At 66.8% G+C, this 55934-nt stretch carries 53 protein-coding genes and 2 tRNA genes (1 of these 55 running past the window's edge); 42 read left to right on the top strand and 13 right to left on the bottom strand.

Going from position 1 to position 55934, the window contains the following annotated elements:
- From virB11 to AC1DGC_RS00240, 8 genes are all read left to right on the top strand, one after another.
- Window positions 1-761, top strand: partial view of a P-type DNA transfer ATPase VirB11 gene (virB11, locus tag AC1DGC_RS00275; RefSeq protein WP_259203025.1) — the 3' portion only. It extends 277 nt beyond the left edge of the window; 761 of the gene's 1038 nt are visible here — the last part of the coding sequence; its start codon lies off the left edge, out of view; it ends in the stop codon at window positions 759-761.
- An 85-nt stretch (window positions 762-846) separates the two neighbouring features.
- On the top strand, window positions 847-1821 hold the full coding sequence (locus tag AC1DGC_RS00270) for a lytic transglycosylase domain-containing protein (protein ID WP_310439200.1): 975 nt from the start codon (window positions 847-849) through the stop codon (window positions 1819-1821).
- A gap of 79 nt (window positions 1822-1900) precedes the next feature.
- Window positions 1901-2275, top strand: coding sequence for a TrbC/VirB2 family protein (locus AC1DGC_RS00265; RefSeq protein WP_259203024.1), 375 nt, complete (start codon window positions 1901-1903; stop codon window positions 2273-2275).
- Complete coding sequence (locus AC1DGC_RS00260; RefSeq protein ID WP_478046956.1) at window positions 2268-2582, top strand: VirB3 family type IV secretion system protein; 315 nt, start codon at window positions 2268-2270, stop codon at window positions 2580-2582. The genes AC1DGC_RS00265 and AC1DGC_RS00260 overlap by 8 nt, the downstream gene beginning before the upstream one ends.
- Before the next feature lie 4 nt (window positions 2583-2586).
- Window positions 2587-5055 (top strand): VirB4 family type IV secretion/conjugal transfer ATPase, encoded by a 2469-nt coding sequence (locus AC1DGC_RS00255; protein WP_259203022.1) that lies wholly within the window; start codon window positions 2587-2589, stop codon window positions 5053-5055.
- 53 nt (window positions 5056-5108) lie between these two features.
- A complete protein-coding gene (locus tag AC1DGC_RS00250; protein WP_478046955.1) occupies window positions 5109-5882 on the top strand; it encodes a hypothetical protein in 774 nt (257 codons plus the stop codon).
- A gap of 19 nt (window positions 5883-5901) precedes the next feature.
- The gene (locus AC1DGC_RS00245) at window positions 5902-6921 is read left to right on the top strand and encodes a TrbL/VirB6 family protein (RefSeq protein ID WP_394163532.1); all 1020 of its coding nucleotides are present in this window, start codon (window positions 5902-5904) and stop codon (window positions 6919-6921) included.
- Between the two features lie 76 nt (window positions 6922-6997).
- Complete coding sequence (locus AC1DGC_RS00240) at window positions 6998-7459, top strand: DUF4189 domain-containing protein (protein ID WP_394163534.1); 462 nt, start codon at window positions 6998-7000, stop codon at window positions 7457-7459.
- Window positions 7460-8263: 804 nt separating this feature from the next.
- On the opposite strand, the gene AC1DGC_RS00235 is transcribed toward AC1DGC_RS00240, so the two are convergent.
- Complete coding sequence (locus AC1DGC_RS00235) at window positions 8264-8407, bottom strand: hypothetical protein (protein ID WP_394163536.1); 144 nt, start codon at window positions 8405-8407, stop codon at window positions 8264-8266.
- A 352-nt stretch (window positions 8408-8759) separates the two neighbouring features.
- Here AC1DGC_RS00235 and AC1DGC_RS00230 point away from each other — a divergent pair, with 352 nt between their 5' ends.
- From AC1DGC_RS00230 to AC1DGC_RS00200, 7 genes are all read left to right on the top strand, one after another.
- Complete coding sequence (locus AC1DGC_RS00230; RefSeq protein WP_394163538.1) at window positions 8760-9215, top strand: DUF4189 domain-containing protein; 456 nt, start codon at window positions 8760-8762, stop codon at window positions 9213-9215.
- A gap of 598 nt (window positions 9216-9813) precedes the next feature.
- Complete coding sequence (locus AC1DGC_RS00225; protein WP_478046954.1) at window positions 9814-10272, top strand: DUF4189 domain-containing protein; 459 nt, start codon at window positions 9814-9816, stop codon at window positions 10270-10272.
- A gap of 480 nt (window positions 10273-10752) precedes the next feature.
- Complete coding sequence (locus AC1DGC_RS00220; RefSeq protein ID WP_478046953.1) at window positions 10753-11460, top strand: hypothetical protein; 708 nt, start codon at window positions 10753-10755, stop codon at window positions 11458-11460.
- Window positions 11457-12671 carry a Tle-like phospholipase domain-containing protein gene (locus AC1DGC_RS00215; protein WP_449334483.1) on the top strand — a complete coding sequence of 405 codons (1215 nt, stop codon included), beginning with the start codon at window positions 11457-11459 and terminating at the stop codon, window positions 12669-12671. Before AC1DGC_RS00220 ends, AC1DGC_RS00215 begins: the two co-directional genes overlap by 4 nt.
- Window positions 12672-12856: 185 nt before the next feature.
- Window positions 12857-13603 (top strand): hypothetical protein, encoded by a 747-nt coding sequence (locus tag AC1DGC_RS00210; protein WP_478046952.1) that lies wholly within the window; start codon window positions 12857-12859, stop codon window positions 13601-13603.
- Window positions 13604-13698: 95 nt separating this feature from the next.
- Window positions 13699-15552 carry a peptidoglycan-binding protein gene (locus AC1DGC_RS00205; protein WP_478046951.1) on the top strand — a complete coding sequence of 618 codons (1854 nt, stop codon included), beginning with the start codon at window positions 13699-13701 and terminating at the stop codon, window positions 15550-15552.
- Between the two features lie 192 nt (window positions 15553-15744).
- Window positions 15745-16098 carry a hypothetical protein gene (locus AC1DGC_RS00200; protein ID WP_478046950.1) on the top strand — a complete coding sequence of 118 codons (354 nt, stop codon included), beginning with the start codon at window positions 15745-15747 and terminating at the stop codon, window positions 16096-16098.
- 7 nt (window positions 16099-16105) lie between these two features.
- Here the strand turns inward: AC1DGC_RS00200 and AC1DGC_RS00195 are convergent, their stop codons facing one another.
- Both AC1DGC_RS00195 and AC1DGC_RS00190 read right to left on the bottom strand, forming a co-directional pair.
- Entirely contained in the window at window positions 16106-18853 is a 2748-nt protein-coding gene (locus AC1DGC_RS00195; protein ID WP_478046949.1) for a UvrD-helicase domain-containing protein, read from the bottom strand.
- Between the two features lie 90 nt (window positions 18854-18943).
- Window positions 18944-20161, bottom strand: a complete 1218-nt coding sequence (locus tag AC1DGC_RS00190; protein WP_478046948.1) for an MFS transporter — start codon at window positions 20159-20161, stop codon at window positions 18944-18946.
- A gap of 544 nt (window positions 20162-20705) precedes the next feature.
- Between AC1DGC_RS00190 and AC1DGC_RS00185 the strand changes: the two genes are divergently transcribed.
- Entirely contained in the window at window positions 20706-21356 is a 651-nt protein-coding gene (locus tag AC1DGC_RS00185; protein ID WP_478046947.1) for a GAF domain-containing protein, read from the top strand.
- A 27-nt stretch (window positions 21357-21383) separates the two neighbouring features.
- Here AC1DGC_RS00185 and AC1DGC_RS00180 read toward each other — a convergent pair whose 3' ends face one another.
- The 4 genes from AC1DGC_RS00180 to AC1DGC_RS00165 form a co-directional block, all read right to left on the bottom strand.
- Window positions 21384-21599: a hypothetical protein gene (locus AC1DGC_RS00180; protein ID WP_478046946.1), complete on the bottom strand. Its 216-nt coding sequence runs from the start codon at window positions 21597-21599 to the stop codon at window positions 21384-21386.
- Window positions 21600-21666: 67 nt separating this feature from the next.
- Entirely contained in the window at window positions 21667-21906 is a 240-nt protein-coding gene (locus AC1DGC_RS00175; RefSeq protein ID WP_394163558.1) for a DUF1653 domain-containing protein, read from the bottom strand.
- Window positions 21907-21909: 3 nt separating this feature from the next.
- Window positions 21910-22278 carry a response regulator gene (locus AC1DGC_RS00170; protein ID WP_478046945.1) on the bottom strand — a complete coding sequence of 123 codons (369 nt, stop codon included), beginning with the start codon at window positions 22276-22278 and terminating at the stop codon, window positions 21910-21912.
- The gene (locus tag AC1DGC_RS00165) at window positions 22271-23428 is read right to left on the bottom strand and encodes a two-component system sensor histidine kinase NtrB (protein ID WP_259202998.1); all 1158 of its coding nucleotides are present in this window, start codon (window positions 23426-23428) and stop codon (window positions 22271-22273) included. The genes AC1DGC_RS00170 and AC1DGC_RS00165 overlap by 8 nt, the downstream gene beginning before the upstream one ends.
- Before the next feature lie 150 nt (window positions 23429-23578).
- Here AC1DGC_RS00165 and AC1DGC_RS00160 point away from each other — a divergent pair, with 150 nt between their 5' ends.
- The 9 genes from AC1DGC_RS00160 (at window position 23579) to AC1DGC_RS00120 (ending at window position 33152) form a co-directional block, all read left to right on the top strand.
- The gene (locus AC1DGC_RS00160) at window positions 23579-26689 is read left to right on the top strand and encodes a response regulator (RefSeq protein ID WP_478046944.1); all 3111 of its coding nucleotides are present in this window, start codon (window positions 23579-23581) and stop codon (window positions 26687-26689) included.
- Window positions 26662-27510: a CheR family methyltransferase gene (locus AC1DGC_RS00155; RefSeq protein ID WP_259202996.1), complete on the top strand. Its 849-nt coding sequence runs from the start codon at window positions 26662-26664 to the stop codon at window positions 27508-27510. Before AC1DGC_RS00160 ends, AC1DGC_RS00155 begins: the two co-directional genes overlap by 28 nt.
- Window positions 27510-28094, top strand: a complete 585-nt coding sequence (locus tag AC1DGC_RS00150) for a chemotaxis protein CheB (protein WP_478046943.1) — start codon at window positions 27510-27512, stop codon at window positions 28092-28094. Before AC1DGC_RS00155 ends, AC1DGC_RS00150 begins: the two co-directional genes overlap by 1 nt.
- The gene (locus tag AC1DGC_RS00145) at window positions 28091-29206 is read left to right on the top strand and encodes a hybrid sensor histidine kinase/response regulator (RefSeq protein WP_478046942.1); all 1116 of its coding nucleotides are present in this window, start codon (window positions 28091-28093) and stop codon (window positions 29204-29206) included. The genes AC1DGC_RS00150 and AC1DGC_RS00145 overlap by 4 nt, the downstream gene beginning before the upstream one ends.
- Before the next feature lie 118 nt (window positions 29207-29324).
- Window positions 29325-29780: a manganese-binding transcriptional regulator MntR gene (mntR, locus tag AC1DGC_RS00140; protein WP_259202993.1), complete on the top strand. Its 456-nt coding sequence runs from the start codon at window positions 29325-29327 to the stop codon at window positions 29778-29780.
- Window positions 29773-30297 carry a tRNA adenosine(34) deaminase TadA gene (tadA, locus tag AC1DGC_RS00135; protein WP_394163568.1) on the top strand — a complete coding sequence of 175 codons (525 nt, stop codon included), beginning with the start codon at window positions 29773-29775 and terminating at the stop codon, window positions 30295-30297. The genes mntR and tadA overlap by 8 nt, the downstream gene beginning before the upstream one ends.
- Before the next feature lie 98 nt (window positions 30298-30395).
- A complete protein-coding gene (gene orn / locus AC1DGC_RS00130; protein ID WP_259202991.1) occupies window positions 30396-30965 on the top strand; it encodes an oligoribonuclease in 570 nt (189 codons plus the stop codon).
- Between the two features lie 68 nt (window positions 30966-31033).
- Entirely contained in the window at window positions 31034-31903 is an 870-nt protein-coding gene (locus tag AC1DGC_RS00125; RefSeq protein WP_478046941.1) for an EcsC family protein, read from the top strand.
- 136 nt (window positions 31904-32039) lie between these two features.
- Window positions 32040-33152, top strand: coding sequence for an alkene reductase (locus tag AC1DGC_RS00120; RefSeq protein WP_478046940.1), 1113 nt, complete (start codon window positions 32040-32042; stop codon window positions 33150-33152).
- 1048 nt (window positions 33153-34200) lie between these two features.
- Here AC1DGC_RS00120 and AC1DGC_RS00115 read toward each other — a convergent pair.
- A complete protein-coding gene (locus AC1DGC_RS00115; protein WP_478046939.1) occupies window positions 34201-34683 on the bottom strand; it encodes an REP-associated tyrosine transposase in 483 nt (160 codons plus the stop codon).
- A 186-nt stretch (window positions 34684-34869) separates the two neighbouring features.
- Entirely contained in the window at window positions 34870-37248 is a 2379-nt protein-coding gene (gene ppsA, locus AC1DGC_RS00110; protein WP_394163576.1) for a phosphoenolpyruvate synthase, read from the bottom strand.
- A 143-nt stretch (window positions 37249-37391) separates the two neighbouring features.
- Between ppsA and ppsR the strand changes: the two genes are divergently transcribed.
- The 15 genes from ppsR to AC1DGC_RS00035 all read left to right on the top strand — a co-directional run bounded on the left by ppsR (window position 37392) and on the right by AC1DGC_RS00035 (window position 52789).
- Window positions 37392-38213 (top strand): posphoenolpyruvate synthetase regulatory kinase/phosphorylase PpsR, encoded by an 822-nt coding sequence (gene ppsR, locus AC1DGC_RS00105; RefSeq protein ID WP_259202984.1) that lies wholly within the window; start codon window positions 37392-37394, stop codon window positions 38211-38213.
- 104 nt (window positions 38214-38317) lie between these two features.
- Window positions 38318-38830, top strand: a complete 513-nt coding sequence (locus AC1DGC_RS00100; RefSeq protein WP_259202983.1) for a DUF1249 domain-containing protein — start codon at window positions 38318-38320, stop codon at window positions 38828-38830.
- 60 nt (window positions 38831-38890) lie between these two features.
- Window positions 38891-39379 carry an NUDIX hydrolase gene (locus AC1DGC_RS00095; protein WP_259202982.1) on the top strand — a complete coding sequence of 163 codons (489 nt, stop codon included), beginning with the start codon at window positions 38891-38893 and terminating at the stop codon, window positions 39377-39379.
- A gap of 517 nt (window positions 39380-39896) precedes the next feature.
- Window positions 39897-40511, top strand: a complete 615-nt coding sequence (locus AC1DGC_RS00090; protein ID WP_259202981.1) for a CDP-alcohol phosphatidyltransferase family protein — start codon at window positions 39897-39899, stop codon at window positions 40509-40511.
- Window positions 40512-40560: 49 nt separating this feature from the next.
- Window positions 40561-41685: a class III poly(R)-hydroxyalkanoic acid synthase subunit PhaE gene (phaE, locus tag AC1DGC_RS00085; protein ID WP_478046938.1), complete on the top strand. Its 1125-nt coding sequence runs from the start codon at window positions 40561-40563 to the stop codon at window positions 41683-41685.
- Entirely contained in the window at window positions 41682-42749 is a 1068-nt protein-coding gene (phaC, locus tag AC1DGC_RS00080; protein WP_478046937.1) for a class III poly(R)-hydroxyalkanoic acid synthase subunit PhaC, read from the top strand. The genes phaE and phaC overlap by 4 nt, the downstream gene beginning before the upstream one ends.
- The gene (locus tag AC1DGC_RS00075) at window positions 42746-43117 is read left to right on the top strand and encodes a YfeK family protein (protein WP_449336328.1); all 372 of its coding nucleotides are present in this window, start codon (window positions 42746-42748) and stop codon (window positions 43115-43117) included. Before phaC ends, AC1DGC_RS00075 begins: the two co-directional genes overlap by 4 nt.
- A gap of 50 nt (window positions 43118-43167) precedes the next feature.
- Window positions 43168-43371 carry a PspC domain-containing protein gene (locus AC1DGC_RS00070; RefSeq protein WP_259202977.1) on the top strand — a complete coding sequence of 68 codons (204 nt, stop codon included), beginning with the start codon at window positions 43168-43170 and terminating at the stop codon, window positions 43369-43371.
- Between the two features lie 2 nt (window positions 43372-43373).
- Window positions 43374-43808, top strand: coding sequence for a hypothetical protein (locus tag AC1DGC_RS00065; protein WP_478047462.1), 435 nt, complete (start codon window positions 43374-43376; stop codon window positions 43806-43808).
- Window positions 43809-43970: 162 nt separating this feature from the next.
- The gene (locus tag AC1DGC_RS00060; protein WP_259202974.1) at window positions 43971-44186 is read left to right on the top strand and encodes a hypothetical protein; all 216 of its coding nucleotides are present in this window, start codon (window positions 43971-43973) and stop codon (window positions 44184-44186) included.
- A gap of 134 nt (window positions 44187-44320) precedes the next feature.
- Window positions 44321-46699, top strand: coding sequence for a Tex family protein (locus AC1DGC_RS00055; RefSeq protein ID WP_478046936.1), 2379 nt, complete (start codon window positions 44321-44323; stop codon window positions 46697-46699).
- A 237-nt stretch (window positions 46700-46936) separates the two neighbouring features.
- The gene (locus AC1DGC_RS00050; protein ID WP_394163588.1) at window positions 46937-49141 is read left to right on the top strand and encodes a PAS domain S-box protein; all 2205 of its coding nucleotides are present in this window, start codon (window positions 46937-46939) and stop codon (window positions 49139-49141) included.
- A gap of 299 nt (window positions 49142-49440) precedes the next feature.
- Window positions 49441-51303, top strand: a complete 1863-nt coding sequence (locus AC1DGC_RS00045) for a methyl-accepting chemotaxis protein (RefSeq protein ID WP_478046935.1) — start codon at window positions 49441-49443, stop codon at window positions 51301-51303.
- Window positions 51304-51536: 233 nt separating this feature from the next.
- Window positions 51537-52007: a pilin gene (locus tag AC1DGC_RS00040; protein ID WP_478046934.1), complete on the top strand. Its 471-nt coding sequence runs from the start codon at window positions 51537-51539 to the stop codon at window positions 52005-52007.
- The gene (locus AC1DGC_RS00035; protein ID WP_449336325.1) at window positions 52004-52789 is read left to right on the top strand and encodes an AraC family transcriptional regulator; all 786 of its coding nucleotides are present in this window, start codon (window positions 52004-52006) and stop codon (window positions 52787-52789) included. The genes AC1DGC_RS00040 and AC1DGC_RS00035 overlap by 4 nt, the downstream gene beginning before the upstream one ends.
- A gap of 60 nt (window positions 52790-52849) precedes the next feature.
- Here AC1DGC_RS00035 and AC1DGC_RS00030 read toward each other — a convergent pair whose 3' ends face one another.
- The gene (locus tag AC1DGC_RS00030; protein ID WP_394163594.1) at window positions 52850-53401 is read right to left on the bottom strand and encodes an NIF family HAD-type phosphatase; all 552 of its coding nucleotides are present in this window, start codon (window positions 53399-53401) and stop codon (window positions 52850-52852) included.
- A gap of 270 nt (window positions 53402-53671) precedes the next feature.
- A tRNA-Leu gene (locus AC1DGC_RS00025) sits at window positions 53672-53758 on the bottom strand.
- A 124-nt stretch (window positions 53759-53882) separates the two neighbouring features.
- On the opposite strand from AC1DGC_RS00025, the gene AC1DGC_RS00020 reads away from it, so the two are divergent.
- A complete protein-coding gene (locus AC1DGC_RS00020; protein WP_394163596.1) occupies window positions 53883-54263 on the top strand; it encodes a response regulator in 381 nt (126 codons plus the stop codon).
- A gap of 9 nt (window positions 54264-54272) precedes the next feature.
- Here the strand turns inward: AC1DGC_RS00020 and AC1DGC_RS00015 are convergent, their stop codons facing one another.
- Window positions 54273-55229: an SOS response-associated peptidase family protein gene (locus AC1DGC_RS00015; protein WP_478046933.1), complete on the bottom strand. Its 957-nt coding sequence runs from the start codon at window positions 55227-55229 to the stop codon at window positions 54273-54275.
- 104 nt (window positions 55230-55333) lie between these two features.
- Between AC1DGC_RS00015 and AC1DGC_RS00010 the strand changes: the two genes are divergently transcribed.
- Window positions 55334-55750: a GNAT family N-acetyltransferase gene (locus AC1DGC_RS00010; protein ID WP_478046932.1), complete on the top strand. Its 417-nt coding sequence runs from the start codon at window positions 55334-55336 to the stop codon at window positions 55748-55750.
- A gap of 79 nt (window positions 55751-55829) precedes the next feature.
- On the opposite strand, the gene AC1DGC_RS00005 is transcribed toward AC1DGC_RS00010, so the two are convergent.
- Window positions 55830-55905: transfer RNA gene (locus tag AC1DGC_RS00005), tRNA-Glu, on the bottom strand.
- Window positions 55906-55934 lie beyond the last annotated feature (29 nt).

Here is a 55934-nt window from a genome sequence, read left to right as displayed (position 1 = left end):
CCTTCCCGACCGGGCAGCGTGCGCAGTTCGTGATCCCGCCCGCCTGCGATTCGGGGCGGGTCTCGATCACCATCCGTATGCCGGCACGGTTCGGCAAGTCGCTTGAGCAATACGAGGAAGACGGCTTCTTCAGCGAGATCCTCGAGCAGGCGCCCACGTTGAGCGACCACGACCGCGAGCTGGTCGAACTGCGTGCCCAGCGCGACTACGCCACCTTCTTCAAGAAGGCCGTCCAGTACCACAAGAACATCGTGGTCTCCGGTGCCACCGGCAGCGGCAAGACCACCTTCATGAAGTCGCTGGTCAACCACATCTCCCACCAGGAGCGCCTGGTGACCATCGAGGATGCGCGCGAGCTGTTCCTGGCGCAGCCCAACGTGGTCCACCTGCTGTATTCCAAGGGCGGGCAGAGCTCAAGCAACATCACCGCCAAGTCGTGCATGGAAGCATGCCTGCGCATGAAGCCGGACCGCATCATCCTGGCCGAGTTGCGCGGCGACGAGTCGTTCTACTTCATCCGCAACTGCGCCTCCGGCCACCCCGGCTCGATCACCAGTTGCCACGCCGGCAGCACCTCGCAGACCTGGGACCAGCTCGCGCTGATGGTCAAGGCCTCCAACGAAGGCTCGGGCCTGGAGTTCGAGGTCATCAAGCGCCTGCTGAAGCTCACCATCGACGTGGTGGTGCACATCAAGGCGCATGCCGGCCGCCGTTTCATTACCGGGATCGATTTCGATCCCACCCGAGGGCTCGCGGAATGACCGGTATCGCTACCAGCGTCATCCGCGGACGCTCGCCTGCGTTGCGTGCCCGGGTTGCGCGCACCACTGGAAGGAGGGGCTCCTGATGTTGCCAGGTCTTGAGTTGGCGGCATGCACCGAACTGGCCGTGCCGGCAGAGGTCATGCACCACGTCGTCCGCGTGGAATCGTCCTTCAATCCCTATGCCATCGGCGTCGTCGGTGGCCGGCTGGCGCGCCAGCCCAAAAACCTCGGCGAAGCCCTGTCCACGACCAAGATGCTGGAACGCGAGGGCTACAACTTCTCGCTGGGGCTGGCCCAGGTCAACCGCTACAACCTGCAGAAGCAGGGGCTGGACAGCTATGAGAAGGCCTTCAGCATGTGCCCGAACCTGCAGGCGGGCTCGCGCATCCTGGCCGAGTGCTACAGCCGTTCCAAGCAGGACTGGGGCAAGGCCTTCAGCTGCTACTACTCCGGCAACTTCACCACCGGCTATCGACACGGCTACGTGGACAAGGTCATGACCTCCTGGCGCGGCTCGGTCGCCGCCGCCGGCGGTGCCATCCCGGTTATCCGCAATCGCGGCGGCAGCGCGCCGGTCACCCGGATCCAGGTGCCGGTGGAGCCAGCGGCCAGCCGCGTGCTGCGCCGGATCGAGGAAGCCGCGCTGAGCGGGGCCGGGATCGCGCCGGCCACCCGCAGCAGCGGGTACTCGGCGGCGGCCGGCCAGGTCTATCCCTCGTCCCAGGCCAGTTCGGTCTATCCGACCTCCACCGCCAACGGCGTCTATCCGACCTCCAACGCGCAGTCCGTGTACCCGGCCACGGCCGTGCCCGCGCGGCGTGCCGCAGGGCAGGGCGGCACCGGCCCCGAGGCCGCCCTCCAGGCCATTCTGGCCGGCGCACAGGGTTCCGAAGACGCGCCGGTCCTGCTCCAACCCAGTGGTGCGCCCCCGGTTTCACAACCGGCCGGTGCACCGCCCGCTACGCTGCCCTCGGGGGCGGCGGGGCGACGCTCACCGATTTCGAACCAGACACCGGCCGCGGGAGTCCCTGAAAGGGACGCCGCGTTGGTGTTCTAGGTCGATTTCGACTCCGGCCGATGCCCGGCCTTGTAGTAAAGCGCAGTTCTCTCCTTCCACAACCACGGGGATTCAACCCATGAAGATCGAAGCCAAGCGTCACCTCTCCACCATCGCCCGCCGGGTCTCCTCGGCCACCGCTGCAGCCACCCTGTTCGCGCTGCCGCTGATCGCCATGGCACAGGACGGCAGCGGTGCGACCGGCAGCGTCACCAAGTTCTTCGCAAACGTCAACGGCATCCTCAACGTCGCCTCGATCGCGGTCGTGACCATCGCGGTGATCTTCGCCGGCTACCAGATCGCCTTCGCCCACAAGCGCATCGCCGACGTGGCACCGGTCCTGATCGGCGGCTTCCTGATCGGCGCCGCCGCCCAGATCGCCAAGATGCTGCTGCCGGCCGACGTGACCTCCACCGCCATGGTCATCGCGGAATCCCTGCTGAAGTATGCATAAGAACGCGCTATTTCGCGGTTGCACACGCCCGGCCATGTTCATGGGGGTGCCGTATCTCCCCTTTGCCATGGCAGCGGGCGCGTGCATTCTTTGCACGTTCTACTTCAACATGTTTTTCCTGCTGCTGCTGCCGGTGATCATCATGGTCATGCGGCAGATGGCCCGTCGGGACGAAATGATCTTCCGCCTGCTGGGGCTGCGGCTGCAGTTCCGCTTCAGGGCCAGGAACATCAAGCACCATAACGGCATGTGGGTGTTCACACCCAACAGCTACCGCAAGTCGCTCGAAGAATCCTCCACGGACTAGTCCAATGCTGGCGCCAGATACCCCGATCGCCGATTTCATCCCGCTGTCTTCGCACGTGTCACCGCAGGTCGTGAAAACGACGGGCGGCGACTACCTCATCATCTGGCGCCTGGACGGGTTGCCGTTTGTCGGGCGAGAAGAGTGGGAGCTGGAGCACCGGCACAACACCTTCAACCGGATGTTGCAGACGCTGCGTGCGCCGGATTTCGTGAACGTCGCGTTCTGGGTGCACGACATCCGTCGACGCGGTCGGGTGGAGCTGCGCAGTTCGTACGAGCATGTGTTCAACCAGCAGCTGTCGGATGAGTACTTCCAGCGGCTCTCGTCTGAAAAGATCATGCAGAACGAGCTGTACCTGACCATGCTCTACCGGCCGATCGTGTCCGGCAAGCGGTTCGTGGAGAAATCCGCGGATGTCTCGCGGCTGCAGTCCGAAGAGGACCAGGCCGTGGGCAAGATCATGGAGCTGGCCGGCAACGTGGAAGCGGTGCTGAAGGACTATGCACCGGTCCAGTTGGGCATGTACGAGGAAAAGAACGGCGTGGTGTTCTCGGAGGTGCTGAGCTTCCTCGGCTACCTGCTGAACCGGGTCGAAGAGCCGGTGCCCGTCCTGCGGGCACCGGTCTACGACTACCTGCCGGTCTCGCGCCACATGTTCTCGGCGCGCTCGGGCGATTTCGTGATCAACACCCCGAGCGGCAAGAACCATTACGGCGCCATCCTCAACATCAAGGAATACACGGATGCCACCTATCCGGGCATCCTGAACAACCTGAAGTACCTGGATTTCGAGTACGTCATCACCCATTCCTTCAGCCCGATGGGCCGCCAGGATGCGCTCAAGATCCTCGAGCGTACCAAGGGCATGATGATTTCCTCCGGAGACAAGGCAGTCAGCCAGATCTCCGAAATGGATTACGCCATGGACCAGGTGGCGTCCGGCAACTTCGTGCTGGGCGAGTACCACTTCATCCTGACGCTGTACGCCGACGACCAGAAGTCGCTGTCGGTCAACCTGGCAACGGCCCGCGCCGAGCTGTCCAACGCCGGTTTCGTCTCGGCCAAGGAAGACCTCGCGGTCTGTTCCTCGTTCTACTCGCAGCTGCCGGGCAACTGGAAGTACCGCACGCGCGTGGCCAACGTAAGTTCGCTGAACTTCCTGGGCCTGTCGCCGCTGCACAACTTCGCCACCGGCAAGCGCGACAACAACCCGTGGGGACAGTGCCTGACCGTGCTGCAGACCACCAACGGGCAGCCGTACTACTTCAATTTCCATGCCACCCACCCGGCCGAGAATTCGCTGGGTGAGAAGGCGATCGGCAACACAATGGTGATCGGCAAGTCCGGTACCGGCAAGACCGCGTTGATCAACTTCCTGCTCAGCCAGGTGCAGAAGTACGATCCGTCGCCGACCATCTTCTTCTTCGACAAGGACCGCGGCGCCGAGATCTTCGTGCGCGCCTGCGGCGGCAACTACCTGGCACTGGACAACGGCGAGCCCACCGGCTTCAACCCGTTCCAGTGCGAGAACACCGACGCCAACGTGCAGTTCCTCGGCGACCTGGTCAAGGAGCTGGCCGGCAAGGTCACCTATTCGGCACGCGAAGAAGAGGACATCTTCCGCGCGGTGGAAAGCATGCTGGACATGCCGATGCAGTATCGGACCATGACCAACTTCCAGAAGAGCCTGCCCAACATGGGCGACGACGGCCTGTATGCGCGCATGCGCAAGTGGACCGCCGGCAACACGCTGGGCTGGGTCTTCGACAACCCGGTCGACATCATCGACCTGGAAAAGGCCAACATCATCGGCTTCGATTACACCAATGTGATCGACAACGTCGAAGTGCGCGTGCCGGTCATCAACTACCTCCTGCACCGCCTGGAGGAGCTGATCGACGGTCGCCCGCTGATCTACGTGATGGACGAATTCTGGAAGATCCTCGACGGCGGTGGCGCGCTGAAGGACTTCGCCAAGAACAAGCAGAAGACGATCCGTAAGCAGAACGGCCTGGGCATCTTCGCCACCCAGAGCCCGGAAGATGCGCTGGCCAGCGACATCTCCGCGGCGCTGATCGAACAGACCGCCACATTGATCCTGCTGCCCAACCCCAATGCGTCCCGCGAGGAGTACATGGAGGGGTTGAAGCTAACCGAGGCCGAGTTCGAGGTGGTCGTCAAGCTCGACGAACGCTCGCGCAGCTTCCTGGTCAAGCAGGGCCACGGCTCCACCGTCTGCCAGCTCAATCTGCGCGGCATGGACGACGCCCTGGCGGTCATCTCGGCCAGCACGGACAACATTGAAATCATGGATCGCATCGTGCGCGAGCAGGCCGAGCGACTCGAAATCGACCGATCGGAATTGACCCCGGACCAATGGCTTGAAGCCTTCTATGCAAACCGCAAGGGCTCCGGCCGTGGTGGCAAGACAGGCGGGGAAACTTCTGAACGCAGGCGGGCGGTTACGCGCTGATATCCGGCGCGCACTGGCTGTATAACCCAGATAGAGACTAGTGGAGGTGGAAAATGGCATCCCAGGGAAACCGTAATCTTGGTAACGCAAGCAGCTTCGACCAGGCCTGGACCCGCATGTTCGGCGCCGGTCCCGTGCTGCCGAAGGCGAACCGTTGGCTGGTCCTGTCGCTGGCGATTGCGTCTATGTTGGGTGCGGGCGTCGCCATGGCGGCGTGGGAGGTGAATGACTCCAAGACGCAGGCCAAATTGGATAGCAAGCTCGGCAGCAACGGCACTGTGACCGGTCAGCTGAACGATGCAAATACCAAGCTGAGCGTGACCAAACGGCAGTCAGATGCGACGCCGGCCATGGTGGTGGAGCCAAGCGGCGAAGAAAAGCTCGATGCCACAAAGCCGACAGCTACCGTGTTGCCGATGGACAAGCTGTGCACAACCGGCGCAGATACGGCGCTTGGCAGACACCAGCTGGAACTGTGCCAGGAGTTGGCCAAGACCGAGCTGGCCCGTTACCGTTTCTCTCTTCGCATGTTCGAACGCTCGAAGGAGAACTACGATCGGCTCAAGCAAATTCAGGATCGACGCCGCAATCTTGGCTCGAATGACTACGCCAACCTTCAGTACAACACCAACGAGCTGTTGACGCTTACCGCGCTGATGGACAACGACCGTGACCGGTATCAGACGTACATGGCTGCCTACGACGCCCGTGTAGCGCACATCCAAAATATGCAGAGCGCATTGACGCGCAACGCATTCAAGGGCGGCGGCAGCTTGGATCTCTCGGGCTTGCCCGGGATTTCCGGCCTGACGGGCGGCGGCATCTAAAGGAACCAGGAGCTGTTTCATGCCCAATTTCGATCCAACCGGCCTTATTCAATGGGCCTTTTTCTCCATCGTCTTCGAGCTGGTCAACAAGGAAATCGAAGCGTTCCAGGCGGCGATGTTGTTGCGCAGCATGCAGTGGGTCAGCGGAATGGCGCTGACCCTGCTCACGCTGTGGGTGCTCATGCATGGTTTCATGATCATCACAGGGCGTAGCCGCGAATCGCTCATGGCGTTGGTGGTCGGTTCTCTTCGCGCGTTCCTTATCGTGATCGCAGCGACATCCATGTCCTTCGCAGGCACGAACGTCACCAAGTTCCTGACCGACTATCTGCCTACAGAGATCCATCAGGTGGTGACCGGGAAGAACGACAAGGTTGAGGACGCCATCGACGATAACCTGAAGGTCATGGGGTTGATCTTCGCGCTCATGGATGCATTGCCCACCAAGGGTGACGACACCAACGCCAAAGAGCAGGAGAAGGCAACCACCCTGATTGGCGTCGGCATCGCCGGGCCGTCGGTGGTGGGCGGCGCAATGCTGCTCCTTTACAAAATTGCCTTGGTTCTGTTCGTAGGCTTTGCGCCAATCTTCATCCTCTGCCTCCTGTTTGACCAGACCAAGGATCTTTTCAAGCGCTGGCTGCTCTACGGAATCGGCACCATGTTCTCGATGGCGGTCCTGTCGTTTACTGTTTCAGTGGCAACCAAGCTGGTGGCCATATCCGCCGCCATGATGACTGCTTCGTACTATGCGTCCTCTGCCGGTGCCAGTCTGCTGGGCTTCGGCGCGGGTATCAACTCGGCTGCCCTTCAGCAGGGTGGCATCGGTTTGCTGATGTCTGTCCTGATGGTGATGGCTCCGCCGATGGCTGCCATGTTCTTCAATGGCACCCTGGGTTCATTTGCGGCTAATTCGAGCTTCGGTAACTTGGGTCGTAACAGCTCGGGTCAGCGTTCCGACTTCCAGCAGGATTTCGTGGGTTCGGACAAGTTGAATCAGGGCTCGCAGAGCGATAGCAATTCGAAATTCAGGAAGTGAGGGTCACTTCCTGATCGACTTCCACCTGGCGCCACTGATAATCGCAGTCGCTGATGTCTCCGCTGGAGCGTGTTAGATGAACATTGCAACCAGAGTCTTTGTTTTCGTTGGGATGGCGTTATCAATCGACACAGCACTTGCCCAGCAACCCCAGCCGGGTTCAGTGGAGTACAACACGGTCTACCTTCCAGCACACGGCGTCGGGGACACTCGGCGCCCCAACCCTGGGAATCGTTGGGGGGCAGTAGCCACTGGTAGAGGCGCAGTGCTTGGCTTTATGGTGGGTGCCAAGTCGGAGAGTGAGGCCAAGAGAGCAGCACTCAGTGACTGCGCCGCCGCCGGTGGCAAGGAATGTCTGGTGGAAGAGACCTTCGTCAATTCCTGTGCGGTCGTTACGATGAATTCCAGCCAGTTCTCCTGGTCTACCGCCGATCCGGAGAAGCATTCAGCGGAATGGCTCAGGACGCGAGCACTTGGTAAGTGCGGAACGGACGATTGCAAGATCATTCGCGAGGGTTGTGCCAGTCCGGTGCGCTAATCGCAGAGGCGGGCACGGAAGCGTGTTCTGGGCGCAGCTCTCTATAAGCGATGAGCGATGGACGCCTTGCATTGGACGACATTAGGGCCGCTCTTCCGGTCCTAGTGCTCCGCATCATCAGGTTTACTCAACACGCGATGCTGTGAACATTTGGAGGTATGTCTTATCTGCCTCGCACCGAAGTTCAAAGTGGGCAGTGAGAGCCTCTCCCTACGCCACTCAGTTCCTGCCGCCGTGCCGAAGGTGTGAGGTGGCGATCTGGCGCCCTGTCCGCGAGTTGCGCGGCGTCTATGTAGGCGCGGGGAGCACACATCGATCATATGGGCGCTTCAGGCGCAAGCGCAGATACTGGTGCAAAGCTTCCAGATGGGCAGTCAATGGAGACGTGCACGCTGCTCACTGCCTTTCTGCGGAGAGACAAGGCGGACGGCTGCTTCATCATGGGCGCGGAGTTCGATGACGCCTGCGTCACGCCTCTGCTACCAGCGGGCGCGAGTCCTCCGTTGCCTTTGTCAGTGCATATGCCGTCGTGGCGACCAGCTCCAGGATGCCTTCCCGGGCTAAGCAGGTTCGGCGAGAATCGGCAGAAACTCTGCTGGCAAGAGCACTGAGAGGGTGGGGCTACGCTGGGTGCATGAAGTCCTTACTGTCCGCGGAGCCGGTTGAGCGCGGGAAATGACCAAGATGCCTTGGTGGCTCACCGCGTAACGGTGGCAGTACGTTGGCAACGGGACTGCTATCACTCTGCATTCAAGGACGCTGCATATGAAATGGAATTTCGCACTTCTTTTCGCGGGTATCGTGCTATTTCACCCCGCCGAGGTTTTCCCCTAGGAGCCCAGCTTCCGCAAGGGCGTCAGTTCCGCTGCGGTGCAGCAGGGCGGGGCTGTTGATGTCGGTGCTGATGGCCATGTCCATGCCGATGGCGGTGATGCTCTTCAACTGCACGTTGGGTTCATTTGCCGCTAGCTCTAGCTTCGTTAGTGCTGCTCGGAACAGATGTAACTACACGCCGGATAGGGCCGAGGTAGGATATCTCCGTGCAGCGATTCCGTGTTTCGTATCAAGGTAAGGCTCTTCCCTAGACCAAGGAAACATGCTTTTCCGAGTGCGGTGAGGCACACTGCAGAATCATTCGTGAGGCGTGTTCGCTGCCGGGGCGCTGAGTTCAGTCGCGGTCGGGATGCGCGGATGCGATAGGATGCGGGAAGGAAGGCTGATAACAAGGTCCAGCCTTTGGGTGGGACTTTCGCTTGAAGGTTCCGCTTGACGAGGGACTTCTTCTATTTGAGAGAAGCTGATGAGATCGGTCCTGTTCAGTGGTGCGGCGCTTCTGTTGGTCGGTGCCATTCAGGCTCCTGCTGGCGCACAGCAGCCTGGCTCAGTCGAATACAACACTGTGTATTTGCCTGGCCATGGTGCAGGGGACGTGGTGGCTACCTCTGCGTTGGATAGATGGGGAGCAATTGCTACCGGGAAGGGCGACGCGCTCGGATTTGTTGTAGGTGCGCGCTCTGAAAAGGAGGCAAGGGCTAACGCGATCAAGGAATGCTCCTCTGGCGGCGCGGAGAGCTGTGAGGTGGAGGACGTCTTCATTAATGTGTGCATCGCCGTTGCCAGCAGTCCGAGCGCGAACTATTGGTCTAGTGGGTCTCCAAACCGAAACACTGCTAAAGCACTGAGGGAACGGGCGCTGAAAGGCTGCGGAGAGAAAGACTGTAGGATCATCCGTGAGGGCTGTGCTTACGAGTTCTGACTAAGAGACCGAGTGGGTGTTCGTCCATCTAATAGCTTTGCACCGACTTTCAGGCCGGTGATAGGGCGGCATTGGCGGTCCTCGCGTGATCTCCTTCGCCGCCATTGCACATGGTCGTCAGCCAGGTGCCGTTGAATACAACGCCTTGTTCCTTCCCGCACTCGGATGGGGCGGTGTGTGGCGCGCCCGGCCGATCAACCGGCGCGGCGTGGTCGCGACCGGCAAGCGAGCAACACATGGGATCGCCGTCGGTCTTGGCTCGAATCGGCGGCAGAGGCGGCGGCCATCGAGGACTGCGTGAAGGATGGGACGGAAGGGGGCGAGTCCTCCGTTACCTTTGTCAGTGCATATGGGGTCGTGGCGACCAGCTCCTGGACGTAGGCCCGGGCCAAGCAGATCCGGCGAAACAATCGGCAGAAACCTTGCGCGCAAGAGCGTTAAGAAGGTGCGGCTACGCTGGGTGCGCGATATCCCCTACGGGTACACAGAGCCGGTTGAGCGCTCTACGGACTCAAGAAGCCTCGGTGGCTCACCGCGCAGCGGTCGCAGTAGACTGTCAACGGGACTGCTATCCACTCTGCACTCAAGGACGCTGCATATGAAATGGAATGTCGCACTTCTTTTCGCGGGTATCGCGCTGTTTCCCTCCGCTGACGTCTTCGCCCAGCAGCCCGGCTCGGTCCAGTACAACACGGTGACGCTGCCGGCGATGATGGCGGCCCAGCGCTCCGGGCGCCTGGCGCCTCCGTCCGACCGCTGGGGGGCCATTGCCATCGGCGAAGGCCAGGCCTACGGCTGGATGGACAAGGCCGGTAGCGAGGACGAGGCCAAGGCCGCGGCATTGACCGATTGTCGGGCCAAGGGCGGCGGTGACTGCGTCGTAGAGACGGTGTTCGCCAATGCCTGCGCGGTGCTCGCCGCCGGCAGTGCGGGCCACATCATCGCCAGCGCACCGCCGGCCGAGCGCACGCTGGACAAGACCACCAAGCGCGCCCTGCGTCGTTGCGGCCCCGACTGCAAGGTCGTCCGCGAGGGCTGCGCACTGCCCGGCGGTTGATCCCGGTCGCCGGTGAGCGAGCCCGGGCGGCCTTCGCCCGGCCCCGGCGGGGCGTTTTCGAGGGGCTTGGCCTCGCCCGTTCCCTTGGGGTAAGCTGGGTCCTCAACACGAAGGCGGGGCCATGCCCCGATGCACTTTCGAATTGACCGCCCTGTAAAAGACTCAAGGATTGAGTCCGGTTGACGTCAAACGGCCCTTCGGCCGTCACTCACCTCTGGAGCCAATGATGGCTGTTACATGCGTGGTTGGGGATTTTCTCGATATTACTGAAAGGCCGGCGCCGGATTGGCCTGGCCTCGATTTGCTGCGCCCATCACATTTTCATATGCCCGCACCGCGGGATCATCGGCGCTGCACGGCGCCGTTTGGGGACGGTCGTGCGTTCCCGTCGCCCAGCATGACGCAGCCTCATCCGTGGCATTACGCCTACGGTGGGTCGCACGAGCGCGTGCTGTCATCACAAGGTCATCACGCCTCGCCATGAGTATGCCGATCATCGAGAAATCGTCACGATCGTCACGCCTGCGGCTGCACCAGTTCGCCGTGGCATGTGCCTTGATCGTTCCCATCGCCGCCTGTTCCGGGCAAAACAACACGGTCGTTCCCATGAATGCATCGCTGCAGACTTCCCCCGACGCTCCGCCGTTGCGTAAGCTCAATCCGGCCCCTCGACGCGCCTTCGAGGTGCGGGTGGTGCTGGACGGGGCGCCGGGTCCTTTCACGCGTGTCAGCGCGGTGGCCCAGTACGACGTCAGCAACGAGGCCGAGTGCGGCAAGAAGGACGAGCTGGCCGGGGTCTTCCTCAGCATCACCAGCAACGAAACCGTCAGCCTGACGCGCGTATCCGATACCGAATATGCCGGCACGGTATATGCCGACGGCATCGTCGATGAGGACTATTACGGACGAGGGGTCTGTCATTGGGAGCTGACCGAGGCGCGCGTTGTGCTGCAGGCCGGCAAGGATGAGGCCGATACGCGCTTCGTCGCCGATCTGCCGGCCGCCTCGATCCTGGGCCAGGGCAGCCGCACCAAGCATTTCTGGACGGGCTATTACCCGCGTGCGGAGATGCCGGGGTTCCGTGAGTTCGGCAACACCGACCTGAAGACCGCGCAGGGCCGACAGGCCGCGGATCAGCGCGATGCCTTCTTCAGCATCACCGTGACGGCCAAGGAGACAACCAAATGACGGTTCCCTCCCAGGAGTATGCGGGGCTGGCGGCGCATTCCTACCAGGATCTGAAGGTCGGGCAGCGCGGTCCGAACGACGAAGAGAAGGTTGTCATCGATGGCACGCAGTACCGTGTCGTCGAGCATGCCAATAATCCCAACACCGGTTACCAGGGCACGATCTACCAGAAGGTGGACTCCGGTGAAATCGTGGTGGCGCACCGCGGCACCGAGGAAGTCTGGAAAGACGGCATCGTGGCCGACGGTTCGATGGTGCTGTCGCGAACCAACCCGCAGGCCGACGATGCGATCGCATTGACCGGCCGGGCGCTGCACTATGCGCGCACCTACAGCAGCGTCAATCCGCCGGAAGTGACCGTGACCGGTCATTCGCTGGGTGGCACGCTGGCCCAGGTGAGTGCGCACCACTACGACCTGCGCGGTGAAACCTTCAATGCGTACGGCGCGGGCAGCCTGGACCGACGCATTCCCGAGGGCCCCAACGATCGCATGGTGAATCATGTGATGGCCGCCGACGTGGTGAGCGCCGCCAGTGGCCATTACGGTGAGGTCCGCACCTACGCGTCCGAGAAGGAAATCTCGGTGCTGCGCCAGTCGGGTTATCACGACAACCGGTTCGTGGATTTCATCACGCCCGACCTGCCGGTCGTGGCGGCCGCGCGGTCGATGGGGTCGCACAGCATGCACAACTTCCTGCCGGTGGATGGCGACGGCAAGCCGGACAAGTCCGTGCTGCAGGACCCGGCCGCGCAGGCACGCGCCGAGGACCACAAGGACGCCATCGACAACTACCGCGGCGATGTGGAACGGTTGCGCAGGGTGGTGACCATCGGCGCACGCGGGCCGATAGGCGCGATCGAGGATGTGGTCGACCACGTGCGCGGGCCGGTCAAGGCCGGTGAGCCGGCGCGCCAGCAGCAGGAGCGGGAGGCGCAGACCACTGGCCGGCCCCTGTCCGAGCGGGCGCCCGACGCCGCGACCCCGACGCGCGAAGGAGGCGGGGCGGGGCGGGATAATGTGTCGCGGTTGCTGGATGCCGCCCGGGGCGGCAACGCCGAAGACCTGCGTGCGGCCACGGCCAGCCTGCAGAACTCCGAGGCCGGCCAGGCCTGGCAGCAGCGCGTGGACGCGCAGGTGCAGGCGGCGACCCAGCGAGACGCGGCCCAGCACGCTCCGCCACCGTCGCAGGACGCGGCCCGCTTCGCCTGAGGCGCGGGACCACCCATGCGGCACGTATCGATGGAGGATGCATGAGACAGGCAAAATTGGCGTTGTTGGCGATGGTCATTGGTATGCTTGCCGGCTGCGGCCAGCAGGATGGCGACGCGGCGACACGCACGTCAGGGACGGCTGTCGGAGCACAGCCCGCCGTGGAACAGCAAAAGGACCCAGGTATGACCGCGCTCAAACCGCCTTCTCCCGATAGCATTCTGTATGTCATCTACCAGCGCGACGGCGATGGTGCGTTCACGTACGAAGTGGATGGCGGCGTCATCGTGAGTTACTGGTATGGCTATGCTTTCGATTTGAAGGGCAAGCATTACTTCACCGGGTTCGCCACCCGTACCGAAGGCACCGAGGGGCCGGAGGCGGAGGGCGGGCTGATGGAGCCGGGCCACGTGGCGATCTCGCAGGCGACCTTCGTCCAGGGCGGCGATGCCGCCAAGCCGGTGTGGTCGCAGCTGGATACCGACGGTTACGTGGGCGAGTTCGGGGCCAACGACCAGGGCGACCCGGTCGATACCACGCGCAAGGCGCAGTCGCACGCCACCGACGACGGCCGGCTGGTGCTGGCGGTGCCGACGCGCCGGTTTGCCGACGGCGTGGCCACGGCCTCCTTTGCCCTGTTCCTGTTCGACCCGGCCAACGTGGACGACCTGTCGTTCCGCCGCTGGGGCTACCTGGGCAGCATCGCGGCCGGCAGCGACAATTCGGCCGCCTGCGACGATGGCAAGGTCATGCCGTGTGCCGTCAGCACCGGCGAGCTGACCTTCGGCGCGCCGGGCGCGTCCGGGCTGCCCGCCCTGAAGGTGGGGCTGGCCGGCAAGGCGATCTCGGGCCCCGGCACGCTGCGTGACCTTGGGCCGGCCGATGCCCTGACCTATACTTTTAACGCGAAGGCGGGGCGTTACCAGCCCTGATAAACTTTCGAGTTGACCGCTCTGTAAATGACTCATGGATCGAGTCCGGTTGACGTCCTGCGGCCCACGGCCGCACTTCATCTGAGGAGCCAATGATGGCCAGCACGAATGACAGAGGCGAGATTCTCGACGTAATCGAGCGTCAGGCAGAGCGCAGTGGTATTCCGCGGGAAGACTTCCTGCGGTTTGCGTATATCGAAACCGGCGGCAACTTCAACGCCACGGCGCACAACACCGGCAGCGGGGCGAAGGGCCTGTTCCAGTTCGTGCCCAGCACGGCGGCCGAGTTCGGCCTGACCGGGCGTGAGTTCGATCCCGCCGCCAATACCGAGGCGGCCGCGGCCCTGTACGCGCGCAACCGGACCCAGATCGTGGACCGCCAGGCCCAGACCGGGCATTCCTTCCTGTCCGGCGCCGAGCAGCCCAACGGCCTGGACATGTACCTGGCGCACCAGCAGGGCGGCGGTGGCTATGCGTCTATCCAGCGTGCGATCGCCACCGGCGAGTTTTCCCGTGACGATACCCGGGCCAATATCCTGGGCAATATCAGCTCGCGTGATTTCGAGCGCGTGACCGGCCAGCCGTTCGCGGGCGTCCGCGACATGAACGACCGCGACCTGGCCACCTCCTTCACCCAGTACTGGAATGCCAAGTACGCCGCGATCGAGATTGCCGACCGCGGCATCACCGCCTCGGCGGTGGCGCCCGCCGCGCGTGCCGCGGCAGTGGCCGCGCCGCTGGCCGATGGCGTGCTGCAACGTGGCGAGCGTGGCGAGGAGGTGCGGGCACTGCAGGAATCGCTCAACCAGATGGGCTTCCGTGACGCCCAGGGCAATGCGCTGGAAACCGGCAGCGGCATCTATGGCCAGCACACCGCCGAAGCGGTGCGCAGCTTCCAGGCCGCCAATGCGCTGGATCCCAGTGGCAAGGCCGATGCGGCCACCCGCGAGGCACTGGCGGCGCAGCAGGCGCGGCCGGAGAACGAGCGCAACCGGCCGGCCGAACCGGAGCGGGCGGCGGGTATCGCCTGGCCGGCGCCGGGCAATGAGCGCATCAACGAGGCCGACAAGCCGCGCGAAGGCCGGGGCGAGTTCGGCACGGCGCGCAGTGGCGGGCGCACCCACGGTGGCATCGACATCCAGGGGGACGTCGGCGATCCGATTGCCGCCTTCGCCGGTGGCAAGGTCACGGTGACGCCCAACAACGGCGCGGCCGGCAATACCGTGCGGATCCAGCACGACGATGGTTCGATGACCAAGTACTTCCACCTGGACCAGATCTCGGTGCGTAATGGCGACCGCGTCGAGGCGGGGCAGCAGATCGCCACGATGGGGCGCAGCGGCAACACGCCGGCCAAGGGCGACACCCACCTGCATTTCGAGCTGTGGCGCGACGGTCGCAAGGTCGACCCGCTGCCCGAACTGCGCGGCAGCGAGCGGGGCGCGGCCCACGAAGGCGGCGCGCGACCGGCGGCCAGTGCGACGCAGATCCTGCGTGTCGGCGCCCAGGGGGCCGGGGTGACGGCGCTGCAGGAGCAGCTCAACGCCTTGGGCTACAAGGATGCCGCAGGCAATGCCCTGGCCAATGATGGGCATTTCGGCCCGGCCACGCGCGATGCCCTGCTGGGCCTGCAGCGGGCGCAGGGGATCAAGGCCGACGGTATCGCCGGGCCGCAGACCTGGGGCAAACTATCCGAACTGTCGCGCGAGGCGGGCAAGGCCGGGGAGGCCCCGTCGGCGCCCGACAAGGCACGGGAGGAGGGCGGTTCGTCCAGCTTTGTCGAGCGGATGTTCGCGGCCGTACGCAATCCTGAAAGTGGCTCGGTGCAGAAGGTCATCGATGAGTTCGCCTCGACGATGAAGAACCCGCAGTGGGACAAGCCGGCGCCGCCGATGGAACAGGCGCCCCCGACCGAGCCGTCCAAGGGCTCCTCGGACCCGCAGCGCTGAGCCAGTCATCACCCCTGCCGGGCGCGGGTTCGGCAGGGGTGCGGTACTTCGGCAGGGGTGCGGTACTTCGGTGGGGGCCGAAACGGCGTGTGTGTGTAGACAGTGGTAACGCAATTGGCTTTATCATCCAACCAGGCGTTCAGCCGTAATTTGAGACCAGTGCGCAATGGCGCGCTGTAGAGAGGGAACTTCATGAAGATTATCTTCAAGATCGGTCTGGTCGTCTTGGTGCTGCTGAGCTTCAGGCTCGATGCGCAGCAGGGCTATTACGGGAAACTGACCTATCGTTACAACGATCCTTTCCTGTTCTGCACCAAGGGGCAGGACAGGAAGATGAACCCGGCGCCGTGCTGGATTCCGATGTATCCCTATACGGGCGCCTTCATGTTGATGCCGTACTGCCGGCCGCCGAATCCGTATGGCAAGGATTGGAGTCAGGATGACACCAAGTCCTACCAGGAGTACCTGACGACCTGTCGTCACGCGATGTCCTCCGGGCGCTGGAAGGGTCCGGGTCAAGCCGAGACGTCCCCCTTCCAGCACTGAGGGGGATTCAAGCCCGTGCCGTGGTGCGTGTAGGCATCAGCCGGGGCACTTTCCCTGGCTTGTACTCGCAGCGCGGGTAACTCGAGCAGGACTCGAACGCCCCGTACCTGCCGGTGCGGGGCACGATCACACCGACCCCGCATGCGGGGCAGGGCGTGTCGCTGACGGCGTGCCCGTCCAGCGACGTTACCGTGACCGCACCGACCTGGACCAGTTCGGCCAGGAACGGCGAGCGCCGTCCGCGTACGCTGAACATGGCCACCGAGCGCCGCGCGCGGGTAAGCGCTACATAGAACAGTCGACGCTCTTCGCCGAGGGGATAGGCATCGCCATGCGGCATCGCCAGTGACAGCACCGGGTCATCGGCACGCGTACTGGGGAAGCTGCGGTCGAGCATGCCGGGCAGGATGACGTAGTCGGCCTCGGCGCCCTTGGCGCGATGTGCGGTGAGGAAGGTCACCTCCATGCAGTGGCCATGCCGCGCCTTCCAGTCGGTGGGCACGTAGGCACGGTCGGCGTTGTAGCGGCCCAGCACGAACACCCGCAGCCTGCCGTCGCGCCCCGGTGCCGCTGCGCCGCTATCCAACTGCTGCTGCAACTGCGTCAGATACTGCGCCACCGCATCGCGCAGCTGGTCGCGCGAGCCCACCTGGAAGGCGCGCAGTGCCGCGCCCTGTTGCGGCGCGCGCGATTGCACGCGCTTGCGGATCTGCGCCGGGTTGCGCGACACGAACGCGCTGGAAACATCGCACAGCGCCTGCGGGCAGCGGAAGGTCTGCTCCAGCTTCAGTACCTGGCCGTGGCCGAAGTAGTCGGCAAAGCCGGTCATCACCGAGACATCGGCACCGGCGAAGCGGTTGATCGACTGCCAGTCATCGCCCACCGCGAACAGGTACCGACCCGGGGCCTGGACCAGGGCCCGGCACAGGCGCGCCCGCGCCCGCGAGGCATCCTGGAATTCATCGGCCATGACCAGCGTGTAGGGCGGCACGTAGCGCCCCTGCTCGACGTGCTCGGCGGCCTGGTTGAGCATGTCCTCGAAATCGATCGCATGCTCGGCCGCCAGCGCGTCGTCCCAAGCCTGCAGGATCGGCGCCGCCAGCTGCAGGAACAACCGATAGCGGTGCTTGAACCGGTCCTCGGGCAGGGCCTGCAGGCGCGCGGCCATGTCCTCGGTAGAGAGCGCATTGCTCTTGGCGTGGCTGATGAAGGTGCGCACCAGGGCGATCAGTTCGGCATCGGGCATCGGCCGCGCACCGCCTTCGGGCAGTTCGCGGTCCGGGTTGGGGTCCAGCACGATGCCGCGCGCCGAGAGCGCCTCGCCCAGGATGTCGAACAGGGCGCCGCTGCGCAGCTGCCGGGCGCAGGTGTGGAGCAGGCCGGCGGCGTGCCGTGGCGGCTGGCCGGCACCCGACGCGGGCTCCTCCTCGCCGCTGGCGAGGTGCACGTGCTGCAGACCGGTGCAAGGGTAGCGGAACATCGCGGGCGGCTGGCTATAGGTGTCGGCGGACGGGTCCAGATGTCCCGGGCGCTCGTAGGCGTACGCCACGCCGGTGTAGAACAGCCAGTCGGCGATCACGCACGTGTCGATGTCGGGGACCCGCTCGCCGTTGAGCGTGTGCAGGTAGTGCCTGCCGTCGGCTTCCCAGCCATCGGCCGGGGTGGGCTCACCCGCGGTCGGCAGATCACGCCCGAACACCAGCCGGAACATGTCCCACTGGGTGCGGAAGGCATGCGAGCGGTCCTTGAGGACGTCGATCAGCTCGGCCAGCCTGTGGAAGCCCAGGCTGGCATCGACTGCCCAGTCCGGCACGTCCGGCAGGCGCCCCGTGGCCTTGCCGATGATCTGCCGGCCCAGCGCGTGGAAGGTCCTGGCCTGCACCTGCACGCCCTGCATGCCGAGCCGCTGCAGCGCTGCGTCGGTGCGCTGTTGCAGTTCGGTGGCCGCCTCGCGGTTGAACGCGAGCAGGACGATGTGGTCGGGCGCGACCAGGCCGCGGTCGATCGCATAGGCAGCCTTGGCCACCATCGTGGACGTCTTGCCGGAGCCGGCCGCGGCCACGACCTGCACGCGGTTGTCGAAGCAGAGCACCGCGTGCCGTTGTTCGTCGGTGAGCGGTTGCCGCTCGACGCGGTCGAGCAGGTCGCGGCTGTGCAGCAGTTCGCGCTGCAGGTGGGCGGCGTTGCGTGCGTCCCACAGGGCCGTCCAGTCCTGCGCATGGCGGAGCAGCTCGGCTTCGATCCGCGAGGCCTCCCCCGGCAGCTGGGCACGCAGGTCCGGGTCGTCGAACACCGCCCACAGCGCATCCTCGCCCAGTGGCAGCGTCGGGCGCTGCTGCAACAGTGCGCGTTGCTGCTCGGAGGTGAACCAGTGCCCTTCGGCGTCGGCCTGGTCGAGCGCGGCGTCGGCCTGCGCCAGCCAGGCGCGTATCGCCAGGAGCGCGGCCTCGGCATCGAGCAGGCGTTGATCCTGCGCGCGGGCCTGCTCGAGGTCCCGCAGCGCCTGGCGAAGGCTGCGGGCCTGCCGGTTGGGCAGCCCGTCCAGGCGCACTGCATCGGGTTGGCCGGGAAACAGCACCAGGCCGGTCCACACCAGGCCGCGCCGCACCTGCAGCGACGGCGGCGCGGTGATCGGCACGGGTAGCACGCGATCGTCGATGTGCAGCTCGATCTGCGCCCCCACCCGTCGCAGTTGCCAGTACGGCGTACGCGTGAAGCGGCGGCCCCAGTGCGAAGGGGTCCAGTGGTGCGTCATCGGGAGTTTCCAGGCGGCGGTCGACGCTGCTGGGCAGCGCGATGGTGGGTCAGCCGGCCATGATAGGAAAAACCCGACGCGTTGGCTGCCTCAGGATTCGCAGGCGGCCGGTCGAGTCCGCGCCTGCCGGCCCACCAGCACCGCCACGCCCCACAGCAGCAGGCCGCCCAGCGCGGTGGCCGCACCGACGTAACCGGTGGTGGCCGGGCTGAAGCCGGCGCCGATCGCCATGCCGCCCAGCCACGGCCCCAGCGCGTTGGCGGTGTTGAAGGCAGCGTGGTTGGACGCCGCCGCCAGGGTCTGCGCTTCGCCGGCCACGTCCATCAGGCGGGTCTGCAACACGGCCGCCAGCGCACCCATGGTGCCGACGGCGATGATCATCGGGAACAGGCTCCACACCGACTGCGCCGCCAGCGGGTAGGCCAGCAGCACCACGATGGACCACACCAGCACCACGGCGGCGGCACGGAAGTGGAAGCGGTCCACCAGCCAGCCGCCGGCGACGTTGCCGATGATCGCGCCGATGCCGAAGATGCCCACGGCCAGTGGCATCCAGGATTCAGCCAGGCCGGTCACCTGGACCAGGGTCGGGGCCAGGTAGGTGAACACGCAGAACATGCCGGCGAAGCCGACCGAGCCGATCGCCAGCGCCAGCCACACCTGGGGGCGGTTGAAGGCACGCAGTTCGCGCATCGGCGAGGTGCGCACTTCGTCCGGATCCGGCAACAGGTAGCGGGCGATCATCGCCACGGTGGCGACGGCCAGCACGCTGACCAGGGCGAACGCGGTACGCCAGCTGAGCTGCTGGCCCAGCCACGTGGTGAGGGGGTTGCCGACCAGGATCGCCACCGACAGGCCGAGCAGGACCTTGGACATGGCCGCTCCACGTTGCGCCGGCGGGCTGATCGCCGCGGCCACCAGCATCGCCACGCCAAAGTAGGCGCCGTGCGGCAGGCCGGCGACGAAGCGGGCCAGCAGCATGGTGCTGTAGTTGGGGGCCAGCGCACTGGCCAGGTTGCCCACCGCGTAGAAGCCCATCAGCGCCAGCAGCAGGCTGCGGCGCGCGTAACCGGCGCCGGCGAAGGCCAGCACCGGTGCGCCGACGACCACGCCGATCGCATAGGCGCTGATCAAGTGGCCAACCTGGGTTTCGCTGATCGACAGGCCGCGGCTGATTTCCAGCATCAGCCCCATGCTGGCGAACTCGCTCGTGCCGATGGCAAAACCGCCCAGCGACAGGGCCAGCAGGATGAAGGTGCGCTCGCGCGAAGACAGGCGCGAAGCCAAGGGGGCGTGGGAGGGGCTCATGCGACGGCGTTGGATCAGGGAACGGGGCATTGTACTGTTGCGGCGCAGCAAAACGGCGTATCCAGCGACTGACGGCGTAGGACGCTGTGGTGCGCCGCGCCCGCGTGAACGCGCGATCACGTGCTGTCTCACGCATTGGTGGGACAGTGGTCGCCATCCGGCACGACACGACAGGTACTCGCCGCCGCGCCACGCCGTCACGCCACCCAGGATCACGATGTACACAGGCACTGATTTTCCCAGCGTCATCGGCGTCGACCTGCCTAGCCTGCGTGACGGGCCCGCAAAACGGGGCGGGTGATCGTGAGCGCATTCCTGGACGCCGTTCCGACCGGGGCGTGGATGCGGGTGTTGGACCGGCTGGCCTGGCCCTCGCTACGCCTTGACCATGGGGTGGAGCACTTGCGCCTGGTCGGGCAGGGCATTCACTTCGTGGGAGACATCCGCAACGGCCGCGAGTTGTCGGCAGCGGTGGGCGCGCTGTTCGACCGGGTCACGGCCGAGGTCCTGGCGTCGCGCATCGCGGCACTGGAGAACCCGGACGATGAGGCATGGGCCGGCCGGCCGACCGGACGCTGCGCTGCACGCATCGCGCGACCCGCGGCTGGCCGATGTCGCCGCGTTGCTGGCATTGCCGGCGGTCCCGGCAGTGCTGGGCATGGCCAGCCGGATGACCGGAATGCGTTTCGTTGCGGTGGCGCGGGTGACTGCCGAGCGCTGGACGGCGTGTGCGGTGCACGACCTGCTCGGGTTCGGGCTGGCGCCGGGGCAGGACCTGGTGCTGGAAACCACCCTCTGCGACGAAATCCGCCAGCACCAGCAGACCGTGCAGTTCGACCAGGCCAGCCTGCATCCGGTGTTCTCCAGCCACCCGACACCGGCCCTGTACGGGTTCGAAAGCTACCTGTCGGTGCCGATGTTCCGCCGTGATGGCAGCCCGTTTGGCACGATGTGCGCGCTGGACCCGCAGCCGTCGCAGCTGGATGCGGTCAGCGTGCGCTGTTTCGAGGTGCTGGCCGCCTGGTGGGGGCGCAACTGGAACTGGACGAACGCCAGGCTCCAGGCGAAGACCGGTCGCCGCAGACCATCCGTGCCGCCCTCGATGCGGTGGCCGAACAGGCCGCGCGCATCGCCGCCGAGGCGGCACCGTCATCGGCGCTGCAGCAGACCGCGCAGCAGCGGATCCGTGCATTGAGCATCCTGCCCGCTTGAGCCGCCCGCTTCAGGGATAGCGGCGAGCCATCAGCACCGGTGGCGGGGCAGGCGTGTCGGGCAACGCCGGGCGCGGCCCGTGCGCAAGCAGTTCGTTGGTCTTTTTCTGCTCGGCGAGGATGTCGCGCAGCAGGTCCTTGATGCCAAAGATCACGAACGGGACAACCAGCCACACCAGGCCGATCACGGCTGCCAGCACCGCCCACACCACACTCACCATCGTCATCACGTTGCGTCCTGCAGTCGATGCGGGCACTCGCCCGCGGTGCCCGGCAGGGTAGCGATGATCGAGGTCAGTGGCTACCGTCAACCCGCGCAAATCGCGGGCGCATCACACCGTCCACGTTCACCTGCTCACAGAACATGGCGTAGGGGCGCACCCACACGCCGACGTCGCTGTCCAGGGGGCGATAGAGCACCAGCGGCTCGAGGGTCTCGCTGTGTCGGACGACCCCGAGCACTTCATAGTTGCCGCCCTTGAAATGCCGGTAGTGACCGGTGGCGATGACCGGAAGCGGGGACAGCCCGTGCATGGGTCAGGGCGCCGGGGCCGGGGCCTGCAGCAGCGCCACCAGCTGGCGCAGCCGATACGGCTTGGGCAGGAATTCCACATGCGCCGGCAGCGGCGGCAGCTGCGAGCGCGCGTAGCCGGACGCCAGGATCATCCGTGCCTGCGGCAGGGCTTCGGCGACGTGGGCGCTGAGTTCCACCCCGCTCATGCCGTTGGGCATGCTGATATCGCTGAACACCACGTCGAAGCCACCCGGTTCGCGCAGCAGCTGCACCGCGGTCGGGCCGTCATCGGCGGTATGGATCTCGATACCGAAATCCTGCAGCGCCTGGCCAATGAGTTCACGCAGATCCTGCTGGTCTTCGACCATCAATACGCGGAGGGGCTCAGGCATGTTCGACTTCCTCTATGGCGGGTAACAACAAACGGACAGTGGTGCCGCGCCCCGGCGCGGTCTGTACATCGACAAAGCCATCGCACTGCGAGACGAAGCCGAACACCTGGCTCAGGCCCAGACCGCTGCCCTTGCCGATTTCCTTGGTGGTGAAAAAGGGCTCGCTGGCACGCTCGGCAACGTCCGGCGGCATGCCGGCGCCTTCGTCGGTCACCGTGATGGCGACATAGCGACGGAGGGTAGGCTGGGCCGCGTCCGGGGCGAGGCGCTGTTCGAGACAGGCGGTGATGGTCACCGTGCCGCCTTGCGGCATCGCCTCGCAGCTGTTGAGCACCAGGTTGAGCACGGCGCTGTGCAACTGTACGCCATCGGTGGCGATCGGCGGTAGCTCCGGCGGCAGTTCCACCCGCATCCGCACAGTCTGCGGGCAGACCCGCTGCAGCGAGGGCAGCGCTTCGTCCAGCAGCTGCGGCACGCTGACCGGCTCGCGCACCAGGGTCTGGTCGGCGGAGAAGGCCAACAGCTGCCGGGTGAGCAACGAGCCGCGGTCGGCGGCGGCCTGCGCCAGCTCGATCAGGTCCAGCGTACGCGCATCGGCGCCCGGGCGCAGGGCGATCAGGTCCAGGGCATTGCCCACGGTGGTAAGCAGGTTGTTGAATTCATGCGCCAGGCCCCGGGTCAGCCGGCCCACGCCCTCGAAACGCTGCAGGTGCTGGCGCGCACGCTGGGCGTCCTGCAGCAGGCATTGGGCCTGGTAGCGTTCGGTGATGTCCTGGGTGACCTTGACGAAACCCAGCAGCGCGCCGTGTTCGCGAACCGCCTCGATCACCACGCTGGCCCGGAAGCGCTCGCCGTTGCGGCGCACGCGCCAGCCTTCGCCGACCAGCCGGCCCTGGTCGCGCGCGCGGTCCAGGGTCTGCTGCGGCAGGCCCTGGCGCTGTTCTTCGGGGCTGTAGAAGATCGAGACGTGCTGGCCGATGACTTCCTCGGCCGTGTAGCCGTTGACCCGCTCGCCGCCGCGGTTCCAGCTGCAGATGCGGCCGTCCGGGTCGAGCAGGTAGATCGCATGGTCGGAGACATGGTCCATCAACAGCTTCAACTGCCGGCTTTCATCGACAAGCGGCGCCACGCTGGATACGACCTCGGCCACGACGGTAATGCACTCCCCTATAAGGGGCCGAACCGTAGGGGCGATGGTGTGAAGAACGTGTAAAGAGGGGCGAAAGGGGCTGACCAATGGCGGATAACACTGCTTTTTGGGTTCAGGTACCATCGGCCCCCTTTTGAGCTGGAATTCCGCATGAATGCTGCGCCGACCGCTCGCGACCGCTGGATATGGGCCGTCTCTGCCGCCCTGATGGCGCTCACGCTGTGCCTGGAGATGGTGGTCCCGCTGGGCTATGCGGTGTGGCTGACCTATTTCATGGCGGTCGGGGTCACCCTGTTCCAGCGACGCCTGGCGGTGCCGATGCTGGTGGCGCTGGCCTCGTGCGTGCTGCTGATGGTGGGCTACAACGTGGCCCCGTCCAGCACCAATTCGGCGTTCTCGTTCGTGAACCGCAGCATCGGCGGGGTGTCCTTCATCCTGATGGCGCTGACGGTGATGAAGGCGATCCAGTCGCGCCGCGTGGCGGCCGACGCGCTGTGGCTGCAGGAGGGCGAAAACGCGGTCACGGTGAGCCTGCGTGGCGACCCGGAGCCGCAGGTGCTGGCCGACGCGGCGATGCGTGCGTTGTGTGCCCAGCTCGGGGCCGAAGTGGGTGCGCTGTACCGGCTGCAGGGCGATCGCCTGGTGCTGATGGGCGGGGCCGCGCTGCCGGCCCAGCTGTCCGAGACCTTGCCTGCCGCCGCCGGGCAGTGGGGTGAGGTACTGCGCGCAGGCATGCCGCGCCGGCTGGAGGATGACCAGTCGCCGCTGGACATCGATACGCCGCTGGGCCGCAGCGTGGTGCGCCAGCGCCTGCTGGGCCCGATCACGGCCGATGGGGTGGTGATGGGCGTGGTCGAACTCGGGCGTGCCGGGGTGTCGCCGGCGCGCGCGCTGGAGCTGGACCTGCTGCTGCAGTGCGCCGAACCGATCGGCGTGGCGATGCGCGCGGCGCTGATGCGTGCCCAACTGGTGGAGTTGCTGGAGGAAACCCAGCGCCAGAGCGAGGAGCTGCAGACCCAGCAGGAAGAGCTGCGCGTGGCCAACGAGGAACTGGAGGAACAGAGCCGCAGCCTGCTGCACTCCCAGGCCAACCTGGAACAGCAGCAGGCCGAGCTGGAACAGATCAATGTCCAGCTTGAAGAGCGCACCCATGAACTGGAAGCGCGGCAGCAGGCGCTGCTGCTGGCGCAGGCGCAACTGGTGCAGAACAGCAACGAGCTGGAAGCCAGTTCGCGCTACAAGTCCGAATTCCTGGCCAACATGTCGCACGAGCTGCGCACCCCGCTCAACAGCGCGCTGATCCTGGCCAAGCTGCTGGCCGACAACAAGGACGGGACCCTTACCGCCGAGCAGGTCAAGTACGCCCAGGCCATCCATTCGTCCAACAACGACCTGCTGGCCCTGATCAACGACATCCTGGACCTGTCGCGGATCGAGGCCGGCCACGTCGAACTGGTGGAAGAGGACCTGGCCGTGGCGAGCGTGCTGCAGCGCCTGAAGGACACCTTCGAGCCGATGGCCGCGCAGAAGGGTCTGCAGCTGGAGATCGGTCGCGAGGCCGACGCGCCCGCGCACCTGGTCGCCGACAGCCAGCGCCTGCAGCAGATCCTGAAGAACCTGTTGGCCAATGCGGTCAAGTTCACCGAGCACGGCAGCGTGTCGCTCAAGGTGCGCAGCGCCGGGGCAGGGCGGGTGCAGTTCGTGGTCAGCGATACCGGCATCGGCATCGCCGAGGAACAGACCGCGGTGATCTTCGAGGCCTTCCGCCAGGCCGACGGCAGTACGCGCCGGCGGTACGGCGGCACGGGCCTGGGCCTGTCGATCTCGCGCGACCTGGCCCTGCGCATGGGCGGCGGCATCAGCGTCTCCAGCGAGCCGGGGCGCGGCAGCTGCTTCATCCTCGAGCTGCCGCTGCTGGCCCATGGCGGCGCCGCACCGCCGCCCAGCCCGGCGCCGGACGTGCGCCCGGCCCCCTTGGCGCCGGCGGTGCCGTTCAACGGCGGCCGCGCGCATGGCCAGGCACCGGTTGCGGCGGTCGCGCCGCCAGCCCTGCAGCGGGTGGCCGACGACCGCGGCCAGCGCAGCCGCGCCGGGCGGATGATCCTGGTGGTGGAGGACGACGTTTCGTTTGCCGAGGCATTGGTGGCGATGGCGCACGAGCTGGACTTCGACTGCGTGGTCGCCGGGACTGCCGAGGAGGCGCTGGGCCTGGCCGTCGAACTGCGCCCGAACGGCATCCTGCTCGACATCGGCCTGCCCGACGTGTCCGGGCTGAGCGTGCTGGAACGGCTCAAGCGCGATCCGGCCACGCGGCATATCCCGGTGCACGTGGTGTCCGGGCTGGAGCGCTCGCAGGTGGCCATGGAACTGGGCGCAATCGGCTACGTGATCAAGCCGGCCACCCGCGAGCGCCTGGTCGGGGCCATCCAGCAACTGGAGGCCACCAGCCAGCGCGACGTGCGCCGCCTGTTGATCGTCGAGGACGACAGCGAGCTGCGCACGAACCTGCAGTTGCTGCTGGGCCGCGACCAGCTCGAAATCACCGGCGTGGGCACCATCGCCGAGGCGATGGACGCGCTGGCCGGGTCCACCTTCGACTGCATGGTCACCGACCTGACCCTGCCCGACGGCACCGGTTATGACCTGCTCGAACGCATGGCCGGCAACGACGCCGTGGCGTTCCCGCCGGTCATCGTCTACACCGGGCGCGCGCTGACCCGCGACGAAGAACAGCGCCTGCGCCGCTATTCCAAGAGCATCATCATCAAGGGCGCGCGCTCGCCCGAGCGCCTGCTCGACGAGGTGACCCTGTTCCTGCACAGCGTGGAGGCGTCCCTGCCCAGCGACCAGCAGCGCCTGCTGCGCGAAGCGCGCCGCCGCGATGCGGTGCTGGATGGGCGCACGGTGCTGCTGGCCGAGGACGACGTGCGCAACATCTTCGCCCTGTCCAGCGTGCTCGAGCCGCTGGGGGTCACCCTGGAGATCGCGCGCAACGGCCGCGAGGCGCTGGACAAGCTGCGCCCGGAGATCGACCTGGTGCTGATGGACATCATGATGCCGGAGATGGACGGGCTGACCGCCATGCGCGAGATCCGCGCCGACAACCGCTGGCGCGACCTGCCGATCATCGCGTTGACGGCCAAGGCCATGCCCGACGACCGCGAACACTGCCTGCAGGCCGGTGCCAACGACTACATCGCCAAGCCCATCGACGTGGACAAGCTGGTCTCGCTGTGCCGTGTGTGGTGCTCGCGTCGATGAACGACACCGAGCTGTACGACCTGGAACTGCGCCTGCTGCTGGAGGCGGTGTACCAGCGTTACCACTACGATTTCCGTGATTACGCGATGGCCTCGCTGCGGCGGCGCATGCGCCACGCCATGGCGCGCTTCGACTGCGCCACCATGGGCGAGCTGCAGCACCGGCTGCTGCACGAGCCGGACACCTTCGCCCAGGCCATGCAGTATTTCACCGTGCAGGTCTCGGAGATGTTCCGTGACCCGGGCTATTTCAAGGTGCTGCGCGAGCACGCCATGCCGGTGCTGCGCACCTATCCGTCGATCAAACTGTGGATCGCCGGGTGCAGTACCGGTGAGGAGGTGTGGTCGCTGGCGATCGTGCTGCAGGAGGAGGGCCTGCTGGACCGCGCCATCATCTATGCCACCGACATCAACCCGGAGGCATTGCAGGCGGCCGAATCCGGCGCGTTCGCGCTGGACCGCATGGCGCAGTTCAGCCGCAACTACATCGCCGCTGGCGGCACCGGCTCGTTGTCGGACTACTACAGCAGCGGCTACGGCAGCGTGGTGTTCGATCGCCGCCTGAAACGCAATATCGTCTTCGCGGACCACAGCCTGGCCACCGATACGGTGTTCTCCGAGGTCCACCTGGTGTCCTGCCGCAACGTGCTGATCTACTTCCAGCGCGCCCTGCAGGACCGCGCCATCGGCCTGTTTCACGAGGCCCTGGTGCACCGGGGGTTCCTCGGCCTGGGCAGCAAGGAATCGCTGCAGTTCGGCGACCATGCGAGCGCCTTCGAAGCTTGCGCACGCGAACAGCGCCTCTACCGGAAGGTCGCCTGATGGATACCGCGCCGGATCGCCGTCGATTCGAGCTGATCGTGATCGGCGCATCGGCCGGTGGGGTCAGCGCCCTGCAGGCGCTGCTGGCAGCCGTGCCGGCCGGGCTGGCCATGCCGATCCTGGTGGTGCTGCACCTGCCGCGCGACCGTCCCAGCCGCATCGCCGACCTGCTCGACCTGCGCTGCCCGCTGCCGGTGCGCGAAGCCGAGGACAAGCAGCCGCTGCAGGATGGCACGGTCACCTTCGCACCACCGGATTACCACCTGCTGGTCGAGGACCGGCATACCCTCGCATTGTCCATCGACCCCCCGGTGCTGTATTCGCGCCCGGCGATCGACCCGCTGTTTGAAAGCGCAGCCGAGGTGTTCGGCGCCGGCGTGCTGGCGATCCTGCTCACCGGCGCCAGCAGCGATGGCAGCGAAGGGGTCGCCGCGGTCCGGCGGGCCGGCGGGCAGGCCTGGATCCAGTCGCCCGACGATGCCTATTCCTCCTTGATGCCCGCCTCCGCCCTGGCCCACGCCGGTGCCGATGCGGTGCTTCCGCTTTCCTCCCTGTGCGTGCACATGAAAGGCCTTGAACGATGAACCTGATCGACCCCGCCGGGGCGACCGCCGACGAGTGCGTGAACCTGCTGATCGTCGATGACGTGCCGCAGAACCTGGTGGCGATGGAGGCGCTGCTGCGCCGTGACGGGTTGAACATCCTGTGCGCCGCTTCCGGCGCCGAGGCCCTGGAGCTGCTGCTGCAACACGAAGTGGCGTTGGCGCTGCTGGACGTGCACATGCCCGAGATCGACGGCTTCTCGCTGGCCGAGCTGATGCGCGGCTCGCAGCGCAGCCGCGACGTGCCGATCATCTTCCTGACCGCCTCGCCGAACGACCCGGTGCGCGCGTTCAAGGGCTATGAGAGCGGCGCGGTGGATTTCCTGCACAAGCCGATCGAGCCGCAGGTGATTACCAGCAAGGTCAACGTCTTCATCGAGCTGTACCAGCAGAAGCAATTGTTGAAGACGCGCAACCAGGCCCTGGAGCGCGCGCTCAACCTCAACGAAACCATGATGGCGGTGCTCACCCACGACCTGCGCACGCCGCTGGCCTCGATCCTGCTGTGCGCCGACAAACTTGCCCTGGACCTGCCGGCCGACCCGGCCGTGCAGCGCACCCTCGGCCATCTTGAAAGCAGTGCCCAGCGCATGGCGCGGATGGTGGAACAGTTGCTGGACTTCTCCAAAATCCGCACCGGCGGACTGCGCCTGCATCACGACGACTGCGACGTAGGCGAGGTCGCTGCCACGGTGGTGGCCGAGATCGCGCGGGCGCATCCGCAGGCGCGGATCGAGCTGCAGATGGACGGCGACACCTCCCTGCAGGGCGACCCGGACCGGTTGGCCCAGCTGCTGTCCAACCTGGTCGGCAATGCGGTACTGCACGGGGGCGATGCGCCGGTGCATGTGCAGTTGCGCGGTGTCGCCAATGGGCCCTTGCACCTGGCCGTACGCAACGCCGGCAGGATCCCCGATGAACTGCTGCCACGGCTGTTCGAGCCGTTCAAGGCCAGTTTCCACGACAGCCGTGGACTGGGCCTTGGGTTGTTCATCGCCAGCGAGTTCGCCCGTGCCCACGGCGGCACGCTGGTGGCGCGCAACCTCGACGGCGAGGTGGTGCTGGAAACCGCGCTGCAGCGTCGGGTGCGCTGAGCGCCGATGCCCGGCCGGCCGACGCGGGGCCGGGCCCGGGGGCGTTGACGGCTGGCGGGGTGCGTTAAACTGGCGCCCTTGCGGCCCTCGCCATTGCCGGCCGCCCGCTGGAGTTCCAATGCCTTCATCCGTGCGCAAGACCCCCCCGCTGATCGATGCCCAGGTCCACGTGGAGGGGTTCGTGCAGGTGCGCGAAGCGCGCCGCTCGGAACTGGTGGAAGACTACGTGGAGCTGATCGCCGACCTGATCGCCGACGGCCGCGAGGCCCGCCAGGTGGATATCGCCACCCGCCTCGGGGTGGCGCAGCCGACCGTGGCCAAGGCGCTCAAGCGCCTGGTGAAGGAGGGCTGGGCGGTGCAGCGGCCATATCGGGGGGTGTTCCTGACTCCGGCCGGGGAGGCGCTGGCGGTGGAAATGCGGGCCCGCCACCAGACCGTGGAGCGCTTCCTGCTGGCGCTGGGCGTGGACGCCGACTCGGCGCGTCGCGACGCCGAGGGCATCGAGCACCATGTGAGCGAGGCCACCCTGGCCGCGTTCGAGGCGTTCGTCCGCAAGGCCGACGGCCATGGTTGAGTCTGTAGCCAGCCCGCCGCCGCTGGGCGTGCCGGTCCACGACCGGGACGAGCACTGGATGCGGCATGCGCTGGCGCTGGCCGAGCGCGCCGAGCGCGAGTTCAACGAGATCCCGGTGGGTGCCGTGCTGGTGGGGGCCGACGGCCAGGTGCTGGGCGAGGGCTGGAACCTCAACATCGCCGACCACGATCCCAGCGCGCATGCCGAGATCGTGGCGATGCGCCAGGCGGGCAGGGCCGTCGGCAACCATCGGCTGCTCGGCAGCACGCTGTACGTGACCCTGGAGCCCTGCGCGATGTGCGCGATGGCCGTCGTGCATGCCCGCGTGGCGCGCGTGGTCTACGCGGCCAGCGATCCCAAGACCGGTGCCTGCGGCAGCGTGTTCGATTTGCTGGGCGATCCGCGCCACAACCATCGCGTGGAGATCCATGGCGGGGTATTGGCCAAGGATGCCAGCACGCGGCTGACCAATTATTTCCGCGCCAAGCGCGGCAAGCCGCCGCTGCTGCTGGAATAGCACCGTCGCAACGGCCGGGTGACGTCGGGGCGGTATCATGTCGACCCTACTCATCCCGGTCGGCGCCCGCGGCGCCGTCCCTTGCACAAGGCGTAGACATGGCTGACAACGGCGCAGAAGGCGAACGACTGATCTGGATCGACCTGGAAATGACCGGTCTGGATACCGACAACGACGCGATCATCGAGATCGCCACCGTGGTCACCGATGCGCAGTTGAACGTGCTCGCCGAAGGCCCCGAGTTCGCCATCCACCATCCGGTCGAACGCCTGGAGGCGATGGACGAGTGGAATCGCACCCAGCATCGCCGTTCCGGCCTGTGGCAGCGCGTGGTCGAGAGCACGGTGACGCTGGGCCAGGCCGAGGCGCAGACGGTGAACTTCCTGGCCCAGTGGATCAAGGCCGGCGCCTCGCCGATGTGCGGCAACTCGATCTGCCAGGACCGCCGCTTCCTGCACCGCGAGATGCCGCGCCTGGAGAAGTACTTCCACTACCGCAACCTGGACGTGTCCACGGTGAAGGAACTGGCCAGGCGCTGGGCACCCGGCGTGGCCGCCGGGGTGGGCAAGACCGCCAGCCACACCGCGCTGAGCGACGTGCACGATTCCATCGAGGAGCTGCGCCACTACCGCCAGTTCATGGGCGCGCTGTCGGGGCTGCCGGGCTGACCGACCCCGCGCCGGCCGCCGGCGGGCACGCACACGCCGTTCAACCGGCCGGCGGTATGATCCGGGCCATGAACGCCATCACCCGCAGCACGCCACCCCCGCTGGAAACGCAGATCCTGCCGACCTCGCAGGACTGGGCCGACCTGCAGCGCGCCGTCGCGCTGCTGGAGTCGCCCACGCTAACCGCCAAGATGGCCAACCTGATCGGTTCGCCGCTGGAGTTCGCGGTGAAGAAGTTGCCCGCCGTGGTGTCCAGGCGCATCCACGGCGCGGTCGAGGCGGCGCTGTTCAAGTCCGCGCAGGCGGCGCTGTGGAGCATGGACAACACCCCCGGCAAGGCGGCCTCCACGCGCTGGCACAAGCTGGCCGCGGCGACCAGCGGCGCGGTGGGTGGGGCATTCGGGTTCACCTCGCTGTTCATCGAGCTGCCGGTCTCGACCACGATCATGATGCGCTCGGTGGCCGACGTCGCCCGCAGCGAGGGCTTCGACCTGCGTGAGCTGAGCACCCGGCATGCCTGTCTGGAAGTGTTCGCGCTGGGCGGCAATGCCGGCAGCGACGACGCCAGCGAAACCGGGTACTACATCACCCGTGGCTTCACCGCCGAGGTGATGCGGCACCTGTCGGCCGAGCTGGCCGGGCGCGCCGCCGGCGGGGGCGGGGTGATGATCGGGCTGACGCCGAAGGAAGCCGGCAAGTGGCTGGCCAAGATCGTGGAGAAGGTGGCCGCGCGGTTTGGCGTGGTGGTCACCGAGAAGTTCGCCGCGCAGGCGGTGCCGATCATCGGCGCGGTCACCGGGGCCACGCTCAATACGATGTTCACCGACTACTACCAGGACATGGCGCGGGGCCACTTCATCGTGCGCCGGCTGGAGCGCAGCTACGGCTATGAAACGGTGCGTGCGGCGTACACGATGCTGGCCGACCAGCGCGGCTGAGCGCTACCGGCGGCGTGCAGCGGCGAGGCCGGGGGATCATTGCGCTGGCGTCACAACTGTTTTGCCCCGCCGACGCTGTTGCGTCGCCACGTGCGCCCCCATCCTTCGGGCAGACCTGTTCCGAAGGATACCTTCCATGTTGTTCACCCCCTACCGCATGGGCGCGCTGACGCTGCCCAACCGTATCGTGATGCCGCCGATGACCCGCTCGCGCGCGGCCGACGGCAATGTCGCCACGCCCCTGATGGCCGAGTACTACGCACAGCGCGCGTCCGCGGGCCTGATCGTCAGCGAAGGCACCCAGATCAGCCAGCAGGGCCAGGGCTATGCCTGGACGCCCGGCATCCACGACGAGGCGCAGATCGCCGGCTGGCGCGGCGTCACCGATGCGGTGCATGCCGCCGGCGGGCGTATCGTGGCCCAGCTCTGGCACGTAGGGCGCGTCTCGCACACCGCATTGCAGCCGGGCGGCGCGGCGCCGGTGTCCTCGTCGGCGCTGCTGGCCGAGGGGGTCAAGGTATTCGTCGATCCGCAGGGCAGGGGCCCGCAGGGCGGCGTCGGCGACATGGTGCAGCACTCCATGCCGCGCGCGCTGGCGATCGATGAAATTCCCGGCATCGTGAATGACTACGCCCAAGCCGCCCGCAACGCGATCGATGCCGGCTTCGACGGCATTGAGCTGCACGGCGCCAACGGCTACCTGATCAACCAGTTCATCGACTCGCAGGCCAACCAGCGCACCGACGGCTATGGTGGGTCGCTGCAGAACCGGCTGCGCTTCCTGCGCGAGGTGGTGGAGGCGGTGGCAGCGGCGATCGGTGCCGAGCGCGTGGGCGTGCGTCTGGCGCCGTTGACCACGCTGCAGGGCGCGGTGGATGACACGCCCCAGGCCACCTACCTGGCCGCCGCGCACGTGCTCGACAGCATCGGCGTCGGCTATCTGCACATCGCCGAAGCCGACTGGGACGATGCCCCGGAGATGCCGGTGGCGTTCAAGGAGGCCCTGCGCATGGTCTACCGCGGCACGCTGATCTACGCCGGCAAGTACACCGTCGAATGCGCCGAGGAAGCGCTCACCAAAGGCTGGGCCGACCTGATCGCCTTCGGCCGCCCGTTCATCGCCAACCCGGACCTGCCGGCACGGTTGCAGCACGGCCTGCCGCTGAACGCGCCGGACAAGGCCACCTTCTTCGGTGGCGGCGCCGAAGGATTCACCGATTACCCGGTCGCCGAAACCGCCGACGCCTGACGGTGACTGGCAAGACCGACGATCAAGCAACGCAGCGCGCGTAGAGCTGACCGTTGGTCAGCTGCTCTCCGATCCGACGTCGCGATATCGGAAGGATCCGCCGCGTTGCGTACGGCAGCCGACCAACGGTCCACGGTGCCGCAGCCGACCAACGGTCGGCTCTACGGGTGCTGCGTTCGTTGCGATATCGGCAGGATCCGACGACGTAGAGCTGACCGTTGGTCAGCTGCTCTCCGCCCCGACGTCGCGATATCGAAAAGATCCGCCGCGTTGCGTACGGCAGCCGAGCAACGGTCCACGGTGCGGCAGCCGACCAACGGTCGGCTCTACGGGCGCCGCGTTCGTCGCGATATCGGCAGGATCCGACGTAGAGCTGACCGTTGGTCAGCTGCTCTTCGACCCGACGTCGCGATATCGGAAGGATCCGCCGCGCTGCGTGCGGCAGCCGACCAACGGTCGGCTCTACGGGTGCTGCGTTCGCCGCGATATCGGAAGGATCCGACGTAGAGCTGACCGTTGGTCAGCTGCTCTTCGATCCGACGTCGCGGCATCGGAAGGATCCGCCGCACTGCGTGGGGCAGCCGACCAACGGCCTACGGTGCGGCAGCCGACCAACGGTCGGCTCTACGGGGTGCTGCGTTCGYCGCGATATCGGAAGGATCCGACGTAGAGCTGACCGTTGGTCAGCTGCTCTCCGCCCCGACGTCGCGATATCGCAAGGATCCGCCGCGCTGCGTACGGCAGCCGACCAACGGTCGGCTCTACGGGTGCTGCGTTCGTCGCGATATCGGCAGGATCCGACGTAGAGCTGACCGTTGGTCAGCTGCCCACCGACCCGACGTCGCGATATCGCAAGGATCCGCCGCGCTGCGTACGGCAGCCGACCAACGGTCGGCTCTACGGGTGCTGCGTTCGCCGCGATATCGGAAGGATCCGACGTAGAGCTGACCGTTGGTCAGCTGCTCTTCGATCCGACATCGCGGTATCGGAAGGATCCACCGCGTTGCGTGGGGCAGCCGACCAACACGCAGCCGACCAACGGTCGGCTCTACGGGGGACGGGGCGTTGCGGGTGGTAGGTCGTCGATGGGCCATCGACACCACGCGAATGGATAGTGGCCGATTGCATGTGCCAAGCCGGCGCGGACCGGGTTGGCGAGGATATAGGCCGCCTGATGGCGCAGGTCTTCGTCGTTTCGCAGCGTGTGGTCAAAGTAGCCCGCCTGCCAGAGGGGCCCGCTGCGGTTCAATTGCCGATTCACGAGCAGGCTGCTGCGCGACTTGAACCGCTGCATGCAGCCACCGAGGGAGCCGTGTCGGAGCTGCATCAGCCAATGCACATGGTCCGGCATCACCACCCAGGCGAGGTTGCGGACCATCTGTTCCTGCGCCAACGCCTGCATTACCTGCGCCACGTGCTGTGCCAGACAAGGCTGCCGAAAGTGGGGGACACGGGAATGGACGACGCTGGTCAGTGCATAGATGTTGCCTACGCTGGAGTGGCGGCCATGATGGAGGCGCGGGCTGGACATGCCATCAGGATGTGGCTGGCCTGACGCGGAAAAAATCAGGCTATGTCCATTCAGGGCGTGGGGATGTAGGTGGGGCAGCCGACCAACGGTCGGCTCTACGGCTTTGCAGCCGACCAACGGTCGGCTCTACGCCCAAAAACAAAACCCCGCTTGCGCGGGGTTTTGTTCGTCAACCTGCCAGCCGTATCAGCTGTTGGCCTTCAACTTGGCCAGGCGCAGCCAGGTGTCGACCACGGTGTCCGGGTTCAGCGACACCGACTCGATGCCTTCCTGCATCAACCATTCGGCCAGGTCCGGGTGATCGGACGGGCCCTGGCCACAGATGCCCACGTACTTGCCCTTGGCGCGTGCGGACTTGATCGCCATCGACAGCAGCTTCTTCACCGCCGGGTTCCGCTCGTCGAACAGGTGCGCGACGATCGAGGAATCGCGGTCCAGGCCCAGGGTGAGCTGGGTCAGGTCGTTGGAACCGATCGAGAAGCCGTCGAAGATCTCCAGGAACTCATCGGCGAGCAGTGCGTTGGACGGCACTTCGCACATCATGATGATCTTCAGGCCGTTCTCGCCCTGCTTCAGGCCGTTCTGCTCCAGCACCTCGACGACCTTGCGGCCCTCTTCCAAGGTGCGCACGAACGGGATCATGACCCACAGGTTGTCCAGGCCCATCTCGTTGCGCACGCGCAGCACGGCCTTGCATTCCAGGGCGAAGGCGGCCGAGAAGCTCGGGTCGACGTAGCGGCTGGCGCCGCGGAAGCCGATCATCGGGTTTTCTTCGTGCGGCTCGTAGTTGCTGCCGCCGATCAGGTTGGCGTACTCGTTGGACTTGAAGTCCGACAGGCGCACGATCACCGGGTTCGGGGCGACCGACGCGGTCAGGGTGGCGATGCCCTCGGCCAGACGGCCGACGTAGAAGCTGACCGGATCGGCGTAACCGGCGATCTTCTCGTCGATCTTCTTCTTGGTCGCCGCGTCCTGCCGGTCGTACTCGAGCAGGGCGTTGGGGTGGATGCCGATGTGGCTGGCGATGATCATTTCCAGGCGGGCCAGGCCGATGCCGGCGTTCGGCAGCTGGCCGAAGTCGAAGGCACGTTCCGGGTTGGCCACGTTCATCATGATCTTCAGCGGCGCCGGCGGCATGTTGCCCAGGTCCGTGGTGGTGCGCTCGAACTCGAGAATGCCGTCGTAGATGAAGCCGGTGTCGCCCTCGGCGCAGCTCACGGTCACCTGCTGGCCATCCTCGATCAGCTGGGTGGCGTTGCCCGAGCCGACCACGGCCGGCACGCCCAGCTCGCGGGCGATGATCGCCGCGTGGCAGGTGCGGCCACCGCGGTTGGTCACGATCGCCGAGGCGCGCTTCATCACCGGCTCCCAATCCGGATCGGTCATGTCGGCGATCAGCACGTCACCGGGCTGCACGCGGGCCATGTCCTCGAGCGACTTGACCACGCGCGCGGTGCCGGCACCGATCTTGGCGCCCACGGCGCGACCTTCGGCCAGCACCTTGCCGTCCTTCTGGCTCAGCGCGAAACGTTCGATCTGGGTGGCATGGCCACGCGACTTCACCGTTTCCGGACGGGCCTGCACGATGAACAGCTTGCCGCTCACGCCATCCTTGGCCCACTCGATGTCCATCGGGCGGCCGTAATGCTTTTCGATCACCAGCGCCTGCTTGGACAGTTCCTGCACGTCCTCGTCGCTGATGGAGAACACGTTGCGCTGCTCGGCCGGGGTGTCCTCGATGCGCACGCGCTCGCCGGGCACGTCCGAGTACACCATGCGGATCGCCTTGCTGCCCAGCGAACGGCGCAGGATCGCAGGCTTGCCGGCGCTCAGGGTGGGCTTGTAGACGTAGAACTCGTCCGGGTTGACCGCACCCTGCACGACCATTTCGCCCAGGCCGAACGAGGAGGTGACAAACACCACGTCGCGGAAGCCGGACTCGGTGTCCAGGGTGAACAGCACGCCGGAGGAGCCCACGCCGGAGCGCACCATCAGCTGGACGCCCGAGGACAGGAAGACGTCCTCGTGCTTGAAGCCATGGTGGACGCGGTAGGCGATGGCGCGGTCGTTGTACAGCGAGGCGAACACTTCCTTGACCTTGAGCACGACATCGTCGGCGCCGGTCACGTTGAGGAAGGTTTCCTGCTGGCCGGCGAAGGACGCATCGGGCAGGTCTTCGGCGGTGGCCGAGGAACGTACCGCCACGGCCACGTCGCCGCCGCCATTCTCGTCGCACAGCTGCTGGTAGGCGTTGCGGATGTCCTGGTCCAGCTGCGGCTGCAGCGGGGCGTCGATGACCCAGCCGCGGATCTCCTTGCCGGCAGCGGTCAGCGCGGCGACATCCTCCACGTCCAGCGTGGCCAGCTTGTCGAAAATACGCTTGGAAAGATCGTTGTGCGCGATGAAGTCCTTGAAGGCTTCAGCGGTGGTTGCGTACCCGCCGGGGACAGACACCCCCAGACCGGCAAGATTGCCGATCATTTCGCCAAGCGACGAATTCTTGCCGCCTACGCGGGCCAGGTCGGCCAGGCGCAGTTCGTGCAACCACAGGATGTTCTCGTTCAAGCGCGATGCTCCGTTTGGCCATCGCCCGAGGCGGGCTGGATGGCCACGTCCGTAGGAAGAAGCCGATATGATGCCGGGCAGACCGCCGTCGGCACAAGCTTGTATCGACGGCCTTTTTAAGCTTCAGAGGGGGTAAAAGGCGCATGTCGACGATCCGTCCGGTGTTCTACGTGTCCGATGGAACCGGTATCACCGCTGAAACCATTGGGCATAGCCTCCTGACCCAGTTCTCCGGGTTCAGCTTCATTACCGACCGGATGTCGTTCATCGATGATCCGGAAAAGGCGCGCGAAGCCTGTGAACGGATCCGTGCAGCCGGGGAGCGCTACCAGGTCCGGCCGATCGTGGTCAGTTCCTGCGTGGACAGCGGCCTGAGCGTGATCCTGGCCGAAAGCGGTGGGCTCATGCTGGACGTATTCGCCCCCTTCATCGAGCCGCTGGAGCGCGAACTGGCCGTCAACCGGCACTCCCGGGTGGGCCAGGCGCACGGCATGGTCGACTTCGAGACCTACCACCGGCGCATCAACGCGATGAACTTCGCGCTGACCCACGATGACGGCATCGCCATCAATTACGACGATGCCGACGTGATCCTGGTGGCGGTATCGCGGGCGGGCAAGACCCCGACCTGCATCTACCTGGCGCTGCATTACGGGGTGCGCGCGGCCAATTACCCGCTCACCGACGAGGACCTGGAACACGACCGCCTGCCGCCGCGGCTGCGGCCCTACCGCAAGAAGCTGTTCGGGCTGACCATCGATCCGGACCGGTTGCAGCAGATCCGCCAGGAGCGCCGGCCGAACTCGCGCTACGCCAACCTGGAGACCTGCAAGCGCGAGGTCGCCGCGGCCGAGACGATGTTCCGGATGGAGCGCATCGCTACCCTGAGCACCACCCACACCTCGATCGAGGAGATCTCCAGCAAGGTGTTGACCACGCTGGGGCTGCAGCGCGAGCTGTACTGAGGCCGGGCCACGGCCACCACCGGCCGGTGAACCGTTTCGGCCCGGGCCCTTTGGCCGGGGCCGGGTCGCCCCCACGTTGGAGGATCAACGTGTAGGATCGACCCATGGCCCAGGCTTCCCCCCGCATCGAACGCATCCCCAGGCTCAGCCGCCTGAGCTGGCTGATGGGGCTGTACGCGGAAAACTACCAGCACCTGGTGCGCCTGTTCGCGCCGGCCGAGCTGGTGCCCGGCAGCTACGTGTCCTCGGTCGGCGACGGCCTGGACGTGCGCTTGGATGTCATCGAGTGCCACCGCTACACGGTTGAGCTGCGCCTGACCTACGACTTCGCCGACCCGGTCACCGGGCAGCCGGACCCGTCGGCCTATGTGCGCCTGTACCGTGACGCGCGCCAGGCCGAGACCACCCATTGCTACGTCGGCCGCCGCTGGCAGGACGTGGTGGGGATGTACCCGCCACCGGCCGAGCTGATCAGCCACCGCATGCGGATGAATACCTTCCTCGGCAAATGGCTGGAATACCTGGCCGAGCGCGGCCACGGCGTGGCCACCCTGCGCCGCGATGGCGATGCGTTGCCGGCCCCTGCCGACACCCGCCGCACCCAGGTCGCCGGCTGAGCCGACCGCGCCGCGGCGATCGCGCATAATCGGGGTTTGCGTTCCCAGAGCCCGCGCCTCATGCCTTATACCCCGATCATGGCCACCCTCGGCTACGTGCTGTCACCCGATGGCACCCAGGCCCTGATGATCCACCGCAATGCCCGGCCGGGCGACCTGCACCTCGGCAAGTACAACGGGCTGGGCGGCAAGATGGAGCGCGACGAAGACGCCGCCGCCTGCATGCGCCGGGAGATCCGCGAGGAAGCCGGGATCGAATGCGGCACCATGCGCCTGCGGGGCACGATCAGCTGGCCGGGGTTCGGCAAGAACGGCGAGGACTGGTTCGGGTTCGTCTTCATCATCGATGACTTCACCGGCACCCCGCTGACCTCCAACCCGGAGGGCACGCTGGAGTGGGTGGACCTGGACAAGCTCGACGCGCTGCCGCTGTGGGAGGGCGACCGCAGCTTCCTGCCGCTGGTGTTCGGCGAGGACCCGCGGGCCTTCCACGGGGTGATGCCTTACCGCGACGGCGCGATGCAGTCGTGGAGCTTTACCCGCCTGTAAGCAGCACGGCGGCCCAGGCCGGCCATTGCGCTGCCCGGCATCACCGACGTGCCCGCAGCCGCTGGACCTGCGTTCTGGCAGACGCCGGCAATCGCCGTATGGACGGACAGCGGCGCGATCTGGTTGCACCCATCGCCCGCTGCGGAAGCGCGTGGGCAGGAGCGGGCAGGACGGGCGGCGGCGGGGTCCGCCGCGCACCATAGCGCACCGCGCTGCGGGGCCACAGTGCCTGCGGAGCAGCCGGAGATAACGGCGGGTGATCAATAAATCACCACCGTCGCGTCTATTGAGACTGAGTTGTCCACAGGGGGTGTGGATGACTGGTGCGCAAGTTTGTGGATAAGCGGTGGCAGCCCCCGCCGCTCCTTGCTGTCAAGATGGGTGGTCAAAAATTCACCGCAGGTCGTCGTCGCGTGAAGGCGACGGCAACGCCGATCAAGATGCTGGCGGCCATCTGCTCTGTGACGGTTCGGGCCGGTCGCGGTACTCTCTTGCGATTGCCGTCAACAGATATTCCATGAAACGTCACTTCTCGATGCTGCGCGAGTTCCACCTGGCGGACTGGTTCACCCTGGCCAACGCCTTCTGCGGCACCGGCGCGGTGTTCGCCGCGATGCGCTTCCTGCAGGATGGCGAGCGCAGCTACCTGCTCTTCGGCATGGCGCTGATCCCGCTGGCCTTCATTTTCGACGCGCTGGACGGGCGCATCGCGCGCTGGCGCAAGTCCAGTTCCACCCTGGGCCGCGAGCTCGACTCGCTGTCGGACATCATTTCCTTCGGCGTGGCCCCGGCCGCGCTGGCCTATGCCTGCGGTATGCAGGGCGGCTGGGACTGGCTGGTACTGAGTTACTTCGTGTGCTGCGGGGTGAGCCGGCTGGCGCGCTACAACGTGACCGCCGAGGCCCTGGCCGGCGAAGGCGACAAAGTGCCGTACTTCGAGGGCACGCCGATCCCGACCAGCCTGGCGCTGGTGGTGGTGCTGGCCGTGGCGGCCAGCATGGGCGCGATCGGCCAGGACCTGTGGCTGGGCCAGTGGCAACTGGGCCCGTGGCAGTTGCACCCGATGGTGCTGTTGTTCGCGCTGTCCGGTTCGCTGATGATCAGCAAGACCCTGCGCATCCCCAAGCCGTGAGCCGGAACACGCCCATGCCGTTCGATTCGATCCTGCACGGAGTGTTGGCATGAGCACCGCCGGCAGCGGCAGCAATGCAGGCGACATCGAGGCCCTGGCGCGGCAGTATTTCAGCGCCTGGGGCGATGCGCTGCGGCATGCCGCGGTGCCGCCTGGGCCGGGCGGTCCCGGCGCAGCGGGGCAGGGCAGCTGGCAGCAGGCCATCGACTGGTGGGCGCAGATGATGCCCAACGCCACCAGCAGTCCGGCCGACGCGGCGGTGCACCGTTTCCGCGAACAGGCCGGCGGCTGGTACGGCACGATGCAGCAGGTGGCGGCCCAGTTCGCCGGCCGCGATGCCAGCAGTGCCGACGTGGCCCAGGCCTGGAAGCAGGCCGTGGAAGGCCAGGGCGACGGGCTGCTGCAGTGGATGCTGCAGGGCGCGCGCGGGCAGACCCAGGCCGGTGGACCGGACCTGCTGAAGCTGCTGGAAACGCTGCAGCGCGACCTCGGGCCGTGGCTGCAGAGCCCGGCGTTCGGTCCCGGCCGCGAGCACCAGGCCCGCTGGCAGGCGCTGCTGCGCGCCCAGCAGGAGTACCAGGCGCACTCCAGCGACTACGTGGACCAGATCAAGCAGGCGCTCGATGAGGCGTTCAAGCTGTTCGAACAGCGCCTGGCCGAGCATGAGCAGCCCGGCAACCAGCTGACCAGTGCCCGGGCGATGTTCGACCTGTGGATCGAGGCCGCCGAAGAGGCGTATGCCAAGGTAGCCATGTCCGACGCGTTCCAGCGCATCTATGCGTCGCTCGGCAATGCCCAGATGCGCCTGCGCGCAGCGACCCAGCAGGAGATCGAGCGGGTCTGCGAGGCGATCGGCATGCCCACCCGCACCGAGATGGACGCGGCGCATCGCCGCATCACCGAACTGGAGCGGCTGGTCCGGCGGATGATGGCGGATGCGGCGCCGAAGGCCTCCTCCGCGCCGAAAACACCGCCGCCGGCGCGCACGCGCGCTGGCACGGCGTCGCCGGGCGCAGCCGCCGCTGCGTCGGCCAGGCCACCCAGGACCGCCGCCAGGAAAGTCGCCCGTAAAGCCCCCGGTAAATCAGCCGGCAGTAAATCGGCCGAGAAATCCGCGCCCAAGGCCGCTGCAACCCCCGCAGCGGCCCGGCCGAAGAAGACGCGCACGCCATGAAAGGGCCCTTGGGCTTCAACGCGGACGACCTGCTGCAGGAAACCCTGGCCATGCAGCGCAAGCTGCTGGATGGGCTCACCCTGCTGCCGTCGGTGGAGGACGTGGACTACGGCGCCACCGCACGCGAGGAGGTCTGGCGCGACGGCAAGGTCGCGCTATACCGGTTCGTCGGTACCGACACGCCGGTGCATGCGACCCCGCTGCTGATCGTCTACGCGCTGGTCAACCGCCCGTACATGGTCGACCTGCAGGCCGACCGCTCGCTGGTCCAACGCCTGCTGGCCCTCGGCCACGACGTGTATGTGCTGGACTGGGGCTACCCCGATCGGTCCGAGCGCTACCAGACCCTGGAGGACTACGTGCTGCGCTTCGTCGATGGCGCGGTGGACCACCTGCAGGTGCAAAGCGGGGCGCCGATCAACATGCTCGGCATCTGCCAGGGCGGGGTATTCGCGCTGTGCTATGCCGCGCTGCGCCAGCACAAGCTGGCCAACCTCATCACCATGGTCACCCCGGTCGACTTCCAGACCCCGGACAACATGCTCTCGCACTGGGCACGGCAGGTGGACGTGGACCTGCTGGTGGACACGCTGGGCAACATCCCGGCTGACCTGATGAATGCCAGCTACCTGATGCTCAAGCCGTTCCGGCTCAACGTACAGAAGTACGTCGGCCTGCTCGACATCCTCGACGACAAGGCCGCGCTGGAGGACTTCCTGCGCATGGAAAAGTGGATCTTCGATTCGCCCGACCTGGCCGGCGAGACGTTCCGTGACTTCATCAAGCAGTTCTACCAGGCCAACGGCCTGATGCACGACGGCGTGCGCATCGGCGAGGACACGGTGCAGTTGTCGCAGGTGACCCTGCCGGTGCTCAACATCTACGCCGAGCAGGACCACCTGGTGCCGCCGGATGCGTCACGCGCGATGCGCGGGCGGATTGGCAGCGCGGACTACACCGAAAGCAGTTTCCGCGGCGGCCACATCGGCATTTATGTGTCCGGACGCGCCCAGCGCGAGGTTCCCGGTACGATTACCGATTGGTTGAAGGAACGTTCCGCATGACCCATCGCACCCGATCCGTGCTCGCCCTGGCGCTCATCGCCCCCGGCCTTGCGCTGGCCGCCCCGACCGATAGCGCCCGCCGCGAGATTGCCGGCCTGATCGGTGCGTTGGATGGCTCCAACTGCCGTTTCCAGCGCAATGGCAGCTGGCACGATGCCGCCGAAGCGCGCGCGCACCTGCAGCGCAAGTACGACTACCTGCTCAAGAAAGACAAGGTGGACACCGCCGAGCAGTTCATCGAGCGCGCCGCCAGCCAGAGCAGCATGAGCGGCAAGCCCTACCGCATCGCCTGCCCGGGTCAGCCCGAGCAGACCGCCGCGGTTTGGTTCGGCGCCCGCTTGACGGCCCTGCGCCAACGCACGCCGTAGACATCGTCCGCGCTACAGTCCGCCATCGCCCGCTGCCGGAGACCGCTGCCATGAATGCCACCCCGCAACCGCTGTCGCGCTCGCTCAACGACCGCATGATCGCCGGGGTGATGGGCGGCATCGCGCACCGCTTCGGCTGGAGTTCCACCCTGGTGCGGGTGCTGTTCGTGCTGGTCTCGGTGCTGTCGGCGGCGTTCCCCGGCATCCTGGTCTACCTGATCCTGTGGCTGCTGATCCCCAACGAGGCCGATTGAGCCTGCCCACGCCGGGGCTGCGCATCCTGCAGGGGCTGGGTGCGCTGTGGACTGCGCCCAACACCCTGATCGGACTGGTTGCCGGCCTGGCAGGCATGCTGGCCGGTGCGCGTGCGTCATGGAATCAGCGTGACCTGGCGGTGGTGTTCCGTGAGTGGCCGTGGGGGCCGGGCGGGGCGATCACACTGGGCAACGTGATCCTGCACACCGGCCCGGTGCTGGACGTGCCATGCCGCACCTACGCCCACCAGGCGGGCGAGTGCACCGAGCCGGTGATCGGCCTGCACCACCACGAACGCGCGCACGTCTACCAGTACCTGGTGCTGGGGCCGCTGTACCTGCCGGTATACCTGCTCTGCGGGGGCGTCAGTGCGCGCAATCCGTTCGAGCGGGCCGCCGATGTGTATGCGATGACCGGACGCGGCTGGTGGCCATAGCGTTATCTGGCCGTTAAATTTGCGTAAATAAAACGTCGTGCAATGCGACGTCATCTGCATGCAAACAATGGTTATTAGGCTAAATGACGTATCAGTCAGGTTCGCCGCGCTAAGCTGGTGGCTGTTGTATATGCACGATGCTTTATTGGAGGAACACATCACATGGCAATCGTTCTTTATGTCGGTGGTAGCAAGGATGGCGACAAGGGGCTGGTGCCCCATGGTTTCAGCAAGTCACGGGCCGATACCGACGCTGGGCCGGAGATCTACACCGAACGGTTCATGGAGCTTCCCGGGATTGGTCGGATCCGGGTGATGGCGCTGGAGTCGATGCGCGACGACCTGGTCCACCAACGCACGTCGCAGCTTTATCGATGAGCCGGTAGCGCCGGCCCGCGGTCGGCACCGCACGCCATTGGCGACAGGTTAGGTGCCGGCTGTCAACGCCTTCCCCCCGCCGCCATGCATTGCCACAATCGGGTCTTTCCGTACTGCGGCTCCGGCCGGAAGCAATGCCTGACATCAAGCTCGCCCAGCAGATCGCCCAGACCATCGCCGAAGAAATCGGCGCCCAGCCTGCCCAGGCGCGTGCCGCCATCGACCTGTTGGACGAAGGCGCCAGCGTCCCGTTCATCGCCCGCTACCGGAAGGAAGTCACCGGCGGCCTGGACGACACCCAGCTGCGCAACCTCGAAACGCGCCTGACCTACCTGCGCGAGCTGGAAGACCGCCGCGCCGCGGTGCTGTCCAGCATCGACGAGCAGGGCAAGCTCAGTGACGAGCTGCGCAACGATATCCTCGCCGCGGATACCAAGTCGCGCCTGGAAGACCTCTACCTGCCGTACAAGCCCAAGCGCCGCACCCGCGCCCAGATCGCGCGTGAAGCCGGGCTGGAACCGCTGGCCGACGGCCTGCTGGCCGATCCGACCCGGGACCCGCAGGTCGTTGCCGCCTCCTTCGTCGATACCGACAAGGGCGTGGCCGACACCAAGGCGGCGCTGGAAGGCGCCCGCGCCATCCTGATGGAGCGCTGGGGCGAAGATGCGGCATTGGTCGGCGAGCTGCGCAGCTGGCTGGGCGAGAATGGGGTCATCCGCGCCCGTGTCGCCGAAGGCAAGGAAGAGCAGGGCGCCAAGTACCGCGACTATTTCGATCATGCCGAATCGCTGGCGAAGATCCCCTCGCACCGGCTGCTGGCGTTGTTCCGCGCACGCCGCGAGGAAATCCTGTTCCTCGAACTGGACCCCGGCAGCGATGCCGAGGCCGGCCACGTGTACGCCGAAGGCCGCGTCGCCTACAAGGCCGGCATCCGCGACGCGGGCCGCCCCGGCGACCGCTGGCTGCTGGATGCGTGCCGCCTGACCTGGCGTGCCAAGCTGCACATGCACCTGCTGCTGGACCTGTTCAACCAGGCCCGCGAGAAGGCCGAGGCCGAGGCGATCGCGGTGTTTGGCGACAACCTCAAGGACCTGCTGCTGGCCGCGCCGGCCGGCCCCAAGACCGTGCTCGGGCTGGACCCGGGCATCCGCACAGGCTGCAAGATCGCCGTGGTGGACGCCACCGGCAAGCTGGTGGCCACCGACACCATCTACCCGCATGAACCGCGGCGGCAGTGGGACGCGTCGCTGCACACCCTCAAGCAGCTGTGCCAGAAGCACAACGTGGAGTTGATCGCGATCGGCAACGGCACCGCCAGCCGCGAGACCGACAAGCTGGCCGGCGACGTCATCAAGGCGCTGGGCGATGCCCGGTTGCAGAAGATCGTGGTCAGCGAGGCCGGCGCGTCGGTGTACTCGGCCTCGGAGTTTGCGGCCAAGGAGTTCCCGGACCTGGACGTGTCCATCCGCGGTGCGGTGTCCATCGCCCGCCGCCTGCAGGACCCGCTGGCCGAGCTGGTCAAGATCGAGCCGAAGGCGATCGGCGTGGGCCAGTACCAGCACGACGTGGACCAGTACCGGTTGGCCCGCGCGCTGGATGCGCGCGTGGAAGACTGCGTCAACGCGGTCGGCGTGGAGGTCAACACCGCCTCGGCCGCGCTGCTCGCGCGCGTGTCCGGGCTGTCCTCGACGGTGGCCGAGAACATCGTGCGCCACCGCGACGACAACGGCCCGTTCAAGCGCCGCAAGGACCTGCTCAAGGTGCCGCGCCTGGGCGACAAGACCTTCGAGCAGTGCGCCGGCTTCCTGCGCATCGCCGACGGCGACCAGCCGCTGGATGCGTCCTCGGTGCATCCCGAAGCCTATCCGGTGGTCGAACGCATCGTGGCCGCCACCGCGCGCCCGATCAAGGCGTTGATCGGCGATGGCAGCTTCCTGCGCGGGCTCAAGGCCGAACAGTTCACCGATGCGACGTTTGGCGTGCCGACCGTGCGCGACATCCTCAAGGAACTGGAAAAGCCCGGCCGCGACCCGCGCCCGGAGTTCAAGGCGGCGCAGTTCGCCGAGGGCGTGGAAGAACTCAAGGACCTCAAGGTCGGGATGATCCTCGAGGGCGTGGTCAGCAACGTGGCCGCCTTCGGTGCGTTCGTGGACATCGGCGTACACCAGGACGGCCTGATCCACATCTCCGCGCTGTCGGACACCTACGTCAAGGACCCGCGCGATGTGGTCAAGGCCGGCGACATCGTCAAAGTGAAGGTGCTGGAGGTGGACGTGGCGCGCAAGCGCATCGCCCTGACCCGGCGCCTGGATGACACCCCGGCCCCGGCCAAGGCCCCCGGCGAGCGCGATGCGCGCCCGGCCGGCGCAGGCGGTGGCCGCCGTGACGGTGGTGGGGCGGGCCCGCGCAATGGCGGCCGTGGCGGCCCGTCCGGTCCGCGCCCGGGCAGCGCCGCGCCGCCGGCCAACAACGCCCTGGCCGACGCCTTCGCCCGCGCCAAACGGGGCGGCTGAGCCTCCGCCGGGCAGGGTGCCGGGGGCCCGCCGCGTGCGGCCCCCGGCCTGTCCGGGCGGCTGCTCTGGCGGCGGCACTTCTGGTTTCACCCCGCTTTGGTCACACTTCCCCTCAAATGCCCGTAGGCTGGGGCTCGGGCGGGGAGGCCAGATGACAGTGCAGCAGGCAGGACCGGAGGACCGGGCGGGGCCCAACGCCGTGCGATCGCGCACGACGCCGCGCGCGTGGGCGTGCCGGTGAGCCACGATCGCACCGACATCGGGTCTGGCGGCGACCCCGCGCTGCGCGACATCACCGAGCGCCATCGGCGCCTGCAGATGATCATCGAGGGCACCGCCGCCGGCACCTGGGAGTGGAACATCCAGGACGGGCGGATGTGGGTCAACGAGCGCTGGGCGCAGATCGTGGGCTACACCCGCGACGAACTGGCCCCGATCACCCCGGAGACCTTCTTCCGGCTGGTCCATCCCGACGACCTGGCCCAGTCCAACGCGCTGCTCAACGAGCACATGGAAGGACGCTCGCCGCACTACGACAGCCTGTGCCGGATGCGGCACAAGAACGGCCACTGGATCTGGGTGCAGGACCGCGGCCGCGTCTACGAGTGGGATGACGCGGGGCGCCCGCTGTGGATGGCCGGCGCGCATGCCGATGTGACCGACCTGCAGAACGCGCGCCAGGACGCGGCCAACATGCGCCAGCGCCTGCAGGCGGTGGTGGATGCGTCCGACGAGGTGGCGGTGATTGCCACCGACGTGGACGGGGTGATCAACCTGTTCAATACCGGCGCGCAGAAGCTGCTGGGCTACAGCGCCGAGGACGTGATCGGCAAGGCCAACCCCGGCGTGTTCCACGACCCCGACGAAATGATGGATTACCTGCGCCCGCAGGCCGACGCGGACGGGCGCATGCCGACCGTCTTCGAGGCGCTCACCGCCCAGGCCGCACAGGGCACCTGGTCGCACCAGTGGACGTTCGTGCGCAAGGATGGCGAGCATCGCCAGGTCCGGTTGTCGATCAGCCCGCTCAACTGTGCCGGCGGCCAGCGACTGGGGTATGTGGGCATGGCCGTGGACATCACCCCGATGATCGAAGTGCGCGAGCAGGCCTACCTGGCGGCCGAGAAATTCTCCGGTGCATTCTCCTCGGCGGCGCTGGGCATGGCGCTGGTGTCGCTGGAAGGGCGCTGGATGGACGTCAACGATGCCCTGTGCGGCATCCTCGGCTACACCCGTGCCGAGTTGCTGGAGATCGACTTCCAGACCCTGACCCACCCCGACGACCTGCATGCCGACCTGGCCCTGGTCGGCGACCTGCTGGCGGGGCGCCGCGACCACTACCACATGGACAAGCGCTACCTGGGCAGGGCCGGCAACGTGGTCTGGGGCCGGTTGTCGGTGTCGCTGGTGCGCTCGGAGCACGGCGAACCGCTGCATTTCGTGTCGCAGATCCAGGACGTCACCGCCCAGCGCCAGAGCAGCCTGCAACTGCGCGACTCCGAACAGCGCACCCGGGTCACCCTGGATGCGGTGGCCGACATGGTGCTCACCCTGGACCTGCACGGCCAGATCCAATATGCCAACGCTGCGGCGACCCGCGCGCTGGCGGGTGAGGGGGCCGCGCCGCTGACCCATGGCCAGGTGCAGGACGTGATGGAGCTGACCACCGAGTACGCGCCGCGGTCGCCCCTGGACATCGCGGTGCTGCTGGACCCGGACAGCAACGCGGTGGACCTGCACTCGGACCTGCTGCTGTCGGTGGGGGCACAGCTGGTGCCGGTCGATGTGACCCGGGCCTGGCTTCGTGGCGAGGATGGACAGGTCACGGGGGCGGTCTGGGTGATCCGTGACGTCACCCAGCAGCGCGCCCGCCAGCGCGAGGCCCGCCACCTGGCCGAGGTGGACCCGTTGACCGAACTGAGCAACCGCCGCGGCTTCGAGGCGCACCTGCAGCAGGCCATCACCCGGGTGGCCCGCACCGGGCAATCGGCCTCGCTGATGTTCATCGACCTGGACAACTTCAAGCCGATCAACGACAGCCACGGCCACCTGGCCGGGGACGCCATGTTGTGGGCGGTGGCCAACGTGCTGCGCCATGGGGTGCGCGACTCGGACATCGTGGCCCGGCTGGGCGGCGACGAGTTCGCGGTGATCCTGGCCGGTTGCTCGCTCAAGCGCGCCCGCCGCATCGCCAGCGACCTGCTCGAATCGGTGCGGAGCCTGACCATCCCGTGGGACCTGCAGCGGCTCAGCGTGGGCGCCAGCATCGGCATCGCGGCGATCGGCGGCAACATGAGCGTGGATTCGGCCGTGGCCGCCGCCGATGCCCAGTGCTACCGGGCCAAGGCGCTGGGCAAGAACAACGTCCAGGTCGAGGTGCCGCTCGGCCAGGCCAGCGACCCGCTGGACGCGGTCGAGACCAGCGAGGGCGGCGAGGGCTGAGCCCGCCGCCCGGGCCGCCCCCTTTGATTGGTCCGCCCTAAACTTTCCTCAGCGCCAGTCGATACCGGTATTGGAGCCACCTTCGCGTGGGTCCGCGCTGGCCCTTGGCTGCCCCCCCGCTCGTGTGGCCGGGACCGCGTGCCTTTGCAACACAGCGTCTGCAGGAAGCAGGACCATGTTGTACAAGCCGCAGGAATGACGCCAGCCCACGGGTGTCTTCGCACGTCCCCAAGCCAACCGATGTGCCGGCGGGCATGTTGCCCGCCGGATCCCACCAGCTACCGGGCACCGAGGATCAGATGATGCTTACTTCAGGCATGCATGCGCATGTGCAGGAACAGGTTGCCGACGCCGGCGTTTCGCCGTGGCGCGCACTGGTTGCACCGTTCGTAGCCCGCCGCGATGCGCGCGGCACCGCCGATGCCGCCCAGCAGCGGCGCCAGCGCGAGCTGGAGGCGCAGGTCGCCGCGCTGCACCGGGTGCAGGCGGTGATCGAATTCGACCTGGACGGGACCATCCTCCACGCCAACGACAACTTCCTGCAGGCCGTGGGCTACGCGCTGGAGGAAATCCAGGGCCGGCACCATGCGATGTTCGTCGACCCGGCCCTTGCCCAGAGCCTGGAGTACCGGGAGTTCTGGGCCAAGCTCGGGCGCGGCGAGTACGACGCCGGGCAGTACCGCCGGCTGGGCAAGGGCGGCCGCGAGATCTGGATCCAAGCCTCCTACAACCCGGTGCTGGATGCCAACGGGCGTCCCTACAAGGTGGTGAAATTCGCCACCGACATCACCGCGCAGATGCAGCAGGCCGCCGATGTCTCCGGCCAGCTGGCGGCGATCAACAAATCGCAGGCGGTGATCGAGTTCGGCCTGGATGGCCGCATCCTGTCGGCCAACGACAATTTCCTGGCCACCACCGGCTACACGCTGGACGAGGTGCGTGGCCAGCACCATGCGATTTTCGTCGACCCCGAGCACCGCCAGAGCCTGGAATACCGCCAGTTCTGGGAGAAGCTGGGGCGCGGCGAGTATGACGCCGGCCAGTACAGGCGCTTTGGCAAAGGCGGCCGGGAGGTCTGGATCCAGGCTTCCTACAACCCGATCTTCGACATGAACGGGCGTCCGTTCAAGGTGGTCAAGTACGCCACCGACATCACCGCCCAGGTGCGCGACAGCCAGGCCATGCAGCAAGCCGTCGCGCAGACCCGCGAGGTGGTGGCCGCGGCGCAGGGCGGCGACCTCACCGGGCACATCGCCACCGCGGACAAGACCGGCCACATCGCCGAGCTGTGCGAAGGCATCAACGCGCTGGTCGATGCGATGGCCACGATCATCGGCCAGATCAAGTTCGCCGCCGATACCATCGCGGTGGGCGCCAGCGAGATCGCCGAAGGCAACAGCGACCTGTCGGTCCGCACCGAGCAGCAGGCGGCGTCGCTGGAGGAAACCGCGGTCTCGATGAAGGGCCTCACCGCGACCGTGCAGCAGACCGCCGCCAACGCGCGCCAGGCCAGCGAACTGGCGATCGGCGCGGTAGACGTGGCTGCGCAGGGCGGCCACGTCGTGCACGAAGTGGTCTCCACGATGGCGCTGATCAACGCATCGTCGCGCCGCATCGTGGACATCATCGGGGTGATCGACGGCATCGCCTTCCAGACCAACATCCTCGCGCTGAATGCCGCCGTGGAGGCCGCGCGTGCCGGTGAGCATGGCCGTGGTTTCGCCGTGGTCGCCACCGAGATCCGCGAACTGTCGCAGCGCTCGGCCAGTGCGGCCAAGGAGATCAAACAGCTCATTGCCGACTCCGTGGAGAAGGTGGGCACCGGCACCGGCCAGGTCGAGAGTGCAGGGCGCACCATGGATGAGATCGTGGTCAACGTGAAGCGGGTCAGCGCACTGGTCACCGAGATCAGCGCGGTGGCCCAGCAGCAGAGCGAGAGCATCGGCCAGATCAACCAGGCGGTCGATCACATCGACCAGAGCACCCAGCAGAACGCCGCGCTGGTGGAAGAAGCCTCCGCGGCCGCGCGCAGCATGGAAGAGCAGGCCACGCAGTTGCTGCAGACGGTGGCGGCGTTCCGGGTGGATGCGGGCAAGGGCGCGCCACGCGCGGCGGGCGGCCACGTGGCGCACGTTGGGCATCCGCCGCTGCGCCTGGTCTAGGCAGGGGCGATCACGCCACGGCGCGATGCCGGCAGCAGGGTCCCTGCGGGACCCTGTGCGCGGCGTGTCGCATCGGAATCGTTGCAAAACCCGTCACTGAAACCGCTTTTACCACTCCTTGCATGGTGTGCCTGGGGGTGGGGTGGTCTCCTAGCGGGTACGCGTCGAACGCCCATTCGGGCAATGCGCACGTCGTCCGCCGTACAGACCGCCCGCGCTTTCAAAGAAACGAAATGCTCCATCTCAATCGATCCCGCCCCCGGGCCAACCGCCAGCGCGGCATCACCCTGGTCGAGCTGATCGTCGCCATCGGCGCCCTGGCGGTGTTGCTGGCGGTCACCGTTCCCGGCTACCGGCACCACACCGCACGCTCGCGCATCAGCGCGATGCTGGAGGAACTCTCGCACGGCAAGGCCGGCGCCGAGTGGCTGGTCAACACCGGCGCGCAGGGCGACTACGTCAGCAACCCCGGCATGGTTGGCCTGCAGGGAACGTCCTCGCTCTGCACCACCATCGTGGTGGACATCATCGTTCCCGCCCGCACGGCACACCTGTATTGCGGCGGCGAATTCCTCGACTTCGTCGCCCTCGACTACAGCGTCGATCAGGGCTGGCAGTGCACGACCAGCGCGTCGCGTGCAGCCCCCCACAACGAGTGGGCACCGGCAGGCTGCACCGCCGTGCTTGAGCGCCTGTCACCTTGAACGCGCGGCCGGTTGCCGTGCTTGCATCCGGGCCGCCGCTGCGGATACCGGCCGGGGTCACCAGCCTGTGGGTACAACTGCGCGGCAGTACCGTCATCGAGGGCCGCGAGGGCCGGCTGGAACTGCGTCGCGGCGGATGGCTCATGCTCGGCCCCGATTCGACGCCGCTGCTGCGCGCGGGCCGCCTCGGGATCTGCGCCGGCGTTTGCCTGTCCTCCGATACGCTGGAGGCACTGGGCACAGGCGCCGGGCCGATGTACCCCGGCGTCGGCCAGATGCCAGCGGCCGAACTGCGGATGGCGATCCAACTGTGGCGTCGGCGCGCGTCCGCACCGGCCAGCAAGGCGCAGGGCCATGCGGATCTGCGCCCGTTGCTGCTGCTCATGGCCGACCAGCAACGCGGGATCGCGGCCCGCGCCGCACACTGCCCGGGCCACTCGCCAGCGCGCAGGCAGCAGGTGTTGGCCACGCTGCAGACCGCCTGCCTGATCATGCACGGCCATACCGAGCGCGCTGTCCCTTCACGCGAGCTCGCCAACCGGTTGGGCATGCCCGTGCGCTATTTTTCCGAAGCGTTCCTGGCCGCCTACGGCTGCACGCCGCTGCAGTTCGGCACGCAGGTGCGGCTGAAACAGGCCGCCCGCCGGGTACGGCGTGGCGAGATGGGCGTGGACGCGGCGGCGCTCGCCATAGGCTTCAAGCACGCCGGCACCTTCCTGCGCGCCTTTCGCGCGACGCTGGGCGTGAGCCTGCACGACCACTGCGAGCAGGCCCGCCGGTAGCAATGGGCGCTATGGGATGCGACCGGCCCACGGCGTGGGCATCCGGCCGACCGGCACGGATCACAGGCGCAGCAGTTGCTCCCGCCAGTTGCGCTTTTCCACGGTGCGGATGCGGGGTGCCCGATCGAGGTGGGCCAGATAGCGGGGCAGGTGGGACAGTTCGTCGTCGCAGGGATCGCCGGTGAACTCGCGTACGCAGACCAGGTTGCCGTAGTTCTTCGCGTATTTGCGCGGGGTGTCGTCGATCCCGATGATCTGGTCGAGCGCGAAACCGAGCTTCTTGAGCTTGGCCAGGCGTTTCTCGCTGGCGTAGTGGCCGGTCTCCCAATCCCGCGCGGTGCTGCAGCGGGCCGACGACCAGACGAACGCAACCGGGTGCGCGCCCATCAACTGCGCCACCAGCGGTTCCGCATACCCTTGGCCGGACGACGTCCAGACCCCGACCTCGAAAGTGGCGAACGCATAGTCGAGGAAGGCGTCCAGATGGGGGCGCTTGTACACGTGGTAGCCGGCAACGCGCAGGTCGGCGGGGCGATCCAGCGCGTGTTCGCTGGCGAACACCAGGGTTTCATCGATGTCCAACACCAGCAGTTTGCGTCCTTGCCGATCCACGCCTCACTCCCTTGGAAACGGGCGCCGCTGCGGCGGTCCCTGACAACAGCGTAGGCACCTCGTGCGAGCGCAGCAAGCCGGTACGCGGTGCCCGGCGCGCGGGACGACGTGATGCGATCGACGCTGTCGGCCGGGACCCGGCCGCGGCGGCGACGCATGCCGTCGGCCGGTCGTGCGACGGATACCGCAGTATCGCCATCAGGCCGCAAAACGGCCGGCGGCTGAAACGCAAAAGGCCAGATCCGTGGGATCTGGCCTCTGCGTGTTCCATGGTGCCGAAGGTGGGACTCGAACCCACACGCTTTTAAGGGCGGCGGATTTTGAGTCCGCTGCGTCTACCGATTCCGCCACTTCGGCTGGCTGGCCGCGTAGTGTATACAAAACACGACGGTCTGGGGAGATCTGAATGCTTCAGTCGCCATGCGGCCGTCATCTGGGCGGGACGCTATACTCACCGTGCTGAACCATACAGGGAGCCGGTATGAGCGCGTTGCAGGATCTGCGGGTACTGGTGGTGGAAAACGATGAGATGAGCGCCACGCTGCTGCAGATGCAGCTGGTGCAGTCCGGTGCGGTCGTGGTGGGGGTGGCGGCATCGGTGTCCGAGGCGTTGCGCTTGCTGGGGGCCAGCGATCCCCAGGTCGCCTTGCTGGATTACCGGCTGGCCAACAACGAAACCAGTGAGGCCGTTGCGGCTGGCCTGGGCGCGCGCGGCATTCCGTTCGTGCTCGCCACCGGCATGGCGCCGGACCACCTGCCCGAGGTATTCCGCAGTGGCGTGTTGCTGGGCAAGCCCTATCTCACCGCGGAACTGAACGCCGCGCTGGCGCGCGCGCTGCGGGGCGCGTCGGTCGCCAGCTGAGCGGGTGGCTCACGCCGCCTCGGCGTACGCCAGTGATACGGGCTCGCGGTCATCCAGGATGCGGTAGAGCGCGGCCAGGTCCTGCGGGTCCGGGTTGAGCCACGCATCCAGGTATTCGGCCCGGATCGGCACGATACAGCGATCATGGCCCGCCGCCGCCACGTCACGCGGCGGTTCATCGGTGATGGCGGCAAAGGACAGCAGGCGGCCTTCGGGGCCCTCCCACTCGGACCACAGGCAGGCGATCAGCAGGTCGCGCGGCGGCTGCGGTCGAAACTCCAGCACCACGTTGCCCGGTTTCTCGCCGGGCGCCAGCCTGCGCTGTTCCAGTGCATGGCGCGGGACGTGTTCGTAGAACGACTGCACCACCACCACGCCGTGGCGATGCCCGAACGCGGACTTCCAGTACGAGGCGAGGCTGTCGCGCCGGGCGTTGTAGGTACCCGGATACAGCGTGTCGTTGCGAGCGGGTTTGTCAGGCAGGCGGCACTGGTAGCGCATGGGCTTGATCACCCGCTGGCCGTGCTCGGACACGATCACCGGCGCGTATACGCCAGGAAAGATGCGGCTGTCACGCGGCAGCAGGCCGGTGCGGCGCAGGTCGTCCAACCGCGCCTGCGCGCGCTCGATCCGGTTGCCGGCAACGCGCAGCGCGTTGCGTGCCTTCTGCGTGGGGCGGTGGGCCAGGGCCTCTTCGGCCTCCTTGAGGCGCGCGGACTGCACGCGGATCTCCTCGTCCAGCGCCTGCATTTCCTCGGCATGCCAGTGCTGGATCTTCGCCACGATGTCCTGGCCCTGGGCGGTACGCGCGCCGGCAAAGCCATCGTCCATGGCCTTGGGGGTCTTCGGGCGGTGCTTGCCAGGGTCGTGCGCGTAGAGCTGGGCGAACTCGTCCAGCGACAGCATGGCGCCGAATTCGCGGACCAGTTTGGTGTAATCGGCGCGGATCTGGGCGGAATAGCACATGGGGCAGGGCAGCGGCAGACAGGGGTACAGCATAGGCCTCTTCGTCGCACCCGGTGAGAAACCCATGGGTATGCTGGGGGTTCCTTTCTGTTGCGTGTCCTGCCATGTCCCTGCCTGACGGCCTCCAGTGTTTTCCCCACACGCCCGATGTGGACGAGTACCGCGCGCTGCGCGTGGCTGCCGGGCTCAGTCCCAAATCGCACGAAGCCGCCACGCTTGGGCTGCCGCATACGGTGTTCGGGGTAAGCATCCGTGATGGCCGTAGGCTGGTGGCGATGGGACGGCTGATCGGGGACCGCGGCTGCTTCCTGCAGGTGGTGGATATCGCGGTGTTGCCCGCATGGCAGGGGCGGGGGCTGGGCAAGGTGGTGATGCAGCAGTTGGACCAGTGGCTGGCCGCGCATGCGGTGGGAGCCTATGTCAGCCTGATTGCCGATGGCCACGCCAACCGCCTGTATGCGCAGTTTGGTTTCGCGGAAACCGCGCCCCGGTCGGTGGGGATGGCCAAGGTGGTCACGTAGGCGCGAGGGTCGGCGCTGGGCCGCTGCCGAGCACCCAAACAAAAAGCCCCGACCGAAGTCAGGGCTGTTTGTTTGAAGCTGGCGTCCCCACGGGGATTCGAACCCCGGTCGCCACCGTGAAAGGGTGATGTCCTAGGCCTCTAGACGATGGGGACGCGTTAAACCGAATTTGTCTTCCATCGGA

It is taken from the genome of Stenotrophomonas sp. 05N37 (assembly GCF_056397365.1).
This window is presented reverse-complemented; position numbering and strand designations above follow the sequence as displayed.

Excerpts from the sequence above, each read along its gene's own strand:
- AC1DGC_RS00270 (WP_310439200.1), top strand. The coding sequence starts at position 847 with ATGTTGCCAGGTCTTGAGTTGGCGGCATGCACCGAACTGGCCGTGCCG.
- AC1DGC_RS00265 (WP_259203024.1), top strand. The coding sequence starts at position 1,901 with ATGAAGATCGAAGCCAAGCGTCACCTCTCCACCATCGCCCGCCGGGTC.
- AC1DGC_RS00260 (WP_478046956.1), top strand. The coding sequence starts at position 2,268 with ATGCATAAGAACGCGCTATTTCGCGGTTGCACACGCCCGGCCATGTTC.
- AC1DGC_RS00255 (WP_259203022.1), top strand. The coding sequence starts at position 2,587 with ATGCTGGCGCCAGATACCCCGATCGCCGATTTCATCCCGCTGTCTTCG.
- AC1DGC_RS00250 (WP_478046955.1), top strand. The coding sequence starts at position 5,109 with ATGGCATCCCAGGGAAACCGTAATCTTGGTAACGCAAGCAGCTTCGAC.
- AC1DGC_RS00245 (WP_394163532.1), top strand. The coding sequence starts at position 5,902 with ATGCCCAATTTCGATCCAACCGGCCTTATTCAATGGGCCTTTTTCTCC.
- AC1DGC_RS00240 (WP_394163534.1), top strand. The coding sequence starts at position 6,998 with ATGAACATTGCAACCAGAGTCTTTGTTTTCGTTGGGATGGCGTTATCA.
- AC1DGC_RS00230 (WP_394163538.1), top strand. The coding sequence starts at position 8,760 with ATGAGATCGGTCCTGTTCAGTGGTGCGGCGCTTCTGTTGGTCGGTGCC.
- AC1DGC_RS00225 (WP_478046954.1), top strand. The coding sequence starts at position 9,814 with ATGAAATGGAATGTCGCACTTCTTTTCGCGGGTATCGCGCTGTTTCCC.
- AC1DGC_RS00220 (WP_478046953.1), top strand. The coding sequence starts at position 10,753 with ATGAGTATGCCGATCATCGAGAAATCGTCACGATCGTCACGCCTGCGG.
- AC1DGC_RS00215 (WP_449334483.1), top strand. The coding sequence starts at position 11,457 with ATGACGGTTCCCTCCCAGGAGTATGCGGGGCTGGCGGCGCATTCCTAC.
- AC1DGC_RS00210 (WP_478046952.1), top strand. The coding sequence starts at position 12,857 with ATGACCGCGCTCAAACCGCCTTCTCCCGATAGCATTCTGTATGTCATC.
- AC1DGC_RS00205 (WP_478046951.1), top strand. The coding sequence starts at position 13,699 with ATGGCCAGCACGAATGACAGAGGCGAGATTCTCGACGTAATCGAGCGT.
- AC1DGC_RS00200 (WP_478046950.1), top strand. The coding sequence starts at position 15,745 with ATGAAGATTATCTTCAAGATCGGTCTGGTCGTCTTGGTGCTGCTGAGC.
- AC1DGC_RS00195 (WP_478046949.1), bottom strand. The coding sequence starts at position 18,853 with ATGACGCACCACTGGACCCCTTCGCACTGGGGCCGCCGCTTCACGCGT.
- AC1DGC_RS00190 (WP_478046948.1), bottom strand. The coding sequence starts at position 20,161 with ATGAGCCCCTCCCACGCCCCCTTGGCTTCGCGCCTGTCTTCGCGCGAG.
- AC1DGC_RS00185 (WP_478046947.1), top strand. The coding sequence starts at position 20,706 with ATGAGGCATGGGCCGGCCGGCCGACCGGACGCTGCGCTGCACGCATCG.
- AC1DGC_RS00180 (WP_478046946.1), bottom strand. The coding sequence starts at position 21,599 with ATGACGATGGTGAGTGTGGTGTGGGCGGTGCTGGCAGCCGTGATCGGC.
- AC1DGC_RS00175 (WP_394163558.1), bottom strand. The coding sequence starts at position 21,906 with ATGCACGGGCTGTCCCCGCTTCCGGTCATCGCCACCGGTCACTACCGG.
- AC1DGC_RS00170 (WP_478046945.1), bottom strand. The coding sequence starts at position 22,278 with ATGCCTGAGCCCCTCCGCGTATTGATGGTCGAAGACCAGCAGGATCTG.
- AC1DGC_RS00160 (WP_478046944.1), top strand. The coding sequence starts at position 23,579 with ATGAATGCTGCGCCGACCGCTCGCGACCGCTGGATATGGGCCGTCTCT.
- AC1DGC_RS00150 (WP_478046943.1), top strand. The coding sequence starts at position 27,510 with ATGGATACCGCGCCGGATCGCCGTCGATTCGAGCTGATCGTGATCGGC.
- AC1DGC_RS00145 (WP_478046942.1), top strand. The coding sequence starts at position 28,091 with ATGAACCTGATCGACCCCGCCGGGGCGACCGCCGACGAGTGCGTGAAC.
- mntR (WP_259202993.1), top strand. The coding sequence starts at position 29,325 with ATGCCTTCATCCGTGCGCAAGACCCCCCCGCTGATCGATGCCCAGGTC.
- tadA (WP_394163568.1), top strand. The coding sequence starts at position 29,773 with ATGGTTGAGTCTGTAGCCAGCCCGCCGCCGCTGGGCGTGCCGGTCCAC.
- orn (WP_259202991.1), top strand. The coding sequence starts at position 30,396 with ATGGCTGACAACGGCGCAGAAGGCGAACGACTGATCTGGATCGACCTG.
- AC1DGC_RS00125 (WP_478046941.1), top strand. The coding sequence starts at position 31,034 with ATGAACGCCATCACCCGCAGCACGCCACCCCCGCTGGAAACGCAGATC.
- AC1DGC_RS00120 (WP_478046940.1), top strand. The coding sequence starts at position 32,040 with ATGTTGTTCACCCCCTACCGCATGGGCGCGCTGACGCTGCCCAACCGT.
- AC1DGC_RS00115 (WP_478046939.1), bottom strand. The coding sequence starts at position 34,683 with ATGTCCAGCCCGCGCCTCCATCATGGCCGCCACTCCAGCGTAGGCAAC.
- ppsR (WP_259202984.1), top strand. The coding sequence starts at position 37,392 with ATGTCGACGATCCGTCCGGTGTTCTACGTGTCCGATGGAACCGGTATC.
- AC1DGC_RS00100 (WP_259202983.1), top strand. The coding sequence starts at position 38,318 with ATGGCCCAGGCTTCCCCCCGCATCGAACGCATCCCCAGGCTCAGCCGC.
- AC1DGC_RS00095 (WP_259202982.1), top strand. The coding sequence starts at position 38,891 with ATGCCTTATACCCCGATCATGGCCACCCTCGGCTACGTGCTGTCACCC.
- AC1DGC_RS00090 (WP_259202981.1), top strand. The coding sequence starts at position 39,897 with ATGAAACGTCACTTCTCGATGCTGCGCGAGTTCCACCTGGCGGACTGG.
- phaE (WP_478046938.1), top strand. The coding sequence starts at position 40,561 with ATGAGCACCGCCGGCAGCGGCAGCAATGCAGGCGACATCGAGGCCCTG.
- phaC (WP_478046937.1), top strand. The coding sequence starts at position 41,682 with ATGAAAGGGCCCTTGGGCTTCAACGCGGACGACCTGCTGCAGGAAACC.
- AC1DGC_RS00075 (WP_449336328.1), top strand. The coding sequence starts at position 42,746 with ATGACCCATCGCACCCGATCCGTGCTCGCCCTGGCGCTCATCGCCCCC.
- AC1DGC_RS00070 (WP_259202977.1), top strand. The coding sequence starts at position 43,168 with ATGAATGCCACCCCGCAACCGCTGTCGCGCTCGCTCAACGACCGCATG.
- AC1DGC_RS00060 (WP_259202974.1), top strand. The coding sequence starts at position 43,971 with ATGGCAATCGTTCTTTATGTCGGTGGTAGCAAGGATGGCGACAAGGGG.
- AC1DGC_RS00055 (WP_478046936.1), top strand. The coding sequence starts at position 44,321 with ATGCCTGACATCAAGCTCGCCCAGCAGATCGCCCAGACCATCGCCGAA.
- AC1DGC_RS00045 (WP_478046935.1), top strand. The coding sequence starts at position 49,441 with ATGATGCTTACTTCAGGCATGCATGCGCATGTGCAGGAACAGGTTGCC.
- AC1DGC_RS00040 (WP_478046934.1), top strand. The coding sequence starts at position 51,537 with ATGCTCCATCTCAATCGATCCCGCCCCCGGGCCAACCGCCAGCGCGGC.
- AC1DGC_RS00020 (WP_394163596.1), top strand. The coding sequence starts at position 53,883 with ATGAGCGCGTTGCAGGATCTGCGGGTACTGGTGGTGGAAAACGATGAG.
- AC1DGC_RS00015 (WP_478046933.1), bottom strand. The coding sequence starts at position 55,229 with ATGTGCTATTCCGCCCAGATCCGCGCCGATTACACCAAACTGGTCCGC.
- AC1DGC_RS00010 (WP_478046932.1), top strand. The coding sequence starts at position 55,334 with ATGTCCCTGCCTGACGGCCTCCAGTGTTTTCCCCACACGCCCGATGTG.